Source organism: Flavobacterium sp. (assembly GCF_044341185.1).
Taxonomy (GTDB): domain Bacteria; phylum Bacteroidota; class Bacteroidia; order Flavobacteriales; family Flavobacteriaceae; genus Flavobacterium.
Genome location: NZ_JBIISE010000005.1, coordinates 1 through 57,671 on the forward strand (window position 1 = coordinate 1; position 57,671 = coordinate 57,671).

The following is a 57,671-nucleotide window of genomic DNA, read 5'->3' on the forward strand; positions in this document are numbered from 1 at the left end:
ATGACGGTAATATAGAAACCGAATTAAACAACGATAAAATTTTAATTACTGAAAATTATGGGTCATCTTCTTTTGAAATTAAAATTAATGAGAAATCAAAAGACATTTTGCCAATTTTAAAAACTAAATTTTTTAACAAGTATAAAAATGCTTCTGACGAAGTTTTTGTTGATGATTTATCCATTGAAGTCATTGTAGATAAATATCAAGTTAAAGTGGTATTTGGTTCTATTGATTGGAATAAAAATTTAAATTCATTTAATTACGGTAACATAATCTATTTAATAAAGACAAATTAATATAAACTATTATCCTATGAAATTTTTAAAATTATTTTTAGTATTATTTATCGTTCAATCTCAAGCCCAACAAGGTGGTATGTGGATTCCATCTTTGTTGCAAGGTATGAATGAGAACGAAATGAAGGCTTTAGGTTCTAAACTTACAGCAGAACAAATTTATTCTATAAATAAATCATCTTTAAAAGATGCTGTTCCTCAATTTGATGGCGGTTGTACAGCAGAAATGATTTCTTCAAAAGGGTTGTTATTAACCAATCATCATTGTGGGTATGACAACATACAAAATCATTCTACTGTAGAACACGATTATTTAGCTAACGGATTTTGGGCGTATAAAATGGAAGAAGAACTTCCAAATCCTGGAGTGGTAGTTACATTTATTGTAAAAATTGATGATGTTACCACAAAAGTATTTGAAGGTGTTGCAGCTTTAACTTCTGAAGCAGAAAAGCAAAAGAAAATTCAAGAAAATATTGCGGCATTGAACAAATCGTATGTAAGAGAAGCTTGGCAAGATGTTTTAGTACGATCTTTTTATGATGGAAATCAATATTTATTATTCGTTACAGAAAACTTTAAAGACATTCGATTAGTAGGTGCGCCGCCAAGTTCAATTGGAAAATTTGGTTCGGATACTGACAATTGGGTTTGGCCACGTCATACAGGAGATTTTTCTTTATTCAGAGTTTATGCGGATAAAAACAATCGTCCAGCAGCGTATTCAAAAGACAATGTGCCTTACACACCTAAACATTTTTTCCCAGTTTCTGCAAAAGGAATCCAAGAAAACGATTTTACAATGGTAATGGGGTATCCGGGAAGAACTACAGAATATTTACCGTCTTTTGCTGTGGAGCAAATGGTAAACGATTTAAACCCAGCTCGAATTGAAGTGCGTGATGCGGCGTTAAAAGTACAAGATGGTTTTATGAGAAAAGACCAAGCGATAAAAATTCAATATGCTTCAAAATATGCCGGAGTAGCCAATTATTGGAAAAAATGGATTGGTGAGCGAAAAGGGTTAATTAAAGCCAATGCTGTAGTTGCAAAGCAAGTTTTTGAAAAAGACTTAACAAATAAAATTATAAAGGCCGGAAAACAAACTGAATATGGAAATTTATTATCTGACTTTGCAACAAATTATGCTGCTATTAAAGAATATGCAATTGCAAGAGATTACTATACAGAAGTAGTTTTAAGAAATACTGAAATTTTATCTTTTGGCTATCGTTTGTTTCAATTAGAGCAAGTGTATAACTCAAAAGGTGAACAAGCATTTAATGATAGAAAAAAGAATTTAATTGAAGCATTTGAACCTTTGTATAAAGATTTTAACGCACAAGTTGACGAAAAAGTTTTTGAAAAATTAATAGCTATTTATAGTAAAAAATCGCCGCAACAATTTTTGCCAGAAAGTGTAAAAGGTGTTGATGCAATTCAATTGGCTACAACAATTTTTACAACTTCAAAATTAACTTCTTATGCTGGTTTAAAAGAAGTATTATCTGGAGATGCGAAAACGGTTTTAGAAAGATTGAATCAAGATAAAGGTTTCGCTTTTGTAAAAACCCTTGTAGAAGCATATAATAAAAATGTAGCGCCAAAATATGACGAGATTAACTTGAAAAATATGGCTACACAACGCACCTACATGAAAGCCATTTTAGAGTTAAGTCCAAAATCGGCAAGAATTTTTCCAGATGCTAATTCTACTTTGCGTGTAACGTATGGAAAAGTAAAAGGATACAAGCCTAGTGATGCAGTTGTATATTCTCCCTTTACATATTTAGATGGTGTGATGGAAAAATACGTGCCTGGAGATTATGAATTTGACGTACCGCAAAAATTAATTGATTTGTATAATACTAAAGATTACGGTAAATATGCTGATAATGGTAAAATGCCAGTGGCTTTTATTGCTACAAATCATACTACAGGAGGAAATTCTGGAAGTCCAGCTTTAGATGCTAATGGAAACCTAATTGGACTAAATTTTGACCGTGTTTGGGAAGGAACAATGAGCGATGTGTATTATTCTCCAGAAATTTGTAGAAATATTATGGTAGATACACGATATATTCTATTTATTATAGATAAATATGCGGGTGCTAAAAATTTAATTGAAGAAATGAAAATCATTTATAATCAGCCGAATACACCTAAAAACAAAGGGAAATAGGCTTTATTTTATAAGCAACACAGGATGAATTGCGCAAGAATTGAAAAATATTTTAAAAAAAGTTAAAAAAAGTATTTGACATTTAATTTTTTTTATATCTTTGCTTCATAAATAATTAACCTTTATAACAAAATTAAGATGAAAAAAGTTGTTTTAAGTTTAGCATTCGTTGCTGCTGTATTAGTTTCTTGTAACAAAAAAGCTGAAGAAACTCCAGCTGCTGACTCTACTGCTGTAGATACTACTGCTGTTGTAGCTGATACTACTGCTGTTGTAGCTGATTCTGCTGCTGTGAAAACAGATAGCGCTGCTACAAAAACTGAAGAAGTTAAAGAAGAAGTTAAAAAATAATATTTGACCTTCTTTTCGAAAAGAAATCAATCCCGACTAAGTCGGGATTTTTTTTGCTCTAAAGTGAACGAAAATCCACAAAAATTCAATTTGCATAAAATTAATTATGTAAGTTTTGTATTTTATTAAATATTTGAAAGATGCATCATTGTGCATTTCTTTGTTTTTTTGTAAATCTCTCCGAAACAACTTTTAGTTATCCAAAAACATCTTCAGCTGGAGGAAAAACATCAACGGATTTTGAAAAATCTAAATATTCTGCTTTTGCACCGTATTTTAAAATTTCATTGATGCCTTTTTCTAACATTAGCTGGGTAGAATACTTTCTGCTAACAGCAATTTCTTTATCATTTAAAATGATTTTAAAGTAAAATTTACCAGCAGGCGAACGAAATCGCATAAAAAACAACTGTTCTATTGATTTTTTTAGTACTTCAATCTCTTCTTCACATTCAAATCGTAATTCAAATGCATTGCTAATAAAAATGGTTTTTCCTCTACGAGAAGTTAATTCGTATTTGTAATGTCCGCTGGGTTTTTTGCTGATTACAAAAGTTGCCATTTTATATAAGGTATAATAATAGTTTAATATTATTTTAAACAAAAAAAGCTCCAAACATAGTTTGAAGCTTTTAGTACTCAAGGCGGGACTTGAACCCGCACGGGCATTACTACCCACTGGATTTTAAGTCCAGCGTGTCTACCAATTCCACCACTCAAGCATTATATTGTGTAAACACAATAATTGGTATTTTTATTTTTGAGCGAAAAACGGGGCTCGAACCCGCGACCTCGACCTTGGCAAGGTCGCGCTCTACCAGCTGAGCTATTTTCGCAATTTTTAAGGAACGTGCGCATTTCTTTCGTAATGCGAGTGCAAATATAGTACATATTTTTATTCTTGCAAGAACTTTCACTAAAAATATGTAATCTTTTTTTTAATGATTTGAAAGTTAAAAAGTTATATTAATTTTATTTTTTTGTTAACATTCTTTTTATCTCATTGAGTTTCATTAATGCTTCAACTGGAGTTAACGTATTAATATCAATATTCATAATTTCTTCTTTAAGATCTTCTAATAATGGATCATCTAAGTTGAAAAAACTCAATTGCAATTCCTCTTTTTCGGCTTTAATTCCGTTTAGGGCTTCTCCAGAATGGTCTTTCTCTAATTTTTTTAATATTTTTTGTGCTTTCTGAATCACTGTTTGTGGCATTCCAGCCATTTTTGCTACGTGAATACCAAAACTGTGCTCACTTCCTCCTTTTATTAATTTTCTTATAAATAAGACGGTATCTTTTAATTCTTTTACAGAAACATTAAAATTTTGTACTCGAGTAAAAATCGCTTCCATTTCATTTAACTCGTGATAATGCGTAGCGAAAAGCGTTTTAGCTTTACTTGGATGCTCGTGTAAATATTCGGCAATAGCCCAAGCGATTGATATTCCGTCATAGGTTGAGGTTCCTCTTCCGATTTCGTCTAATAACACCAAACTTCTATCGGAAATATTATTCAAAATAGAAGCCGTTTCATTCATTTCTACCATAAAAGTAGATTCACCCATCGAAATGTTATCACTTGCTCCTACGCGTGTAAAAATCTTATCTACAACTCCCATTCTTACTTGTTCTGCAGGAACAAAACTTCCCATTTGGGCTAGTAATACAATTAATGCGGTTTGTCTTAAAATTGCTGATTTTCCAGACATATTTGGTCCGGTTATCATAATTAATTGTTGGGTTTCTCTATCTAAAAAAACATCGTTTGAAATATAAGGTAATCCAATAGGAAGTTGTTTTTCAATTACAGGATGACGTCCTTCTTTAATATCTAAATCAAAAGTATCATCTATTTCAGGTTGTACGTATTTATTTTCAATAGCCATTTGTGCAAAACTCTGAAGACAATCTATTTGCGCAACTAAATTTGCATTTAACTGAACCGGTTTAATATAGGTTGCCATCCAATTGACTAATTGTTCGTACAACATACTTTCTAGTTGCGAAATTTTATCTTCTGCTCCTAAAATTTTGGATTCATATTCTTTTAATTCCTCAGTAATGTATCGTTCAGCATTTACTAAAGTTTGTTTTCTGATCCATTCCGCTGGAACTTTATCTTTATGTGTATTTCGTACTTCAATATAATAACCGAAAACATTATTAAATGATATCTTTAACGAAGGAATTCCTGTTATTTCACTTTCGCGTTTTTCTAAAGCTTCTAAATAGCCTTTTCCTTTTGAAGAAATGGTTCGTAATTCATCTAATTCTGTGTTTACACCAACTGCAATGGCATTTCCTTTGTTAATGGCAACTGGCGCATCCGGATTTAAAGTTGTTCCTATTTTTTCACGTAACAATTCGCAAGCATGCAAACTATCACCTATGGTTTTTAATGCTTCATTTTTAGATTGCAACGCCAACGTTTTAATTGGAATAATAGCATCTAACGAATCTTTTAAGTGAATGACTTCTCTTGGAGAAACTTTTCCCGTAGCTACTTTTGAAATTAAGCGCTCCAAATCGGAAATTTGTTTAATTTGATATTGAATTTGGTGTAATTCTTCTGAATTTTCGCTCAAATACGCTACTACTTCGTGTCTACCTTTAATTTTATTGATATCTTTTAAAGGCAATGCCAACCAACGTTTCAGCAAACGTGAACCCATTGGCGAAAGCGTTTTGTCAATTACATCAATTAAAGTTACCGCATTCGGATTATAACTATGATATAATTCTAAATTTCGAATTGTGAATTTGTCCATCCAAACATAAGCATCTTCTGCAATACGTTGGATATTCGTAATATGTTGAATTTTATTGTGTTGCGTTTCAGATAGATAATATAAAATGGCACCCGAAGAAATCACAGCTTCGTTAAAATCATCTATACCAAATCCTTTTAATGAATTCGTTTGAAAATGTTTGGTTAAGCTTTCAAAAGCATAATCTTCTTTGTAAATCCAATCTTCCAAATAGAAAACGTGAAAATCTTCTCCAAAATGATGTTTAAAATCTGCCTTTTGTTGTTTCGAAACTAATACTTCGCTTGGTCTGAAATTTTGAAGTAACTTGTCAATGTATTCTTCGTTTCCTTCAGCGGTTAGAAATTCACCTGTTGAAACATCTAAAAATGAAATTCCATTGGTTTTTTTGCCTAAAAATACAGCAGCTAAAAAATTATTTGATTTCGATTGTAAAATATCATCGTTAAAAGAAACTCCAGGGGTTACTAATTCGGTAACGCCACGTTTAACAATGGTTTTTGTCATTTTTGGATCTTCCAATTGATCACAAATGGCAACTCGTAATCCAGCTTTGACTAATTTTGGTAAATACGTATTAATAGAATGATGTGGAAATCCTGCTAAAGCGGTTTCACTTTCACTTCCATTTCCACGTTTGGTCAAAGTTATCCCTAAAATTCTCGAAGCTCGAATGGCATCTTCGCCGAAAGTTTCATAGAAATCGCCCACACGAAATAACAAACACGCATCAGGATATTTTGCCTTAATGGTATTGTATTGCTGCATTAAAGGAGATACTTTTGGAGTAGAATCTTTTATTTCGGATACTGATTTTTTAGCCACAACGTAAAAATTTAGTGAAGGCGAAGTTAGTAAATTCAAATTTCAATAGCAATTAGAATCTCAAAATTCAATTTTAAGTTGAAAAGTTTGGAACACGGATTTAAGAAATTATACAAATTATAGAAATTTCTTCAATCTGTGTTTAAAAAAAGTATGTCAAAAATCTGTTTCATCTTTCAAATCTGTGTACCTATTTATCAAAATTGATATATCGAAATATTGACGAATTGAAAATTATCTATACTTTTGCAAGATGAGAAAATTAGCCAACGTCGAATTAAATCGAATTAGTAAAGAAGCATTTGCTGAAGCAAAAAAAACACCCTTAATTATTGTATTAGATGATATTAGAAGTCTGCATAATATTGGATCGGTTTTTAGAACTTCGGATGCTTTTTTGATTGAAAAAATCTATTTATGTGGTATTACGGCTATTCCGCCAAATAAGGAAATTCATAAAACCGCTTTGGGTGCAACAGATACAGTAACTTGGGAATACGCGAAAGATGTTTTAGACGTTGTAGCTAAATTGAAAGTAGAAAATATTAAAATTTATTCAATTGAGCAAACCGAAAACGCAATTATGTTAGATGATTTTGAGCCAGAAATGGAAACAAAATACGCATTAATTTTTGGTAATGAAGTCAAAGGTGTTTCACAAGAGGCTATTAATATTTCTGATGGTGTTATAGAAATTCCACAATTGGGAAGTAAACATTCATTAAATATTTCAGTTAGTGCTGGAATTGTAATTTGGGATTTATTTCAAAAATTGTTAAAAAATAAATAATTTTTATTTTCTTATTGTACCTTTGAAAGATGATTAAAATTATTTCATCATGTATTGCGGTTTTTTTATTTTCTACTGCAGTTGCACAAAATGCGGCACCTATATTGCAAGCAACAGGAAATCAAGTATATTGTCCGCAATCTTCTTTGCCAATTGTTACTAATATGTCGATTACAGATCCAGACGATGTTGGAATTGCAGCTATGTATATTCAAATTTCTTCTGGTTATGTTTTAGGACAAGATGTTTTAACTCTAACTGGAGTTCATCCCACGATTACTTCTTCTTGGAATGCCACAGAAGGTAAACTCTCCTTAAGTGGCGTAAGTGGCGATCCTACTTATTTACAATTTAAAGCCGCTATTGAATCGGTGGTTTTTACAAATTCAGCCATAAATCCAAGTGGGCAACGTATTTTTTCCATAACTGTAGGGCAAGCAAATTATTTAGAATCAACAGGGCATTACTATCAATATGTTCCAAATACGGGAATTAGTTGGACAAACGCTAAAAATGCGGCAGCTGCATCAACTTATTATGGTTTACAAGGTTATTTAGCTACAATTACAACTGTTGAAGAAGTCCAAATTTCCGGTGTTCAAGCATCTGGAGCCGGATGGATTGGTGGTTCAGATGAAGCAAATGAAGGCGTTTGGAAATGGGTTACAGGTCCAGAGCTTGGTACTACATTTTGGAATGGTGCAGTAAATGGTAGTTCGCCAACTTTTGCTTTTTGGAATGCAAATGAACCTAATAACCAAGGCGAAGAAGATTACGCTCACGTTACAGCACCTGGTGTAGGACAACCTGGTTCGTGGAATGATTTAAGTAATGTTGGTGCCTCAAGCGGTAATTATCAACCTAAAGGATATATTGTAGAATATGGTGGAATGCCTGGCGATCCCATTTTACAAATTTCTACAACTTCAATCATCACTATTCCTGTTATTACTAATGTAACAAGTGCTACAAGATGTGGAAGCGGGGCTATTACTTTACAAGCTACATCAAATATTGGAAGCATTAATTGGTACACGACACCAACTGGAGGTACACCAATTTTTACAGGAAATTCTTTTACTATTCCTTTATTGAATGTTACTACGGATTATTATGTAGATGCTTTTCCAGTTGGGTGTACTTTAGGAAATAGAGTTCAAGTTACTGCTACAATTAAACCCGTACCAGTAATTAGTTTTACAACTCCAAATCCTGTTTGTCAAAATACAAATACTACGCTACAAGCGAATACTTCATTAGGTGTTTTAAATTGGTATGATTCCAATACAAGTGTGACGCCAATTTTTACAGGAACTACTTTTACGACACCTAACTTAAGTACTTCAACTAGTTATTTTATTGAGGCCATAAGCAATGGATGTCCATCAAACAGATTAGCAATTCCAGTTCAGGTAGTACCTGCTCCAAACGTAGTTGATGAAACGGTTGTTTTTTGTGAGAATACCTCTGTTACGCTTCAATCTGGAATTTCGGGGAGTTCTTATTTGTGGTCTACAGGCGCAACTACTCAAAATTGTGCGGTTGGTTCAGCGGGTACGTATTCAGTAGTAATAACGACGCCACTAAATTGCAATTTAACGAAAAATTTTACCGTCATTGAAAATACAGCACCAGAAATTACGTTTATAAAAGTGGAAGGATTAACAGCCGAAATAAGTATAAGTGGAACAGGAATTTATGAATATTCTTTAGATAATATCCACTTTCAAACTTCTCCTATTTTTAATTTTATAGTAGGCGGAGTTTATACTTGTTATGTAAAAGAAATAGGAACAAATTGTGGTTACGATTTTGAAGATTTTGTAGTGATTGATTATCCGAAGTTTTTTACACCGAATGGAGATGGATTTAACGATTATTGGAAAATAAATGGGATGCACCTATTTCCAGATGCAAAAATCGCAATTTTCGATAGGTATGGGCAACTAATTACAGTTTTAACTACTAAAAATCCGCATTGGGATGGAAGATTAAATGGCGAAATTGTTCCGTCTTCAGATTATTGGTTTGTGGCAAATTTAGGAGACAATATCCCTGAAAGAAAAGGACATTTTTCTTTAAAAAGATAATTTTAGTCAGGGTCTATTTTTTTCTTAATTTCATTTAATATAAAAATGTAATCTTCTTGATTCTTCACGAAATCTATATCAGAAATATCAATAATTAAGGCATTTATATCGGTTTGCGACTTAATATAATCCAAATATCCTTGGTTTATTTTTTCTAAATAATTAGTGGGAATATCTTGCTCATAGCTTCTTCCACGTTTTTTTATATTAGCTAACAATCGATCGGTATTTTGGTATAAATAAACATATAAATCAGGTTTTGGCATTTCTTTATACATAATATCAAACATGGTTTTGTATAAACGAAATTCATCTTCCTGCAAGGTAACTTTTGCAAATATCTGTGATTTAAAAATATGATAATCTGCAACTATAAAATCTTTAAACAAATCAAATTGTGCCAAATCATCCGATAATTGTTGGTATCTATCTGCTAAAAATGACATTTCTAAAGGAAAGGCATAACGGTTTTGATCTTTGTAAAATTTTGGTAAAAACGGATTGTCAGCAAATCGTTCTAAAATTAATTTTGCATTACAATCTTCCGCTATTTTTGTAGCCAATGTAGTTTTTCCTGCGCCAATATTACCTTCTATAGCAATATAGTTTAGTTGTTTTAATCCTAAATACAGTGTTGGGTTTTGTAATGTACCAATTTCTTTAATTGTTGAAGTGTCTTCATAAGAATTAAGCAATTCAGAAATGGTTTTGTTTAGTTTTGGATGTTTCCATTTTGGGGCAATATCACGCATTGGAAACAATACAAATTTTCTGTTTTGTAAATGAATATGTGGAATCTTTAAATTTTCAGTTTCAATAATTTCATCGTTAAAGGAAATAATATCAATATCGATGCTTCTTGACTCGTACTGCTCTGTGTTTGTTCTGGTACGTCCTAATTTTTTTTCTAATTGAATAATCTTACCTAATATTTTCTGCGCTGATTTATGAGAATGAATTGTAATCGCACAATTATAAAATACATCACCTTCAAATCCCCAAGCAGGTGTTTCATATACTTTTGAAACTTCAACTACTGTAGCAATTGTGTTGTGTATAGCCATAATACAGGTCTCCAAATTTTCTAATTTGTGCCCCATATTTGTCCCTAAAGAAAGTAGTATTGTGTTTTGTGACTTCATATTTAGTAAAAACAAATCTGACTTTTATCAGTGTTTTTTTATTTCAACAAATTAACAAACAATTTTACATTTTTATTCTACAAAAGACGAATATTTTTAATTATGATTTTTTTATATTCCTGTAACATTTTGTTTAAAATTGATACATATATATAAATAATATGATTAATTATGAGTTTTTTTAAGAATGTATTGGCAACAATTGTAGGATTATTTTTGTTTGTTTTGTTAAGTTTTTTCTTCCTAATAGGGCTTGGCGCTTTAATAGGTAGCGGAGAAGATGAAATTAAAGTAAAAGACAATTCAGTAATTCAGTTAGATTTATCGAAAATTAATTTTGATTATTCGGGTAAATATGATTCGGATAGTCCGTTTAGCAGTCTTTTTTTAGATAAAGATAAAGTAGGTTTTATTGAAGTCTTAAATGCAATTGAAGCTGCAAAAAGCGATGATAAAATTAAAGGGATAACCCTTATAAATAATGAATCGAATTTAGGATTGGCTCAAAGCAAAGAACTTAGAGATAAATTAGAAGATTTCAAAAAATCGAAGAAGTTTGTAATGGCTTACGCAACTGTTTTTTCTCAAAAAGAATATTACATTAGTTCTGTTGCAGATGCTATTTATTTAAATCCTGCTGGAGAAATGGATTTTAAAGGGTTAGGAACAGAAATGTTATTTTATAAAAATTTCCAAGACCAAACCGGTTTAAAAATGGAAATTATCCGACACGGAAAATTTAAAAGTGCTGTAGAACCCTTTTTAGCGCAAGAAATAAGTAAAGAAAATAGAGAGCAAGTAACGGTTTTACTACAATCTGTATGGGATAATATTGTTACGGATATTGCAAAAAGCAGAAACGTTTCAGTAACTCAATTAAATGCAATTGCTACAGATTTATTAGCAAGAACTCCAGAAATGGCATTGGAACAAAAATTAATTGATAAAGTGGCTTATGAAGATGAGTTTAACGATGCCCTAAAATCTAAATTGAAAGTATCTAAAGACGAAGAAATTGAGTCGGTTTCAATTACTGACTATGTAGCTACGACTTCATTAAAATCTGAGGATTATACAAAAGATGATATTATAGCTGTAATTTATGCTCAAGGCGAAATTAATGGAGGAGAAGGTGATGTAGATTATATCGGCGAAGGTTCAATCAACCGTTCTTTAAAAGAAGCTAGAGAAGATGATGATGTAAAAGCAGTGGTACTTCGAGTGGATAGTCCAGGTGGAAGTGCTTTGGTTTCCGATTTAATTTGGAGAGAAATTGAATTGACTAAAAAAGTAAAACCAGTTGTGGTTTCTATGGGTAATTTAGCAGCTTCTGGCGGCTATTATATAGCTTGTAATGCCAATACTATTTTTGCAGAGCCAACCACAATTACAGGATCTATTGGAGTTTTTGGAATGTTGCCTAATGTTCATGGTTTCGCTACAAAATACGGAGTAAATGCAGAACAAGTGCAAACGCATAAAAATGCAGTTGGGTACAGTATTTTCGAACCTATTTCGGAAGAATATAAAACGATAGCTTTAGAAGGTGTTGATCGTATCTATAAAACATTTGTAAATCGTGTAGCTGCAGGAAGAAAAATGACATTTAATAAAGTAGATGCCATTGCTCAAGGTAGAGTTTGGACAGGTTCAGATGCTATTAAAAACGGATTAGTCGATAAGTTAGGAAATTTAGATGCTGCCATTGCTCACGCCGCTACTTTAGGAAAAACAAAAAGTTATAGAACAGAGAATTATCCCGAATATAAAAAAGATTTTGATGAGATTTTTGAAGCATTTGCAGGTGCAAGTATTTATAAATCTAAAGAAACTATGATGATAGAAGAATTGGGTGAAGAAAATTATAAATTACTTAAAAAATCAAAAGTATTGCAAAACAGAAAAGGAGTACAAATGTTACTGCCTTTTGATTTGAATTTGTAGTCGTTTCATTTTAATATTAAATAGTATATAAACGTCATTCTTTTTAGTTTGGCGTTTTTTTTAACACGAATAAAGTTTTATATTCTTCACTTTGGTACTAAATTTGCAGTCTTTAATAAACCCCAAAAAAATAGCCCAATGTTGAAAAAAGTTTTAAAATGGTCAGGTATATCTTTATTGACTGTTCTAATTGCCTTAGCCCTTTTGTCTTTTTTGTTTAAAGACAAAATCAAATCAAAAATTATCGAATCTATTAATAAAAATGTAAATGCAACGGTTGCATTAGAAGACGTAAGTTTAAATTTATTTAAAAGTTTTCCAAAAGCCACAGTAACACTTGATAAAATGAGTGTGATTAACAAAGCTCCTTTTCAGGGAGATACGTTGGTATATTCAGAAAAAATAGATTTAAAAATGAGTATGATGGAATTGTTTAATGGCGAAAAAGAGCCTATGACTATTCAATCAATTGGTACAGAAAACACTAAAATAAATATTCTTTTCAATAAAGATGGAATTGGAAATTACGATATCGCAATAAAAAAAGAGGCGAGTGAAACCAATGAAAAAGAAAAACCATTCGCGTTAAGCATTCAGAAATATGAAGTAGAAAATTTAAAATTCACCTACAAAGATGCAGCGTCTAAAATGAAATTAGTTTTAGATAGTATCAATCATGAAGGCACTGGAAATTTTGAACAAGAGGTTTTAGATTTAGATACAAAAACTACTGCGAAAGTTACTTTTGATATGGATAAAAGTAATTTTATGCGAAATGTACCGATTTCATTAGAAGCTATTTTAGGTGTAGATTTAAAGAATAGCAAATATACTTTCAAAGAAAATAAAGCACAAATTAATCAGTTGCCATTGAATTTTAATGGGTTTATTCAAATGGTTGAAAAAGGTCAGATATATGACTTAACTTTTAATACACCATCCTCAGATTTTAAAAATTTTTTAGGATTAATTCCATCAACATATGCAGGGAATTTAGCAGATGTTGAAACGTCTGGAAAATTTGAAGTTAAAGGAAAAGTAAAAGGTGATTTAACAGATACAACTGTTCCGACTTTTAATATTGAAATGTTGTCTAATAACGCTTCATTTAAATATAAAGATTTACCAAAATCAGTAAAAAATATTTCTATTGATACGCATATTGTAAATGAAACCGGCTTAATGAATGATACTTTCGTAGATTTAGATAAACTGTCTTTCGCAATTGATCAAGACGTTTTTAATGCCAGCGCACACATAAAAAACCTTACTGAAAATCCAAATATTGATGCTGCTTTAAATGGAGTAATCAATTTAGCAAATGTTTCAAAAGCGTATCCTGTAAAATTAGAAAAACCATTAAATGGGATTTTAAAAGCCAATGTGAAGATGGCTTTTGATATGAAATCAGTTGAAAACAGTCAATATCAAAATATTAAAAACTCTGGAAATATCAATATAACGGGTTTCAATTATTCAGGTCCAGAAATGGCAAAACCTGTAAGCGTTTCTGTTGCGGATTTATCGTTTAATCCATCTAAAATTAACTTGAATAAACTGCAAGCTAAAACAGGAAAATCGGATATTAATGTGTCTGGAAGTTTAGATAATTTTTATGGATTTTTGTTTAAAAACCAAATTTTAAAAGGTAATTTCAATTTAAATTCTTCCTTATTTGAAGTGGCAGATTTTATGGCGTCAACTACAACTACAAATAATGAAGGAAAGATAACTAAGGGACAAGTAAAAATTCCAAGTTTTTTAGATTGCACTTTAACTGCCAAAGCAACAACTGTTATTTATGATAATTTAAATCTTAAAAATGTTGCTGGAACTTTAATTATTCGCGACCAAGCTATAAACTTAAAAGGGCTAAATATGGCTGTTTTTGGAGGAAAAATCGGAGTGAATGGAATGGTTTCAACAAAAAATAAAGTACCTACTTTTGATTTGGATTTGGGTTTGTCATCTGTTGATATTAGCCAAACTTTTTCGATGCTAAATACGTTAAAAACTATTGCTCCTATTTCCGATGTTATTAATGGAAAAATGAATTCAACCATTTCATTAAATGGGTCTTTAACTCAAGATATGATTCCAGATGTTAAAAGTATTTCTGGCGATTTGATGGGGAATATTTTGCAAGGTTCATTAAACAAAAATAAATCGGCATTGCTCACTGAATTAGATAATAAAGCTACATTTTTAGATTTGAAAGATATCAATTTGAAAGACGTAAAAGCAGTAGTGTCATTTAAAAACGGAAAAGTAGCCGTTAAACCATTTACTTTAAAACATAAAGATATTTCAGTTCAAATTGCAGGTTCTCACGGTTTTGATCAGAATATGAATTACAATTTGAAATTCGATGTTCCATTGAAATATTTAGGAAATGACGTTAATAAATTGCTTGCAAAAATAACTCCTTCTGATGCTAAAAAAATTGAGAGTGTTCCAGTGAATGCTTTGTTAGTTGGTAATTTTAAATCACCTAAAGTAACTACTGATGTGCAACAAGCTTCTAAGAATGTAGCTTCGCAGTTAATTCAGCTTCAAAAAGAAAAACTTGTACAAAAAGGAACAGGAGTTTTGACTAACCTTTTAGGTGGAAATAAACCAAAAGATTCTACAAAAACAACTACAAAAGAACAAGTTGGTAATGCTGTAAAAGACGGTTTAAAAAGTTTATTTGGTAAAAAGAAAAACTAACTATTCAAATATATTTATAACTATCGAAATAAATATAGTTAATTTCGATGGTTGTAAATGAATAGTATTGATAAAATCTATATTACAATAAGAAATAACATTTAATAAAAGGATAAACTCATTATTTTTTTCATCAACTTTGATAAAATTATAATTTATTAATTATGAAAAAAATACTATTAACTACAAGTTTATTGCTAGCTAGTTTAGCATTTGCCCAGCCATCTGCTACTTGTCCAGTTACAGGAAAAACAGCTGCTTCAAAAGATGCCGCGCACGCAAGTGCCGAGTATCAAGCAATGACAGCTACACCTTCGCAAAGTGGAAGTAGTCAAGTAAACAAAAACAAGGAATGGTGGCCTAATCAATTGAATTTAGAGGTTTTACGTCAAAATTCAGAAAAGTCAAACCCATTAGGTAGTACTTTTGATTATGCTAAAGAATTTCAAAAATTAGATTACCAAGCTCTAAAAGCAGATTTAAGAGCTTTAATGACTAAATCAGAAGATTGGTGGCCAGCTGATTTCGGAAATTATGGTCCGTTATTCATTCGTATGGCATGGCATAGTGCAGGAACGTATCGTTCTGGTGATGGTCGTGGTGGTTCAAGAGCTGGACAACAACGTTTTGCACCCTTAAATAGTTGGCCAGACAACGTAAATTTAGATAAAGCACGACGTTTATTATGGCCTATTAAACAAAAATATGGAAACAAAATTTCTTGGGCTGATTTAATGATTTTAACAGGTAACGTAGCTTTGGAGTCTATGGGATTCAAAACCTATGGATTTGCTGGTGGTCGTGAAGATGTTTGGGAACCAGAAAGCAATGTATATTGGGGTCCAGAAAATAAGTTTTTGGAGAGTGCAAGAATTAAAGACGGTAATTTAGAAAATCCTTTAGCCGCTACTCAAATGGGATTAATTTATGTAAATCCAGAAGGGCCTGCTGGAAATCCAGATCCGCTATTAGCTGCAAAAGATATTAGAGAAACATTCGGAAGAATGGGAATGAATGATGAGGAAACTACAGCCTTAAATGCAGGGGGTCATACTTTTGGAAAAACACACGGTAAAGGTCCCGCTTCAAATGTAGGTTCAGATCCTGAAGCATCAGGAATTGAACAACAAGGATTTGGATGGAAAAGTGCTTACAAATCAGGTAAAGGTTCAGATGCTATTTCGTCTGGTTTAGAAGTAACTTGGACGCCAAAACCAACAGAATGGAACTATGGTTTCTTCAAAATATTATACGATAACGAATGGGAATTAACAAAAAGTCCTGCAGGTGCACATCAATGGATTGCGAAAAACGGACAAGCTATTATTCCTGATGCGTTTGATAAATCAATTAGGCATATTCCAACGATGTTAACTACGGATTTATCATTTAGATTTGATCCAGAATATGCAAAAGTTTCAAAACGTTTTTATGATAATCCAAAAGAATTTGAATTGGCTTTCGCGAAAGCTTGGTTTAAATTAACACATAGAGATATGGGTCCAAGATCGTCTTATTTAGGACCAGAAGCGCCTAAAGAAGATTTAATTTGGCAAGATCCTATCCCAGTTTTAAATCATAAAGTAGTTTCTGCAAAAGAAATTACGGCTTTAAAAGCTGAAATTGCTGCTTCAGGACTAACTATTCAAGAAATGGTTACAACTGCCTGGGCTTCGGCTTCAACATATAGAGGTTCAGATAGAAGAGGAGGCGCAAATGGAGCAAGAATTAGATTAGAACCACAACGTAATTGGGAAGTAAATAATCCTGCTCAATTGAACAAAGTGTTGCCAATTTTAGAAAAAATTCAAGCTAATTTCAATGCAAAATCTAAAGATAAAAAAGTTTCTTTAGCGGATTTAATCGTATTAGCTGGAAATGTAGGTATCGAAACTGCAGCTAAAAATGCAGGTATGATGGTTGAAGTTCCTTTTTTACCAGGAAGAATGGACGCAACACAGGAGCAAACTGATGTTAAAGGAATGGCTGTTTTAGAACCTATGGCTGATGGTTTCCGCAACTATTTAAAAACACAATATACGGTTCCAACAGAAGCGTTATTAGTTGACAAAGCACAATTATTAACATTAACTGCTCCAGAAATGACGGTTTTAGTAGGAGGAATGCGTGCCTTAGGTGCGAATTATGATGCCTCTAAACACGGTGTTTTCTCAACTCAAAATGATAAATTAACGAATGATTTCTTCGTTAATTTATTAGATATGAGTACAGCTTGGAGTGCAATAGATGATAAAAAAGAAGTTTTTGAAGGAAAAGATAGAACTTCTGGATCAAAAAAATATACAGCAACTCGTGCCGATTTAATTTTCGGGTCTAACTCAGAATTAAGAGCATTGGCTGAAGTGTATGCACAAAATGATAACAAAGAAAAATTTGTTAAAGATTTTGTAGCTGCTTGGACAAAAGTTATGAACTTAGATCGTTTTGATTTAAGAAAATAATATCATCAAATTCAAACAAAAAAAGCTGTCCATTTGGACAGCTTTTTTTATGGATTATAAACCTGTCAGGTTTATTTGTCTATCCTAAAAATGGATAACTATAATGTTCTGGTGTAACGAAAGTTTCTTTAATTGTTCTAGGAGAAACCCAACGTAATAAGTTTTGCGCTGAACCCGCTTTATCATTTGTTCCTGAAGCTCTTGCGCCACCAAATGGTTGCATACCTACAACTGCTCCAGTTGGTTTGTCGTTTATGTAAAAGTTTCCAGCAGCATTTTGCAAGGCTACGGTTGCTTCTTCAATTGCATAGCGGTCTGTACTTAAAACAGCTCCTGTTAATGCATACTCAGAAGTTTGGTCAACTAAAGTTAATGTTTCCGCCCATTTTGCATCTTCGTATACATAAATAGTAACTATTGGTCCGAAAAGTTCTGTTTCCATTGTAGCATATTTCGGATTTGAAGTTAAAATGACTGTTGGTTCAACAAAATAACCTTTAGATTTATCGTAATTTCCACCAATAATAACTTCTGCATCGGTGTCTTTTTTAGCTTGGTCTATAAAACGTGCTAATTTATCAAATGAACCTTCGTGAATTACTGCAGTTACAAAGTTCGAAAAATCTTCTGGTGAACCCATTTTCATAGAATTCACATCGGTAATTAATTGTTCTTTTACTGCAGGCCACATAGATTGTGGAATGTAAGCTCTTGATGCTGCTGAACATTTTTGCCCTTGAAATTCAAAAGCACCACGAGTAATCGCAGTTGTAACTTGTTTTACGTTTGCAGAAGGATGCGCAAGTACGAAGTCTTTTCCACCTGTTTCTCCAACAATTCTTGGGTAGGTTTTGTAATTGTGAATGTTAGTCCCAATTTTTTTCCAAATTTCTTTGAAGATAAACGTGGAACCTGTATAATGAATTCCAGCAAAATCTGGAGAAGCTAAAACTGTATCGGTAATCATAACCGGATCTCCAAAAACAACATTAATTACGCCGTCTGGAACGCCAGCTTCTTTAAATACATCTATAATAATTTTTGCAGAAAATACTTGGCTATCACTTGGTTTCCAAACCACTACATTCCCCATTAATGCCGCACTGGCTGGTAAATTTGCAGCAATAGCTGTAAAATTAAAAGGTGTTACAGCATATACAAAACCTTCTAAAGGTCTATATTCAACTCTATTCCACATATCGGAATTAGAAGCAGGTTGGTCGGCATAAATTTGCGTCATAAATTCTACGTTGAAACGTAAAAAGTCAATTAATTCACATGAGGCATCAATTTCTGCTTGGTGTATGGTTTTAGATTGTGCAATCATCGTTGCAGCATTTATTTTTGCTCGGTAAGGTCCAGCAATTAATTCAGCTGCTTTTAAAAAGATTGCGGCACGTTGTTCCCAAGCCATATTTGCCCATTTTGTTCTGCTTTCTAATGCATTTGAAATGGCTTTTTCTACGTGTGATTTTTCAGCTAAATGATACGTTCCAACTATGTGTTGGTGATCGTGTGGAGCCGACATATTTCTGGTGTTTCCAGTGAAAATTTCTTCTGAACCAATGTATAAAGGCACATCAATTTTTGAATTCCACATTGTTTTATACGCTTCTAAAACTTTAGTTTTTTCTGGAGAATTTGGTGCGTAGCTTTTAACTGGCTCGTTTACTGCTTTCGGTATATTAAAAAATCCTTTTAACATGTATTAGATTATTAGATTATTAGACAAATTAGATTTTTGGATAAAAATCTTATACAAAAGTACAAATGATAAATTGAATTCTAAAATAAATTATTACCCAGAAAGTTTCGGTTTATTTAATTAATCGCAAAAGGAACAACTAATTTAAAAGTAGGAATTTGAACCTTAAAAAAAGTATTATTTGAAAAATTTGCCATGGTATAAAAACCACTCATAGCACCTATAGTACTTTTTAACATACATCCTGACGAATACACATATTTTTTACCTGGGGGAAATATAGGTGTTTGACCTACGACACCTTCACCTTCAACGGTTTCTATGTTATTTAGCGTGTCGAAAATATCCCAATGGCGGGCTTGTAATTGCACCACATCTGAACTTAAATTTTCTATAGTAATTTGATAGGAAAAGGCATACAACATTTGTTGCTCTTTATAGTAAATGCCTTCGTAGTTTGTAATGACCGAAATTTTAATATTACTTGTAATTTGAGTAACCATTTGTAATTTCTATTAAATAAAAGTTATTGAAAAAGCAGTGGAAAATTAATTCTTAATATCCGTGCTATTTGCTCTTCCTATACCGATAATTCTATCGTAACGTTCTACGCCACCACGGTAATATACTAAAACGATGTACTCATTTTCAGTTTGATAAAAATTGCCATCAATCGCATTTTGTTCATCAATTTTTCCGTTTTTATCTACTAAAGTGTATTGATAATTCGTAAATCCTTGTTTTAATAATATAGGTTTTTCAAATGTTTTTGTATCGGTATTATATTCCATTTTGTATTCATCTGAAATTTGATAGTTGTTAAACATTCCCGTAACATAAATTGATTTTTCTAACGGATTTACATCTGAAGCCAAACCAAAATACACCCAAGAGTAATCAGCTTCAATTGTATTTTGTGTGGCATTTAAATTATTCACAAAGAAATTTCCGTTTATGTCAGGAAAATAGGTGTAAATTTTATTTTTTCTTTCTTCGTTTGTGTATAAAATGGTATTGTATACATCTCCAGAAGTTACTTTAAAAACCGAGTTTGAAGCCCCTCGAATATTTTTGTTTTCGAAATTTAAAAACTCATTTCCTGCCCAAAATTGAGTTTCTTTATTATATCTGTAAATGAGTTGGGTACCAATTGTATATTGTGGTTTGATGTTATGAATAGCCGAATTCAGTTTTCCGTTTTGAAAAATAGAAACCTTAATATTTTCCTTTGGATTTTGTAGTGGTTTGTCTTTATAGTCTATAAAAAATTCAATATTTTGTTTTTTGTTTACAGTTTCCATATCGCGAGAACGTCTGATTGTAATGCCTACAGCCGTATCATCTTCGTATATGATGAATTTTTTTGAAAACACGATTTCTTGATCTTCATCGAAAATTTTTACAATATAATTTCCACTTTTAATAATTTGATTGAATTTATTTGGAAAACTCAACGTGTAATGCGAGTAAATTTGCAAACAATTTAACGAATTTTGATAGTTTTGAATCCGTTGATTGTCTAAACCGTTTAAATATTCATTTTTAAGTAATTGACTTGGAGTCCAATCGTAATTGTACTGTTCAATAGTATAAAAATAATCTGCTTCGTTACCGTATAAATCATCAAATTGCAAATCGAAATTTTCACCCAATCTAAAAAACGGAATCGTATTGTTTACATTTTGTGAAAAAGTAACCGTTTTAATATTGTAAGGTGGAACGACTTCTTTTTCTTGCGAAAACACGAAAGTGGCAGCTAATAAGATAAAGATTTTTAATAATTGCTTCATAGATTTTATTTTCAATTCATAAAGATATAAAAACTAATCTAAAAATAATTATTTATATACCACAGGAATAATTTCACCTTTTGCTAAGCAATATTTTTCTACTAAATTAGAAGGAATTGTATTGGTATAATCTACTTCTTCTACACGGAAACCTATGGTTCTTAATTTATCAAAATAATCTCTTCCGTATACTCGAACGTGGTCATATTGTCCAAAAATTTTAGCACGTTCTTTTTGGTCTGTAATTGAATCATCTGAAAAAGTAACGGCTCTTTTTAAGTCCTGTGGAATTTGAAAAATTCCCATACCGCCAGGTTTCATTACTCTGAATAATTCTTGCATCGCTTTTGTGTCATCGGGAATGTGTTCTAAAACGTGATTGCATAAAATCATATCATATGAATTATCTTGAAACGGTAAATTGCAAATATCTGCTTTTATATCAGCCAATGGCGAAAGTAAATCGGTAGTAGTATACTCTAAATTGGCTTGTTTTTTAAAACGTTTGTAAAACTCCTGTTCAGGTGCAAAATGCAAGACTTTTATTTTTTCTTTTGAAGTAAAAAAGTTAGTTTCATTTTGAAGATATAACCATAATAAACGGTGTCTTTCTAAAGATAATGTACTCGGTGATAATACATTATTACGTTGAGTTCCGTAACCGTAAGGTAAAAACATTCGAAAGCTTTTACCGTCAATTGGATCCGTAAATTTATTTCCTTTCAATAAAAAAGCAATAATTGGTTGCGCCACAATACTTAATCTAATTAAGATAGGACGCGGAATGGTATTTAATATAAATTTAAATATTTTCTTCATTTTTCATTTTTATTTTGAACACTTCAAGAGTAAATAAATCTTGAAGTTTTTTTAGTGTAAGTAAGATATTACAATACTAAAGGCACACTTCTCAAACCGTCTTCTTCATTACTTACAATCCCAAGTGCTTCATAAATGTATTCGAATGTTGATAGTAATTCTGGTTTTCCGTTTACTATAGCTACATCGTGTTCAAAATGAGCGGAGGGTTTATTATCTGCTGTAGTAATTGTCCAACCATCTTTATGTTGTACGATGTTTTTTGTGCCTAAATTTATCATTGGCTCAATGGCAATTACCATTCCGTTGACTAATTTTTTTCCATTTCCACGTTTTCCATAATTAGCTACTTCTGGATCTTCGTGCATTTTTCTTCCTAAACCATGTCCGCATAATTCACGAACTACTCCATAACCGTGACTTTCACAATAGGTTTGAATAGCATATCCAATATCTTCCACACGGTTACCAACTTTGGTTTCTCTAATTCCAATGTATAAAGATTCTTTAGTAACTTGTAATAGCTTTTTGGTTTCTTCAGCCACTTCACCTACCTCAAAAGTATAAGCGTGATCTCCGTAAAAACCATTTTTTAAACTTCCACAATCTACAGAAATAATATCACCATCTTGTAAAGGAATATTGTTTGGAATACCGTGAACTACTTGTGTATTTGGGCTCGTACATAACGAATTTGGAAAACCATACATGCCTAAAAATGCTGGTTCTGCACCGTGGTCGCGAATAAATTCTTCTGCTAATTTATCTAAATATAGTGTGGTAACTCCGGGTTTAATTTCCTTTGCAATCATACCTAATGTTTTGGAAACAATTAGGGCACTTTCACGCATTAATTCTATTTCTTCTGCAGTTTTTATTATAATCATTTTCTTGAAATTGAGACTACAAAAGTAAAAAATTAATCCGGATTTGCTATTGTTTTAAACAAATCGGCGTTGGAAACATAAAATCTATTTTCGATTGAAATTTTTGATAATTGTGCCAGAACTAAATTGTTCTCGCGTGTATTAATTAAAAATAACGAACTTTCTCCCATATTAAATAATCGTTCTTCGGAATTTAATAATGTTGAATTGTCTTTTACCAAGTCTGTAATTAAATTTTCTTGTCTTATCAAAGATTGTATTTCTGCTTTTTGCGATTCAATTTTATTCATTAATTGTTCTCTTTCAAAGCTCATTGCAAATTTTTCCGATTCAATTTTTTGCTTGGTTAATTTTAAGCTTCCTCGTTCTTTTCTTAAAAATAATGGCAGTGCAACATTTACACCAAATTTATAATCCTGAAATCTAAATTCTTGAAATTGGTTTGGGTTTGACAAATAATTGTATCCCAAATCTACTTTTGGAAGTAGTTGATTGGCTTTTAATTTTCTATCTACTTCAAGCATATTTATTTTATAATTGATAGCATTTATTTTAGGATGATTTTCTGTTTGAAAATTTATCAGGTTCAATTCATTGGTGTTTAAATACTCCTGAATATTTTTAAATAAATTTATTTCGGGATACATGTTTTCTTCTAATTCAATTGGAATAGCATTGTTTGTCCACAAAAAATTAGATATTTCTAATCGTGCTTTCGTAAGTTTTAAAAGTGCATCTTCTTTATTTAATCGTCTGTTTTTTACGATAATATTTGCTTCCACACTGTCAATTGCAGCTTTATCGCCTTGTTCAATTAGTTTTTTAATTCCGTTCAATCGTATTTCAGCATTTTTTAAATAGGTGTCGTATAATGTAAATTCTTCATAATTTTTTTTCCAATTAAAATAGGAAATAGCAGCTTGGTGCAAAATATGTATGGCTTGTAATTTTCTTTCAGCCACACTCAAATTAACATTTATTTTTGCTTTTCGTAAATCGGCCATTCGCTGATTTATTAAAAAACCTTGTAAAAGAGGAATGGAAATTCCAGCGTAATTTAAACCATCTGTTGGTGTATTATTTTCCGGATTTAGAAAAGTACCTTCATTACTTTCAAAACCGCCTTTAAATTCAATTCCGTACCAAGTTGGAATTTTAAATCCACCATTAAAAACAGAATAATATTTTTTGTCACCGAATTCTTTATTGTTAAAATCGGCTTCTAATTTTGGGTCAAATGCACCTCGAGCCATTAATAAATTGGCTTGTGCTTGTGAAATTTCCAAATCGGCAATTTTTACTAATGGATGAAATTTTTTCACCATTCCTAAATACTCGTTAAAGGACATTTCACTGTTGACTTGAGCATTTACAAAATTAACAGCGAAAAAGAATAATATATAAAAGTTCTTCATTTTTGTGTTATTTTTCAGAAACATTTTTATTTTTTTCTTTAGTTGTTTTGTAATAGTTAGGTGGAAATCCATTAAGTGTACGCCATACTTCGTACCAAATTGGCACTTCGTTTAAAAGCGCCATAGTTTGAGCTCCAGAACCGATGCTTAATTGTTTTGGCCATTTGTGTTTGTCATCTTCATCTGGTGCAATTAAAATTCGGTATTTTCCATTTTCAGATATAAAATTTTCAATGGCAACAATTTTTCCACCAAAAGTTCCGTAAGATAAATTTGGCCATCCTGAAAAGACAATTGTTGGCCATCCATCAAACCAAACTCGTACTTTTTCACCTTTCTGTATTAAAGGGAAATCATTTGGTGAAACATACGTTTCTACTGCAATATCATATTTTGCGGGCATTATGCTTACAATTGGTGTTCCTTCTTTAATGTTTTCGCCTAATCCAGATTTTAATGCTCGGTTCACATACCCACTTTGTGGTGCGGTTATGTAATACATTCCATTTCTTATTTTGTAATTTTGATATTGGTTTTCTAATTTGTTTACTTGCGCTTTTGTATCGTATTTATTGCTTTGTGCCGTATATTGATCACTTTGAGCTTTTGAAAATTTCTCCGAATATTCAGCATTAATTCGACTAATTTCTACACGTGCATTTATCAATTCGTTTTCGCTACTTAATAGTTTATTTTCTTGTGTGATGATTTTTGCCTCAATCTCTTGAAGTTTTAATCTTTTTTCTTCTACATCGGTTAGTGGTTTTAATCCCTCTTTATTTAGTTGAACCGCACGTTTAAATTGTGTGTTGGCAATTTTTATTTGGGTTTTTATGGCTTCTAAATCCATACTATCGCTCTTTATTTTCAGAATAGCTTGTTTTATTTTGTTTTTTGCTTGTTTTGATTTTAAGTTTCTTTCATTGTTTATTGCCCCCATTTGTGAGCCTAATGCTTCAACTTTTCCTTCGTAAGCTCCAACAGCATCAACTTTAGCATTCATTTGATTTTTTGTATTTTCTACCAAATTAGGGTCTAAATAATCTTCTTTTATTTCCGATATGAATAATATGGTATCGCCTTTTTCAACATAATCGCCTTCATTCACATACCATTTTTCAATTCTTCCTGAAATTAATGATTGAATGGTTTGCGGACGCTGATTTGGTTTTAAGGTAGTTACCGCACCAGAACCTGATATGTTTTGTGTCCAGGGTAAGAATATTACAATTACACATAAAATCGAAAAAATAACTAATATTTTGTTCAATATTTTATAATGTTTTGGATTATTTAGTTGTTGTACGGCACTATGTTTTTCTAAATTAGAAACTGGAATGCTGTTTTTATTTGAAATATTTAGCATAATTATATTTTTTTAATATCGTTACTAATTTTACCATCATTTAATGTGATAATTCGGCTACATTTTTGTTTAAAATACTCATTTTTAGAAACAGCAATTATCGTCCATTTTTGATCTTTATGCAATAAGAAATCAATTATTTTTTTAGCAGTTTCTGAATCTGTTTTGTCTAATGCATTTTCAAAAAATAAAATTCTTGGTTCATTTATAATGCTTCTGGCAATTAAAATCTTTTGCATATTAGATGATGAAAGTTGTTTGCCATCAGATGAAATAGGCGTTTGCAATCCTAAGGGCAATGTTTTTATAAATGAGGTTAAATCTACACCATCCAAAGCCCATTTTAATTTACTATTTTCTATTTTTTGGTTAAATGCTATATTTTCTAAAATTGTGCCTTCAAATAGCGATTCGCCATATAGAATACTGCCAAAATGTTTGCGATAATCGTTAATATTTACTTTGTTGTATGTATCGTCATTGATAATAAAATGACCTTTTGTTGGTTGTAATAAACCACTCAATAAACGAATTAAAGTTGTTTTTCCAGAACCGTTTTCACCTTGAATTATTATTCTTTCACCTTGACTAATTTCTAAGTCAATATTTTCTAAAACATTTTCATTTTCAAATTCAAATTTAAATTCAACATTTTCCAATGTAATAGATAAATTAGAAAAACAAGAATTATTTTCAATTGAAGAATCATCTGTAGGCTCTAGCTCTAAATCGGTGATTTGTCCAATTTTTTCAACAGAAGTAAGCACATCGTAAAATGTTTCTAAACCTAAAATTATTTTTTCAACAGAATTTATCACTAATAAAATAATAATTTCTGCCGCCACAAATTGCCCGATATTCATTTTCTGATTGATTACTAAAAAGCCACCAATTAGAAGTAAACTTGAAGTAATTATAGCTTTAAAAATTAATAGTTGTGAAAATTGTCTTTTTATTACGCTAAAATGTTTTTCTCTATAACCTAGATATTTTGTTACCAAACTATTGTTCTTTTCTAATGCAAATTCAAGATGGTTTGGGTTTTTAAAACTAAAATTATTTTTGGCTAATTCTAATAACCAGTTGGCTACTTTGTATTTTGATTTAGATTCTTTTAAACTTGTTTGTAATCCTGATTGATATGAAAATTTGAAAATTAAATACAATAATATTGCCAGAAAAATTCCGAATAAAATGAAAAACGGGTGGTACAACGAAAGTAAAATGATTCCAAAAAATATTTGTAAAAATGCGGAAGAAAAATCAATTAATAATTTTGAAGTTCCTTTTTGTATAGAAATAGTGTCAAAAAATCGATTTGCCAATTCAGACGTTTGCGAATTATGAATTTCATTAAATTTTAATTTCGGAATTCTGTACGCAAATTCAAAAGCAGAACGTATGAATATTTTTTGTTGTAAATTTTCTGAAATACGCAATTGCATTAAGGATAAAACACCTGCAAAAATTACACCTATTACAACTAAAACCACTAATACTATCCAAGACACACTGATTCTTCCTGCTTGAATAAAATTTATTATTGCTTGAATTCCTAAGGGTAATGATAAACTTATCAGCCCTGAAAAAATGGCATATGAAAATATTTGTACGATATCTTTTTTATCTAATCGTAAAAGATTAAAAAATCTTTGTATTGGTGTTAAATTTTTCATCTTAAAAGGTTTTCTATTAAATGAATATAAAAATCTGATGGGTTTACATTTTCATTACAATTAGTAATTGTTTTTAAATGATTTTTTAGAAAATGCTGATGTAAAGACCCTTCAATTATTGAGGAAACCAAGCTTTTTGCAAAAGGGTAGTCAGGATTAACGTCCAAAATCATTTTTTCAATTCTATAATTTACTTGCTTGTAAATCATGAAAAAACCTTCTTTGTTTTCTTCGTCTACTTGTTTACTGTGAAAGGTTTTAGTAAATTCTTCAATTATAATTTTGTTTAAAACGGCTTCATTAATATGTTCTGTTTTGCTATCATCTTCTATTGACTCTGTAACAATTGCAATTGCTTTTTTTAGTTTTTCAATTTTATTATCAATGTTGTTGGTTGAAAATACCAAGCGATATTCTATCCAAGCCCAATACCAAGAAGATAAATACACCAATAATTTATGTTTGTTTTCAAAATATCGGTAAATAGAACTTTCATTTGATCCAATTTTTTCACCTAATTTTTTAAATGTAAATTCTTCAAATCCAATTTCATCGATAAGTAAAATACTATTTTGAATAATTTTTTTCCCTAAATCAGACGTTTCAGGATCTTTTACATACGTTTTTGGATTGACTTGTATTTTTATATTTGCTAACAAATCTTGCATAAATTAATAATTTAAAATGCAAATATAATAGTATTACTATTAATATGTAATAGTTTAACTATAATTTAAGAAATTCTCATAAAAAAAACCATCAATATGATGGCTTCTTTAAATATCTATTTTGAAATTACTCTTTCTTTAATTCTAATTTCTCGGCAAAGTAATCACAAAAATCGTTCATAGCGCCAGCCATTTTCTCATCGCCCGTAGCGCGTTGAAATGTATCCGTCATGGCTACTAAAGTTTGATGAAAAAATATTTTCATTTCATCAACTGGCATATCTTTTGTCCATAAATCAATACGAAGAGTTTCTTTTGCCTTCGCATCCCAAATGGATAATAAAACCGTTTTGGCTTCTTCGTTATTTACGCCACCGTCTTGTGCTGACCAAGTTAATTTTTCTGGGACATTATTTTGGTCTAAATCTATAATTACTTTAATTTCTGATGTTTTGCTCATTTTTATTGGGTTAAAGGTTTTGGGTAAAGAGTTAAAGGTAAAAAATAATAGAACTCTAATTACTGTTTTTTTGGTTTGTATTTTGATTTATTAAAAATAACGATTGGTTCTGTTTTTAATAGTTGGTCTAAAGTTACCTCATTGTTTTCCATATAACTTTTTACAATTTGCCAACCTAACCACTGACCAATTCTTCCTGGCGATTCTCTATCAATTTCCAAATAGAATTTAGTGAAAGGTCCGTCTTCAATAAAACGTTGATAATTTTTTATGTTATTATCGTACAATAATTTTTCGTCAACTAAATAACTCCACATTTGAAATTCATTCTCCATACAGAATTTTTCTTGTATAGCTGTATATCCAATTTTTTGATAATTTGGCGTTTCAGGAAGCAAAAGATCTTTTAAATAGTGTAATTTTCCATAGTAAATCATTTCACTAATTAATGTTTTGTCTTGTGACGGCACTATTTTTCTATAAGCAAAATTAGTTACCAAATCGGGTAGTATTTGGTGTGGTTCTAAGTTAGCTTTTTGATATTCAGTAAACGGCTCATAAAATTTATGATTTTTTCCTAAATAGGTATCTAATGAAATTAATATTAAATCGTTTGTGTAAAACGCTTTTTTATCAATTAAAACTTCATTAACTAAAGTAATAACTCTTGGCGTTTTTTCTTCAGGAAAATAATATTTAATGCGTGAAACTAACATTTCTAAATCGTCTTCAATTTTTGAATTATCTGGAAATTGTTTCGAAACTTCTACATTTAATTCTTTAAAAATAGGATCGTTTAATTTGGCATACCAAATTGAATCTGGAAATTGCGTTGGAAATAAAAACGGGTATTGATTTTTTAATTCAGGTAATGTTTTTGGAGTAGCTACAGCATATAATTTATCGAATCGTTCGATATTTAAATCTACTGATTTTTTAATGTCTACTATTTCAATAGCATCATTTTTTTTACACTGAATGAAGCAAAAAAATGAAATTAGCAAGAATATTAATTTTTTCATCGTATGAAATTTACTATTTTTATCAAAAATTACTGAACTGCAAATATATAATTATATACCTAAATTATTTATTAAAATTATGTCAAATAACACAACGTTGCATTTAGAAGGAATTCAAACACATATTGTCAACTGGTTAAAAACCTATGCTATAAATTCGGGTGTAAAAGGTTTTGTAATTGGAATTTCTGGAGGAATAGATAGCGCCTTAACCTCAACATTATGTGCTCAAACGGGTTTTCCTGTTTTGTGTGTGGAAATGCCAATTCATCAAGCAGAAAGTCACGTAAATAGAGCGAATGAACATATATATCAATTAAAATCGCGTTTTCCTAATGTTTCTAACGAAAGAGTGGATTTAACTCCGAGTTTTGAAACGTTTAAAAATAGCGTGCCAACTTGTGAAAATGAAGCTGCGTTGTCATTAACTTTAGCCAATACAAGAGCGCGTTTACGAATGACTACTTTGTATTATTTAGCAGGAATTCACGGATTTTTAGTGGCTGGAACCGGAAATAAAGTAGAAGATTTTGGTGTAGGATTTTACACAAAATATGGTGATGGCGGCGTAGATATAAGTCCAATTGCCGATTTAATGAAAAGTGAAGTAAGACAATTAGCTAAATTTGTGGGTGTACCTGAAAGTATTTTAATTGCTAAACCAACTGATGGACTTTTTGGCGATGATAGGAGTGATGAAGACCAATTAGGCGCTTCATATGACGAGTTAGAGTGGGCGATGGAAGCAATGGAAAATGGAAAAACTATTGAAAACTTTGTGGGTAGAGAAGCCGAAGTTTTTAAAATCTACCAGCGATTAAATAGAAATAACCAGCATAAAATGCAACCCATTCCAGTTTGTGAAATTCCAAAATCTTTGAAAAACTAAATTTTAGTTTAAAATCGAGCTAAAACCCGACCTAAATTTTTTGCGATTACAGAAGTTAACGATAAGTAATCTTTAATAGTGGTGAGAATTTCTGAATTATCGATAGAAACATCTGAAGTAATTTTGTTTTTATTTTCTTCAATAATACTGTTTAGTAAATACCATCTGTAAGATAAAATAGTTTCATTAACACTTTGGGCTAAATTAATATTTTTATCTTCAACTACGATTTTTCTACTTTCCCATTTGTGTAAAATATCTCGTTCTTCTAGCATTAAAATTGAAGTAATTTTGTTTGCTATTTCTGGCGATGTTTGCGAAATATATTTGTCAATTTCAAATTCGATATTTTGATTGTAGTAATTGATTATGTCTGAGTAAATGGTTTTAAAAATTGGGTTTGACAACTCAATTTCGTCTTCTTGAAGTGCCAAATATATTTTTTCGTATACTTTATACGTGTTGGTTTCTTTTACTTCTACAATGTTTCCTGCTTCGTCTTTTGTTAAATATGTTTCAGTAAAATCATCCGTTTTAGAACCGTTAATTAATAATATTTCAATAATTTTTTGTTCTAATTCGTATAAAATATTAATCTTTTCTGGTTGTAATTGTTCATTGTTTTTATGAACTTCAAATGCTTTTTTCTCTTCGGTATATTTTTTGTTGGCTTCAGATATATCTTTCTTAAGCATTTGAGCTAACGTATTATACAATACGTCTTCCGAAATATCCATAATGCGCGAACATTCTTTAATGTATACTTCGCGTTTAATAGTGTCAGAAATTTTAGAAATACTATTTACCATATCTCTAATTAATTCTGCTTTTTTTATAGGGTCGTTATTGGCTTCTTTAACTAATAAATCAGCTTTAAACTGAATAAAATCTTTAGAATTTTCTTCTAAATACTGTTTTAAAACGTCATACGAATTGTTTTTGGCAAAACTATCTGGGTCTTCACCATCAGGAAAACTACAAACTTTTACGTTCATTCCTGCTTCCAAAATCAAATCAATTCCACGTATAGAAGCTCGTAAACCTGCTGCATCACCATCAAAAAGTACGGTGATATTATTGGTTAATCGGTTTACCAATCTAATTTGGTCTGCTGTTAATGCCGTTCCAGAAGAAGCTACTACATTTTCAATACCACTTTGATTGAACTGAATTACATCGGTATACCCTTCTACCAAATAGCAATTGTCTTGCTTGGCAATGGCTTGTTTGGCTTGAAAAATGCCGTATAAAACTTTACTTTTATGATAGATTTCACTTTCTGGCGAGTTTAAATATTTAGCAGCTTTTTTATCGTTAGTTAAAATTCTACCACCAAATCCTAAAACGCGTCCACTCATGCTCTGAATAGGAAACATTACACGACCTTTAAATCGGTCAAATGTTTTTCCGTCTTCTTGTTTAACGATGGTTAGCCCCGTTTTTTCTAAATACTCTAATTTGTAGGCTTTACCTAAGGCTTCTTTGGTAAACGCATCCCAAATATCAGGAGAATATCCCAATTGAAACTTCTCTATAGTGTCTTTTGTAAATCCTCTTTCTTTGAAATAAGACAAACCAATTGCTTGGCCTTCATCGGTATTAAGCATCGTTTTATGAAAATAATCTCGAGCAAATTCTGAAACCAAATACATACTTTCTTTTTCGTTCGCTTGTTCGATATCTTCATTAGAAACAATAGTTTCTTCGACTTCAATTCCGTATTTATTGGCCAAATATTTAATGGCTTCAGGATATGTAAAATGCTCGTGTTCCATTAAGAAAGTAACCGAATTTCCGCCTTTTCCAGAACTAAAATCTTTCCAAATTTGTTTCACTGGCGACACCATAAAGGATGGCGATTTTTCGTTCACAAACGGCGAAAGTCCTTTCATGTTACTTCCGGAACGTTTGAGTTGTACGAAATCGCCAATGACTTCCTCTACACGAGCTTGGTCAAATACTTTTTCTATGGTTTCTTTAGATATCAATGTAACAAATTTGTTTTAGCTTGTAAAAATACAATAATTAAAAACATAAAAAAAACCTACAAGAAATTTCCTTGTAGGTTTTGAAAAAAGCATTTTTATAACTCAAATTTTATACTGTTTTTAATTCCAATCAAAACGAATACCTAATGAAATATTGTTTTGATTTACTGGATTGTTTTTAAAGATTGGGTTTAAATCGTATTTTAAATATAAAGAAGTAGCTCTGTAACCAATGTAAGTACTTACACCATACGTAAAGTCGTTAACATTGAAATCGCCTTTTTGTTTTTCTTTAAATTTATACCCATTTTGTTCGTATTCAATAAATTGTTTTGAATTGGTATTTACACCCACAAAACCTCCAATTCCAAAACGTGCTCCTGTATGCGATTTGAATACTTTTTTGTCGTCCACTATTTTAGTTTTTGAAAAATCAAATTCTAAATGCATTGGTACCACAAAATACACATTTTTAAAATACGTTCTTTTGGCTTTTGTTTCCACGCCAGCATCTACTAAAACGGTTTGATTATTGATATCAGCAAAAACTCTGTTGTCGGTTGCATGTAGTTGGTTATACATAAATCCCACTCCGTATTTTAAATGTAATAAATTACTATTGTTTGATAAACGCGTATTCCAAGTAACACCCCATTCGTAAAATCCAGAACGTCCATAACCAAATTGAGAATTGGCTACAGCACCATCAGTTACTAAGTTGTTATAACCTCCCGCGAATACTGCTTGACTTGTGGTTCTGTTTTCGGATTTATTTTTGTCATAGTTTTTACTTCTGAAACTACCATCAACAATAGTAAAACTGTTTTTCTTTAAACTATCATTTGATTCTTCCTCATTTACATTTCCATTTACTAAATCTCGTAATGCTTTTTCTTGTGCAGCAATTTTAGTTTCTATATTTTTTGCACGTTCTTCTGCAATTTTTGCTTTTGAAGTTGCCGCTTCTTCTTTAGTCATTTTACCTAATTCTACTGCTTTGTCTAAGGCTTCTACTTCAGCTTTTAAGGCTCTTTTTTCTTCTTCGGTAATAGTTTTTATTTGAACAGCAATTTCTTTTGCTTTTTGTTCAAATGTTTTTTCCTGTGCTACTACGCTATTTACTATGGTTAGTAATGCGATACTGATGTACAAAATAATTTTTTGCATAATTTAGGGGTTTTTAAAGTTAGTTTTTATTTTAAATTTGTTGTATTCGAGCCCTCAGACAACTTTAGTTGGGGATTTATGTAGCTGAGGCTCTCGAAGACTAGTTATAATTTCTGTTTACAAATACGGATTTTGCTTGTTTTAATTTTGTGATGGTTTTTTCTTTAAAGGTTTTATCCAATTCTGATTCAACAGCTTGTAATAAATCGTTTGGATTTACTCGTAATGTAGACTTAAACGAACCAATATTGCTTGGTTTCTTTTGTCCTTGTACTTCTGCTAAAAGCGTTTCTGGTGAGGTGTAATTATAAGTTGGTTCTTTACTTTCTTGTTTGTTGCTTTCTTTTTTAATTTCGTTTATAGTAACAACTTCCTCTTGTTTTAATAGTGTTGTTTCATAGACTTCTAATTTAGAACTTTCTTTTTGAGCGATATGAATAGTAGTACTTTTTTTCGTTTCTGAAGTAGTACTAATTGTGGCGTTATTTGCCAATTCATTTTCTGATGAAACATTATTTTTTTCAGTATTTTGTTTGTGCGTTTCCGATTCGGAATTTGTTTTAGATGTAACAATTTCTTCCGTTGAAGGCATCAATTTCGTTTTTTCGTTTTGTTGTAATAAAACGTATCCTATACCTATAAATAAAAGAAATGTAGCTGCAATACTCAACCAAAAAAAGATTTTTGGTTGCTTTTTTTCTTCTGTAAGAGTCAACATAACATCTAATTTGTTCCAAGCCGTTTCAGTAGGTTCAATTGTCCGAAAATTGAATTTTTCTTGTATGTTTTTATTAAAATTATCTTGTTCCATTTTCTTTATTTTTTAATATTGTAATTTGAGATTGCAACATTTTTTTTGCGTGTGATAATTGCGATTTTGATGTGCCTTCTGAAATATGTAACAATTTGGCAATTTCATTATGTTTGTATCCTTCAATCACAAATAAATTGAAAACCATTTTATAGCCATCAGGCAAATTATCTATTAAAAATTGAATATCATCTACAGAAAAATCACCTTCCATTTCGTAATTGTCTTCTGCTTCAGAATATACTATGTCTTCAATGTTTTTATGATTAAAACTGTTTTTCTTTAGTCGTAAATAATCGATACATTTATGAATCATAATGCGTTTTATCCAACCTTCAAAACTGCCTTTGTGTTCAAATTTCTTCAAATTGGTAAACATTTTCATAAAACCCGTAATCATTACATCTTCTGCATGATGGGTGTCTTTTATATATTGTCTGCATGTACTCAACATTTTAGAAGCATATTTGTTGTACAACAAATGTTGTGCTTGGCGATTATTAGTAATCGCTTCACGTATTAGTTGTGCTTCTTCTTTATGCAATGCGATTACTTTCATGTTTCAATGTCAATGATAATTTTAATGTCAAAATCAAATTTTAAGCGCTTCTATTAATATAGACGAGAATGATTTAAAAAAGGTTGTATAGGTTTTGTTTTTTTATTGTCATTGAATTTTGACATTGTTATTGACTAAATCTTTCTATCAATAACGTAGTTTACCATTAAAACAAGGGAATCTTTATATATAGATTCAGGAAAATCTTTAATAAGTTCTAAAGCTTCTTGTTGAAATTGCATCATTTTTTGTTCGGCATAAGTTAAACCTCCCTGATTTTTTACGAAGGCAATTACTTCTTTTACTCGTTTTTTATCTTTATTGTGATTTTTTATAGAATTAATCACCCAACTTTTTTCTTTTGGAGAACAGTTGTTTAGTGTGTAGATGAGTGGCAAAGTCATTTTTTGTTCTTTGATATCAATGCCTGTAGGTTTTCCGATGGCATCTTCAGTATAATCAAATAAATCATCTTTTATTTGAAACGCCATGCCAATTAATTCGCCAAACTTTCGCATTTTTTCAATTGTTTTCGATTTATCTGGCGCTACAGCACAAGCACCAAGGGAACAACAAGCAGCTATTAGTGTGGCTGTTTTTTGTCGAATAATTTCGTAATAAATGTCTTCGGTAATATCTAATTTTCTGGCTTTTTCTATTTGAAGTAATTCGCCTTCACTCATTTCTCTTACGGCTACAGAAATTATTTTTAGTAAGTCAAAATCGTTATTATCTATAGAAAGTAGTAGTCCTTTAGAAAGTAAAAAATCACCAACTAAAACAGCAATTTTATTTTTCCAAAGTGCATTTATTGAGAAAAAACCACGACGTTTATTGCTGTCGTCTACAACGTCGTCATGTACTAAAGTTGCGGTATGAATAAGTTCAATAACAGATGCGCCTCTATATGTTCTGTCATTTACGGTACCGCCTGAAATCATTTTTGCGGTTAAGAACACAAACATTGGTCGCATTTGTTTTCCTTTTCGGTTGACTATATAATGCGTAATACGATTTAACAAGGCGACTTTAGAAGACATAGCCAATTGAAACTTTTTCTCGAAAAGTTCCATCTCATAGGCTATGGGTTCTTTTATTTGTTCGGTTATTTTCATTACCTCAAAGATACTACACATTACAGTATTAGAAAAATATTTTTTATATATTAAACCTTTTTAGTATTTTTGTGTCTAATTAACTGAACATTAAATTTTTAAAGATGAAAAAAATAGCAAAATTTTTATTTCCAATAGTAGTATTGGTTGCTTTTACAGCTTGTGAAAAAGATACGGAAACAACACCAGAAACGCTTACTTCAGATGACGCTTTAGTAAATGCGAAAATTGATATGGCGAGTGATGACATATCAAACATTGCAGATCAATTATTTGATAATGTTGATGGAAGTACTATTTCATACAGAGGTGTAAATAATGACAATTCGGTATTTTCAAATTGTGCTACAATTACAAGAGTGCCAGCTTTTGGTACGGTTATCACTCCAGGAACTCAAGTAACAAAAACCATTGATTTTGGAACAACAGGATGTCAGTTGAATAATGGAAACATCGTGAAAGGTAAAATTATTATTAGTTTTGTTTTTCAACCAACAGCGGTTTCTCATACAGTAACTTATACATTTGATAATTTTTATCATAACAATATTAAATTTGTTGGAACAAAAACATTTACTCGTTCATTAACAGCTGCAACTGCAACATCTGCGCCACATCCTATCGTAGTTATGTTATTAGATATGACCATTACGATGCCAAACGGAGACGTTTATACGCGTGTAGGAACAAGAACAAGAGAGTTAGTAGAAGGATTTAATACGCCAATGGTTTTCGCAGATAATATATATAAAATCACTGGAAACTGGACTACTACACATCCAAACGGTTCGGTACAAACAGCAACAATTACTACACCATTAAGAGCCAAAATGAGTTGTTTAGCAGTTCCTAATCCTAAACCTATATTAGTTTTAGGAGTTATTACTTTTGTTAAAAATGGAGTAACCGCTACTTTAGATTACGGAAATGGCGATTGTGATAATACAGCCGTATTTACAATCAATGGAGTTTCATATACAATTACTATTGGTAATTAATAGAGCACATATTTATAAAAAAAGAGAAGCATTATGCTTCTCTTTTTTTATGATTTATTAGCAAGTTGTCCACAAGCGGCATCAATGTCTTTCCCTCTGCTTTTTCTGACTTTTACTATAATATTATTTTTTTCTAAAGCAGCAATATAGTCTTTTGTAGCTTGTTCGCTGGCTTGTTGGAAATCGCCATCATCAATTGCGTTGTATTCAATTAAGTTGACTTTACAAGGCACGTATTTGCAAAATTTCACTAACGCATCAATAGAGGCTTTGTCGTCATTAATACCTTTCCAAACTACGTATTCATAGGTAATTTTACTTTTTGTTTTGGCGTACCAATATTCTAATGATTCACGTAATTCGATTAATGGAAAACTTTTAGTAAACGGCATAATTTCGTTTCGAGTAGCTTCAATTGCAGAATGCAAAGAAACTGCTAAATTAAATTTCACAGCATCATCCGCCATTTTTTTAATCATTTTAGAAACTCCAGATGTAGAAACGGTAATTCGTTTTGGCGACATCCCTAAACCTTCGTTTGACGTAATCATATCTATTGCTTTCATTACATTTGGGTAATTCATCAAAGGCTCACCCATTCCCATAAAAACAATATTTGAAAGCGGTCTGTCGAAATACAATTTACTCTCGTTATCTATAGCTACTACTTGGTCGTAAATTTCACCAGGTGTTAAATTTCTCATTCGCTTTAATCGGGCAGTAGCACAAAAATTGCAATCTAAACTACATCCAACCTGACTCGAAACACAAGCAGTTGTTCTCGTTTTGGTTGGAATCAGAACACTTTCAACTATTAAATCATCGTGTAAACGCACCGCATTTTTAACGGTTCCGTCTTCACTGCGTTGCATTGTATCTACTTTTACATGATTAATTACGAAATTGGCTTCTAACATAGCGCGAGTTTCTTTCGAAACATTGGTCATGCTTTCAAATGAATGCGCACTTTTACTCCACAACCATTCATAAATTTGATTACCACGAAACGCTTTATCGCCATTAGTAACAAAGAAATCTCGTAATTGCTCTTTAGATAAGGCACGTATGTCTTTTTTTTCTGCTTGCATACTGCAAAAGTACTATTAATGTGCCAATTAATCAATTTTCATATGCCAATTTAATGAAATGCTGTTTTTATAAATTTTATAAATTTCTTGAATCGGTGTTTAAAAGATTGGAATTTGTACTTTTGTACTTTGAAATTTTAAAAAATTATGCACTTTATATCAGAAGATTTAGAAAATTACGTAGCCACTCATTCGCAACAAGAACCCGAATTATTGGTACAATTGAATAAAGAAACGCATCAGAAAATTTTGCAACCACGAATGCTAAGTGGCCATTTTCAAGGTAGAGTTTTGAGTATGTTATCAAAAATAATTAATCCTAAATCTATTTTAGAAATTGGAACCTATACAGGTTATGCCGCTTTATGTTTGGCAGAAGGTTTACAAGAAAACGGGACATTAGATACCATTGATATAAATGAAGAGTTGGAGGAAATTCAAAAAAAATATTTTGATTTATCTGAGTATTCCAATCAAATTATTCAGCATATTGGCGATGCCATTGAAATTATTCCAACGTTAAACAAAAAATTTGATTTAGTATTTATTGATGCCGATAAAGAAAATTACATCAATTATTTTCATTTAATTGTGCCGTTAATGAATAAAGGCGGCATCATTTTATCCGATAATGTATTGTGGAGCGGTAAAGTTTTAGAAGAAGTAAAAGCAAACGACAAAAGCACACAAATTTTACTTGATTATAATAAAATTATTAATGAAGATTCTCGTGTAGAAACTGTTTTATTACCTATTCGTGATGGATTGACGGTTAGTCGTGTGTTGTAGGCTTTTTTTGAATTTTAAAAAATATGATTCATAATATTTATAAGATAAATGAGCCATAGTTATGGTCAAAAGAATAATTAAAAAACTATAACTAAAAATATACAAATATTCTGGTATTTTATTTTCAATTTTCAATTTAATATATAACAAGCCTACAATTTGCATTGCAATGGCATGTAGCATATAAATTCCGTAAGATATTGTTCCTAAATATTTTAAAGTTTGGTTTTCTAAAATAAAAATTGGTTTTTTTGAAAGAACTGATAAAAAAAAGCCAAACAATATCATGCTAAATATATAATATTGGTTTTCGTTAAGGTTGTTTTTAAACAAATTACTAAAAAGATAAATTAATGTTATTAAATAAATTAAATTAGAAAATAATTTATTAAAATGTGTTTTTTCAAAATAAATAGAACAAAGCCCACTAAATGTAAAAAAGAAAAAAAACATTTTATATTCTGTCAACAAAGGAAACATATTACTAATAAAAAGAAGTAAATAAACTACTGTCAATAATATTAGAGTAGTTTTTAGTTTTGATTTTGGTATGAAATAAAACAATGGTGCAATAAATATGTAAAACTGTTCTTCAATTCCTATGGACCAGAGTATTTCTATAATTCCTCCAGGCGAGTATGTTAAAAAAATATTTGAAAAAAATGTTACTGAAAGCAATATCCCCTCTAAAATATTATATGAATTTTCGAATTGAAAACCCAACTTTGGTAAAATAATTTGGTAATGAATAAAGCCAAATATTAAAACTAAATAGTAAAGTGGAAATATTCTATATATTCGATTTAAAAAAAATCTTTTCAAATTAATAGAATTGGAATTTATTTTTTCATTAAATAACTGGCGGATTATTAAAAAACCACTCAGCGAAAAAAAGATCCAAACACTTTCATTTCCTCTTAAAAATAGAGAATAATCTTTAAAATAAGGTAAATTTCTATTTGCGAAAAATTCAGGTGTGTGAAAAATCACAACAAGTAACGCTAAAATAAATCGTAAAGAAGTTAAATTAGGTATTTGCTGCATATTTTTTTTCAATTTTATAGTATATTATATAAAAAATAAACCCCGTTAAGCTACCAAAAACATATCCTGAAATAATATCTAAAGGGAAATGAAGTCCTAAATAAATTCTGCTGTATGCGAAAATTAAAGGATACAAAAATAATAGGTAACTGTATTTATAGTGTTTTCTTAAAATTAAAAACACAAACATCATTGCAGCTGTTGAATTTGATGCGTGTCCAGAGAAATAACTATAGGTGTCGCTATTTTTTACTACTCTGATTAGACCTATCAGTGTTTCATCATTACAAGGACGAATACGTTGTATTGAAAATTTAATGACATCTGTAATTTCATTAGTAAACGTAATTAAAGCAGCAACTATTAGGATGGCTATTCCTAGTTTTTTAGAACCTAATTTTTTAAATAAAATAAATAGTAAAATTAAAAAAAACGGAGTCCAATTGATTTGTTTGGTGATTAATAGCCAGATGTCATCAAAAGGTGTTGACCCTAAATTATTAAGAAAAATGAAAAATTGTTTATCTAAATGAATTAGGTATTCTAACATTACATTTGACGTTTTATAGGTCCTGTAGCGTTTTCAATATCTTCTTTTATTTCGGTAATGGGATTTGTAAATTCAGCTGGACTAATTGCTTTTGTCATACTTTCTTTTGCACTTGTAATTTCATCTGAGATACCGCCTGTTAAACTTTTTAAATCAAGTCCGTTTTCTTCTGTGCCTTTTTGGATTTCGTGCTTAATTTCATTGGTAGCGTTTTTTAATTGTGCCATACCTTTACCTAACGCTCTTGCAATTTCTGGAATTTTATCTGATCCAAAAAGCATTAGAATTACAATTAATATAAAAAAGATTTCGCCTCCGCCAATACCAAACATAGTTTTGTGTTTTATGAATTACAAAGGTAATAAAAGTTATGAAATTAATACAAAAAATTAAAGCCGTCATGACGGCCTTAATTTTATTATTTCTTTTCTATTTGTTCAAATTTATCCACAACAGCTTCTTTTGGCCAAGTATTATTGGTAACGTCAATATCAGCTGTTTCTAATTTTGGATCCAATTGAATTTTAACTACTTTTTTTTCTGTTGCAAAAACACGTTTTGCAGTTATGTTGTTTCTTCTCCAAATTTGAACTGGAAATTTATGTGTTTCAGAGGTGCCGTCTTCAAATTGTAATTCAGCAATAATTGGCATCATTAAACTTCCTGGTTTGTCAAATTCTACCTCATAAAAGTATTTTGGATTTTTTAAAGCGGCCTTTTCTTCTGCGCTATAATTTTTGTTTAAATAATCATTTAAAGCAATTACTTTTTCGGTCTCAAGTGCTGTTTTTGATTCTGGTTTCAATTCTGAACTTTCACTATTTACTAAGTAAATCATAGGCCCGCTGTTTGGCATTCTTCTACCTCTTCTGTTCACTGCAGCAGCAGTTTCTTTAGAAGCGTTTTCTGTTACATAAAATTGTTTTACGTTTTTAATTCCTAAATCTACAACATCAGTAGAGTAGAACCAACCTTTCCAAAACCAATCTAAATCCACTGCAGATGCATCTTCCATTGTTCTAAAAAAGTCTTCTGGCGTAGGGTGTTTAAATTTCCAACGGTTGGCATATGTTTTAAATGCGTGGTCAAATAATTCGTGTCCCATAATCGTTTCACGTAAAATGTTTAATCCTGTTGCAGGTTTTCCATAAGCATTTGCACCAAAATTATATACTACATCTCCGTGGCTCATAATAGGTTCTAAAAACTGTTGGTTACCTTTCATATAAGGAACAATAGATTTTGCTGGACCTCTATCTGCTGGGAAATTTTTGTCAAATTCTTGTTCGGTTAAATATTCTAAAAACGTATTTAAACCTTCGTCCATCCAAGTCCATTGTCTTTCGTCAGAATTTACAATCATTGGGAAAAAGTTATGACCTACTTCATGGATAATTACGCCTAACATGCCATATTTTACTCGGTCGCTTATTTTTCCGTTTTCATCAGGACGACCGTAATTCCAACAAATCATTGGATATTCCATTCCTTGATCTTCAGCAGAAACTGAAATGGCTTTAGGATAAGGATATTCGAATGTGTATTTTGAATAGGTTTTTAACGTGTGCGCTACTGCTTTTGTAGATAAGTTTTCCCAAAGTGGATTGGCTTCTTTTGGATACATAGAAATAGCCATAGGTTTACTGTTTCCAACTTGAACTGCCATAGCATCTAAAATAAATTTACGAGAAGTTGAAAAGGCAAAATCTCTTACATTTTCAGCTTTTAAATGCCAAGTTTTTTTAATAGTTGCGAAGTTTTTCTCTGCAGCAGTTGCTTCTGTTTGTGTAACTATTATTACGGGTTTATCAAAAGAATTTTCGGCTAATTGCCATCTTTTTTCTTGTTCTGCAGTATAGACTTCACTTCTGTTTTGTAAAACTCCAGTTCCATCTAAAATATGATCCGCTGGAACGGTAATTTTAACATCGTAATTTCCAAAAGTTAAAGCAAATTCACTTCTTCCCCAAAATTGCATATTTTGCCAACCTTCAACATCGTTATACACACACATTCTTGGGTAAAATTGTGCAATAACATAAATTTTATTTCCATCAGGAAACACTTCATATCCAGAACGACCATTTCCGCCATCTTTCATATAATCGTTAATGTTGTACCACCATTTGATTGAAAATACCACTTTTTCTCCTTTTTTTAGTGGCTTTGGCAAATCAATACGCATCATAGTATTATTAACGGTATATTTCATTCCGTTGCCTTTTTCATCTTTAACGTATTCTAAGTTAAATCCGCCATCAAAACCTTTGCCCATATATGTTTTGGCGAAGTTTTCAGCTGAGGTAGCTTGTGGCATTGTTTGAGAATCAATCAAAGGCGTTTGTGAGTCTCTTCTAGCTATATTTTGATCTAATTGCACCCATAAATAGTCTAAAGATTCTGGTGCGTTATTATAATATGTAACGGTTTCACTTCCATACATTCTGGATAGTTTGTCGTCTAATTCTAAATTAATTTTATAATCCGCACGTTGTTGGTAATATGCTGGACCTGGAGCACCAGAAGCCGTTCTGAACATATTAGGCGTAGCCATTTCGGCATACATTTGACTGAATTTATTAATATCAGTATGCCCTTGAGGTTCTTTTTTAGTTTCTTCTTTTTTTACCTCTTGTGCAAAGCCAGTTAATGACGCGAAAAATAAGAAAACAATTAAAATTAGCTTTTTCATAATTATTTATATTTCAGTTTTTGGTTGGTTTCTGTATTAGTAAACAAAATTGTTTTTTTGTTACCATTAATGTTCAAATGTACTAAATTTTGTTGTTCATTAAAAACATCTGATAAAACATTGTTGTAAATGTCTAATTCTTTTAAGTTATCTTTAAAAGGAATTTTCAAATAGCAAATTACAATATTATCTTCTTGTTCTTTAGATAAAAACTGTAATGTTTGAATTTTATTATTGATTTTAATTTTTAATTTTTCGGATAAATAACTAGCAATATAAGTGTTTGCATCCGATATTTCATCTTTTGTAGTAAGGTAAAAATGTTTGTTGTGTTTTTTATATAACGCTTTTTCTAAATCGTCGATAAATAATCTTGCAGTAATTTGAACTGCTTTTTTTTCTTTAAAATAATCTATCTGAAAAACCCCAACATAAAATTTATGCAAAGTAAAAGCACTCAGAAACGAAAACAATATTATCAGTAAACTTAACTTATTTTTATTCATTTTTTTTTGGTTCTGATTCTGTTTTTGGAATAGAATTTTCTTCTGTATTTTTTTCTGGTTCAACAGGTTTTGGATAATAGGGTTGTAAATTTTTCAATTTCAAAAAATCAACTGCAAGCGCACTCATTCGAAAAGAAATTAGCGTTTTGTTTTTCGCTTTAGCCGCGTTTTTTAATTCTTCATCTTCTACAATATAAAAAACAAATCCTTGTACATATTCTTCTGGAATGTGTAATTGATTCATAATATATTCGGAATCAAAGTTACTATTTATTTTATATTGTAAAAACTCTTTTCTTTCTACTTCTAATTCTGCCTTTAATTGTTTGGTTCTGCCAGAAATAGCGTTTAATAAGGGGTCAATACTAAAAGCAGTGTTCAGGCCAAATTGCCCATTTAAATCACCTGCGGTTTTTAAACGTCTTTCTGCTGGCGTGTATTTTTTTTGTCCTTTCGGGACCAATCCTAAAGATTCCGCAGTAATATCATCAGCATTCGTAACCATAATTTCTTTAATATGACGGGTATAAATATCTAATTTTATAAAAAGTAAATCTTTACCAAAATCTTTTTTTGTAATGATGTGTTTTTTGCCAACTAAATGTATGGCACTAAACATTATGGTGTCATTTACTTTCGCTTTTATTTTAAAATAGCCGCCGTTTCCAGAAATTGTATTAGTTTTGTTAGAAATATTTACAATAGTAATACCCTCATTGTCGTTGGTTTCCACAATGATTTTTCCCTTAATTATAGAATCATTTTGTGAAACTACAATTTGAAAGAGAAGAATAAAAACTATTTGTAAATATTTTTTGATAAGTGAATGAATTAATTTTTTGTAAAAATAATAGAACAAAATTACAATCGATATAAAATTTTGTTAAGAATAGAATAAAATTTGTAAAGCATATGAAAAAAGTAATTATAGCAAGCACTTCTACCGTATTCGGCGGCACCTATTTAGATTATTTATTGCCTGTTTTGAAAGAACATTTTAAGGGTATTTCAAATTTAGTATTTATTCCATTTGCAAGACCAGGAGGGAATACTCACGATGAATATACAGAAAAAGTCAAACCGTTTTTTAAACAATTAAATATTGAAGTAAAAGGAATTCATCAATTTGAAAATCCAATTGAAGCGATACAAAACGCAGAAGCCATTTTTACTGGCGGTGGAAATACGTTTGTTTTAGTAGATATGCTGTACAAATACAATTTATTAGATATTATTCAGAAAGCAGTTGAAAGTGGAACGCCCTATTTAGGAACAAGTGCTGGAAGTAATATTTGTGGCTTAACTATGAACACGACGAATGATATGCCTATTGTATATCCACCAAGTTTTAGAACATTAGGATTGGTTTCTTTTAATCTAAATCCACATTATTTAGATCCAATTGAAGGTTTACAACATATGGGGGAAACAAGAGAGACTAGAATAAGAGAATTTCATCAATATAATCCGCAATCGGTTTTAGGACTAAGAGAAGGGAGCTGGTTAGAAGTGTTAGGAAATAAAATTACATTAAAAGGTGATTTGCCTGCACGACTTTTTCAGCAAGGAAAAGAGCCAATTGAAATAGAAACTGGAACGGATTTAAGTAATTTAAAATAAAAAAGCCTCAAAATAATTTGAGGCTTTAGAGCGAAAGACGAGGGTCGAACTCGCGACATTCAGCTTGGAAGGCTGACGCTCTACCAACTGAGCTACTTTCGCATGGTAGAATTTTAAAATTCAATAAGTTTTAGAGCGAAAGACGAGGGTCGAACTCGCGACATTCAGCTTGGAAGGCTGACGCTCTACCAACTGAGCTACTTTCGCATTTTATTTTGGTGAGTGCAAATATAATATGAAAAACCGATTAATTGCAAGTTTTTTGAAAAAAATAATAAAAAATATAAAAAACAATCTTGTAATTTATTAATATATAACACGTTATGGACAAAATTTCAATCAAGAAAATCAATTATTTAGATACTTTTCCAGTTAGAAGCAGCGTCTTAAGACAAGGAAAACCTATTGAAACGTGCTCTTTTTTAGGTGATGACGCAGTTGATACTACTCATTTTGGATTATATATTGAAAATAATATAATAGGAGTAGCTTCTGTTTTTACATCTAACAATGAAAATTTCGATAATAAAACTCAATTGCAATTGCGTGGAATGGCTATTCTAAAAGAGCATCAAAATATGGGTTTTGGAAAGTTGTTGATTGAAGATATTTTTAGTTTTATTGAATCAACTCAAGTTGAATTGCTTTGGTTTAACGCAAGAGAAACTGCTGTGTCTTTTTATGAAAAATTGGGTTGCTTTAAAAAAGGTAATTCGTTTGAAATTCCTGAGATTGGCACACATTTTTTAATGTATAAATATTTTAATATTTAATTTGGAATCATTTTTGCTTTACACACAAAATACCAGTATTTTTTGATAAATTTGTTAAATTTCAATTGAATGAAAAAGGTTTTGTTTTTTAGTCTTGTACTAATTGTTTCTATTGTGTCTTTCAAACTTTGTAAAAATGATGATTTCAAAGTGAGTGAAGATTATTTTGACACCATTAGAAAAATTACTATTCATGCCATTCCTGAAGATATATTGTCAGATAAATCGGATAGTATTAAACGTATTTATGCTGCTTTTGGCAATCATGAAATATGGGTCGATGCAGAAAATAGAGAAGATTTAATAGTACAAATAGAAAAATCAAAACACGAAGGATTAAACCCTAAAGACTTTAATATCAATAAAATATTTCAATTAGAAGTTAGGTTTGATTCGTTAACTTTAGATGAAAAATTAGCCTATGATATTTTATTGACTCAAACCTATGACAAACTTTGTAATCAGTATTATAAAGGAAAATTAAATCCTGATGAGGTATATGAAAATTGGGATTTATTTGATAAACCATTTTCAATGGCGAATCATTTGAAAACTGCAATTTCTTCAAAAAAAGTAGGGTATTCTATTAAAAATTTATTGCCAAATCATCCTATTTATACTTCTCTAAAAGAAGCGTTGGTTCTTATAGATAAAATGCCAGAAAGTAATTTCGATTCAATAAATAAATCTGTAAAGTTAAAATATAACGATACTTTAAAAGAAGTAAAAGAAATCAAAAAACGATTGGTGTATTGGAAAGATTTAAACGAAAAACACACAAATTATTCCAATATTTACGATAGTTCAATGCTTGAAGCTGTAAAGAAATTTCAAGAAAGACACGGTTTATTAGCAGATGGTGTTATTGGTTACGGCACCATTAAAGCATTAAATTATAATGTAGCCACACGACGTTCACAAATATTAGCCAATTTAGAACGTTGGCGCTGGTTTCCAAGAGATTTTGGTGAGCAATACTTATTAATAAATTTGCCTGAATATTCATTGTATTTTATTAAAAATCAAGATACTTTAGCTACACATAAAATTGTTTGTGGGAAACCAAAAAGGATGACACCAATTTTAGATTCGAAGTTGTCTAATTTTGTTTTTAATCCTACTTGGACGGTTCCGCCTACTATCATTAAAGAAGATTTATCAATTGAAGCGGCTGTAAATAGAAGTTATTTCACCAGAAATAGAATTCTAATTTATAACGCAAAAAATAATATTGTTTCTCCCTCAAATTGGAATCCAGCAAAAGCCACAAGTTACAGGTATGTTCAAAATCATGGATACAATAATTCGTTAGGAGTTGTAAAATTTAATTTTCCTAACCATCACTCCGTGTATTTACATGATACCAATCACAGGGATTTTTTCGATTTATCATTTAGAGCATTAAGTTCTGGGTGTGTTAGGGTACAAAATCCGGTAGATTTGGCTAAAAAAATTCTAATAAAGCAAGACAATGAAAGATGGGCAAACGGAAATGAAATCGATACTATAATTAAAAAAAATAAATCACCCTATTATATAAAAATAAAAGAACCAACCTACGTACATTTATTATATTGGACAAGTTGGTTAAACGATGCGGGATTTCAATTTAGAGATGATATGTACGATTTAGATAAAAAATTGTACGATAAATTAAGAAGCTAATTTAGATTTATTCACGTACATTCTTGTAGGATGATAAATAAATAGCACCGATTTATTCTTTATAGTTTGAATTAATTTTGGAGCAATTGCAGTAGCTACTGCAGGACAACCTTGGCTTCTGCCTAAGTACCCTTGTCTATTTGCTAGTTTTTTAGAAACATATTCAGCACCGTGTATCACAATGGCTCTTTCTCTGGCTTTGTCATTAAGACCAAATTCTAAACCGTCTAATTTTAAAGAAATACCATGTTTCCCAATGTAGGTTTCACCGGTTAAAAAAAAACCTAAACTACTTTTATAAGATTCATTTTGGTTCGAAAACGATTTTGCAAATTCTTTTCCAGATTTTATACCGTGAGAAACTAACGTTTGTAAAATTACTTTTTTGTTTAACATATCAATCACCCACATTCTTTCTTTTGTGGATGACAAACTGAAATCAATTATTGTTAAAATATTATTTTTAATTTTCCCTTGCGTTTCTAAAGCGGTGTAACCTTCAAATGCTTTTGTGAAAATTTCTAATTCGGGTAACGAAAACCCTTCAGGTTGAATCTCACAATATAACAATTCCGATTTCTCTTTAATATTATCTGTTTCATTTTTTACCATAGCAATTGGATTTGCAACATTAGTTGCAAATTCATTGGTTTTAAAAGTTGATTCCATTAAGCTCACTTTAGCTGTAAAGCTTAACAAAAACACTAAAAAAAGGAATGGTAAAAATTTATAATTCATTGTTTATCTTGTTGTTACAATTACCTGTAGATGCACAAATATAATTGTAATTTTGAATAAAAAAAATAAATTAGTGTTTTTTAACGATATTTTTTAACGTTTTGCCGATATTATGACTTTTTTATGTTTTGAAAATTTATATAAGAAAAAGTAGATATTAATATTAATTTCAAAAATTAACATTTGATAATGAAACAAATTTGGCAATAGCGATACTAATTAATTTTATTTACAAAACATTTTTATGAATTGCTTTCAAATTCTTAGTATACTTTTCTTAATTCAAATTTCTTTTGCTCAAGAAATGGTAACATCAAATCCATTTTTGCCAGTAAATAATAAAAAGGAGATTAGTACCGTAAAAATTAAAAATCCCATAAAAATTGATGCGTCACTTAATGAAGAGGATTGGAAAAATGTACCTATTGCAAAAAACTTTGTAATGTTTAACCAAGAAAATGGTAAGCCAGAATTACCTGAACTTCGAACAGAAGTAAAAGTACTTTATGATGATGATGCCATATATGTAGGCGCTATTTTATATGATAATGAACCGGATAAAATTTTAAAAGAAATTTCAGAAAGAGATGATATAGGTGCAGCGGATTTTTTTGGAGTTTTTATCAATGGTTTCAATGATGGTCAGCAAGAATTTAGTTTTTTTGTAAGTGCTTCCGATGGGCAAATGGATTTAATAAGAACCACAGTAAATGAAGATACTTCTTGGGATGCCATATGGGAAAGTAAAGCAAAAATTACAGATATTGGTTGGATTGTTGAAATGAGAATTCCATATGCCGCACTCCGTTTTTCTGAGGAAGAGAAACAAACTTGGGGTATTAACTTTTTTCGAGAATTGAGAAGAAACAGACAAATGTTTACTTGGAATCCTGTAGATAACAGAAAAGGTTTTTTTACGCAACAGTCAGGAATTTTAAAGGGGATTGAAAAAATTAATACACCAACTCGTTTATTTTTGATACCCTATTCTTCTTTTTATTTAAATAGTTTGGGTAAAGATAAATCGTTCGGAACGCTAAAAGGTGGATTAGATTTAAAATACGGTTTAACCGATGCATTTACTTTAGATATGGTTTTGATTCCTGATTTTGGTCAAACCAGATTTGATAATAAGATTTTAAATTTAGGCCCTTTCGAACAAATATTTGATGAAAACAGACCGTTTTTCACAGAAGGAACAGATTTGTTTAATAAAGGAGGTCTGTTTTATTCGAGAAGAATTGGACAACGTGCCAGTAAATATCCAATAACTTCAGAAACAGAAGAAGTCATAGATTTTCCTAACACAATAGATTTGGTCAATGCCGTTAAAGTTTCAGGTCGAACGAAAGACGGTTTAGGAATTGGTTTTTTAAATACAATTACCAAAAAAACAGATGTAGTTATTCGCGATAAAAATACTGGAAGCATAAGGACAGAAACGGTTGAACCTTTAGCCAATTATAATGTTTTAGTATTAGATCAGCGTTTTAATGGAAATTCATCAGTATCATTAATTAATACAAATGTAACTCGAAATGGAAACTTCAGAGACGCTAATGTTACCGCTACAACTTTTGATTTAAACACAAAAAAGAATACGTACAATTTAAATGGAGCTCTAAAATATAGTTATGTGAATAATTATGCCAATTTGCAGAACAAAAACGGAATTACTGCGAATTTAGGATTTGGTGAAACATCTGGAAAAATTAGATTTTCAGTAAATGGAGAATATGTTTCCAAAAACTATGATAACAATGATTTAGGTTTTAATTTTCAAACCAATTATTTTTCTATTAGTGCTAATGCAAATTACCGGTTACTTCAATCGACAGAAAAATTAAACTCATTCAGGATAAGTTTAAATACGTTTGCACAATTTGATAAAGCAACTAACTATCTTCAGGAGCAAAATTTTAATATTAATTTAAATTTAACAAATAAAAAAAATCATTCTGCAGGAATCGGAATCAATATAAATCCGTTTGAAAGATATAATTTTTACAATCCTCAAGTCGAAGGAAGATTTGTAATTTTTCCAAAAAATTATGGTATGTGGGGATTTATTTCTACCAATTACAACAATAAATTTGCATTTGACATCAATCCAAATATTGGAATTACTGAAACTAAAGGTTGGTGGTATTGGGGAATAGATATAAGTCCTAGATATCGATTTAACGATAAATTATCATTAATTTATAGAAATAGCATTAACAACGAATATCAAGACTTAGGTCGTGTAGACCAAGTTGGAAATGATATTATTTTCGCAAAAAGAGACAATCAAACTTTAGAAACAAGTTTGGAAGGGAAATATTCCATCACTGCAAAAATGAATTTTGGTTTAAAACTAAGACATTATTGGTCGTTTTCTGAAAATAATTCGTACTTTAAGTTATTAGAAAATGGTTATACTGAAGCTTATTCTTATTCAGATAATGCCAATCAAAATTTGAATTTATGGAATTTTGATTTGTCTTATAGTTGGTGGTTTGCACCAGGAAGTCAAATGTCGTTTTTGTATAGAAATGCCTCAGGTATTTTTCAAAATACAATAGACAAGAATTTTGTTTATAATACTAAGAAAGTGTTTAATCATGAAGATTTAAATCATACATTTTCTATAAGTATTCGATATTTTATTGATTATAACCAAGCCAAGAATGCTTTAAAATAATATAATTATTTTATCTATAATTAAATTTAGAAAACCTTTTCGTTAATAATTTTTTTGAGTCGGCGTTTAAAAAATCAGTAACTTCGTAACTTAAATACAACACTGATGAACAAAAAAGTAATTTTAATGATTTTAGATGGTTGGGGACATTCTCCAGACCCTAAAGTTTCAGCCATAGATAATGCCAATACACCATTTATAGATTCGTTATATAAAAACTATCCAAATGCCGAATTGCGTACAGATGGACTTCATGTAGGTTTACCAGAAGGTCAGATGGGAAATTCAGAAGTAGGGCATATGAATTTAGGTGCAGGACGAATTGTGTACCAAGATTTAGCTAAAATTAATTTAGCAGTCAAAAATCATACATTGAAAAATGAAAAACCGTTGCTTGAAGCCTTTAATTATGCAAAAACAAATCATAAAAACGTTCATTTTTTAGGTTTGGTTTCAGATGGTGGCGTACATTCTCATACGTCACATTTACGTGGATTAATTGAAGCTGCTCAGGAAAATGGAGTAACAAATATGTTTGTTCATGCTTTTACCGATGGACGAGATGTAGATCCAAAATCAGGAAAAAAATACATCCAAGATTTACAGAATTTTCTTTTAAACACGAATGCAAAATTAGCATCAGTGATTGGAAGATATTACGCTATGGATAGAGACAAACGTTGGGAACGAGTAAAATTAGCTTACGATTTGTTAGTCGGAGGTATTGGGAAAACAACATCAAATATGGCAGAAAGTATTCAAAAAAGTTATGATGAAAATGTAACAGATGAGTTTATACAGCCCTTATTTTCTTCTGAAGGAAAAACAATACAACCAGATGATGTGGTAATTTTCTTTAATTTCCGTACAGATAGAGGTAGAGAACTAACCGAGGCGCTTTCGCAAACCGATTTTCATGAGCAAAATATGCACAAATTACCGTTGTATTATATTACGTTAACTAATTATGACGATACCTATAAAAACGTTCACGTAATTTATGATAAAGACAATATTACTGAAACACTAGGCGAAGTACTTTCTAAAGCTGGAAAAAAACAAATCAGAATTGCAGAAACAGAAAAATATCCGCACGTAACTTTTTTCTTTTCTGGTGGAAGAGAAGAACCGTTTGTTGGGGAATCACGTATTTTAAAAAACTCGCCAAAAGTAGCCACATACGATTTACAACCGGAAATGAGTGCTTTCGAATTAAAGGATGCTTTAGTACCTGAATTACAAAAAAGAGATGTGGATTTTGTGTGTTTAAATTTCGCAAATGGCGATATGGTAGGGCACACTGGAAGTATGCCAGCAGCCATAAAAGCATGTGAAGCCGTTGATGTTTGCGTAAAAGAAATTATTGAAACAGCTTTAGCAAACCAATATACCACAATCGTAATTGCCGACCACGGAAATTGTGAAACCATGATAAATCCAGATGGCTCACCTAATACAGCACATACGACCAATCCAGTACCTGTAATTTTAGTGGATAACGATAAAATACACATTCAATCAGGTGTTTTAGGAGATGTGGCTCCCACTATTTTAGATTTAATGGGAATTGCTCAACCAGAAGCCATGACGCAACATTCGTTGTTAGTTAAATAAATAAAAAACCCTCCAAGCTCAAAACTATTGGAGGGTTTAAAAAAAATTATAATTATCAGAAAATCTGCGCAACTAATTAAAAATCAGAGCCTGTAAACAAGTTCTGATTCACTTCATCTATATAAGTCAAAATTTCTTCTTTACCTAAAGCACTTTCAGCTGAGGTAATAAAATATTGAGGCATTTCTGCCCAATCGTTGGCTAATAAATTTTTCTTGTACGCTTCCACGTGTTTGTGAATATGCGTTTTTCCTAATTTGTCTGCTTTTGTAAAAACAATACAAAACGGAATTTCACTTTCGCCTAAATATTCAATAAATTCAGTGTCAATTTTTTGAGGTTCATGTCTAATATCTACCAAAACAAACGCACAAATAAGTTGTTCTCTGCTTTCGAAATAATCCGTAATAAATTGTTGAAATTTTGCTTTTGTGATTTTAGAAACTTTTGCGTATCCATAACCCGGTAAATCTACTAAATGCCAATTTTTGTTAATTAAAAAATGGTTGATTAGTTGTGTTTTTCCTGGTTTTCCAGAGGTTTTAGCAAGATTTTTATGGTTGGTAATCATGTTAATTAACGATGATTTTCCAACATTTGATCGTCCAATAAAAGCATATTCTGGAATTCTGTCTTTCGGACATTTTTCCACTTCGGAATTACTAACTACAAATTCGGCGGTATTAATTTTCATTTGATTTACAGTATTTTAACTACTCAAAAGATTGACGTAGGATATTTTTCTCTTTACTATAAAGAGAATTTATAATTTTTTCTCGCTAAGCCAATTAAATAGCAAATCATTAAATTGATCTGGTTCTTCCATCATAGCAGCATGACCACATTTGTCAATCCAATACAAATCAGAATTTGGCAACAGTTTTTTAAATTCTTCTGCTACTTCTGGTGGCGTTACTTTATCTTGTTTTCCCCAAATAATACAAGTCGGCACATGCATTTTAGGCAAATCTTTAGCCATATTATGACGAATGGCACTTTTGGCAATAGTTAACGTTTTCAAAAGTTTGATTCGGTCATTTACGGTTGCAAAAACTTCGTCAATAATTTCTTTTGTTGCCACTTCAGGCTTATAAAATACGTCTTCAGCTTTTTTTCTAATGTATTCATAATCACCACGTTTAGGGTAACTTTCACCCATAGCGCTTTCGTACAATCCGGAACTTCCAGTAATTACTAATCCTTTAACTAATTCAGGGTATTGTTTTGTAAAATACAATCCAATGTGTCCACCTAAGGAATTTCCTACCAAAATTACACGTTCTAATCCTTTGAAAACAATAAAGTCTTTTACATATCTAGCAAATGCTTTTACATTAGTTTTTAATAAACTTTGCGTATAAATAGGCAATTCAGGAATAATTACTTTATATCCTTTACTTGGGAAAAAATTAGCCACGCCGTCAAAATTACTTAAGCCGCCCATCAAACCATGTAACACAATTATTGGCGTACCTTCGCCAGCTTCAAAATACGTATATTTTTTTTCTTTCTTTATCATAAAAACGTCTTCGAGTTCAACTATCTAATACGTACAAAAATACATTTTTTTTTCACATTTTTTTCATATTTCAGATTATTAAATTGTTTCCAAGTTAAAACTCTAATTTTCAATTTGTTTTGAGAATCAATGCTGATATTATTAGCGTTTTTTCAACAATTTATTTAATCGTTAAAAACTTAAATTCTTTGTAATTATCAGTATTTTCAGTACATAAGTGGTATTTCAATCTAATTTAATCAAAAACTTATTAACAAAGTGGTATTTTGTGGTAAAAAGTGGTAAAATATTTTTTAAATTTGTCTCAATAATAATTCATTTATAAAAGTTGAATACATTTTTAGGAACATACGAGTGCAAAGTTGATGCAAAAGGAAGGTTAATGGTACCTGCGCCTCTTAAAAAACAACTGGGTAATTTTGAGGAAGGTTTTGTTTTGAAGCGTTCTGTATTTCAGCCATGTTTGGAATTATATCCCATGAAGGAGTGGAATAAAGTCATGCAGAAAATCAATAAATTAAATCGTTTTGTAAAAAAGAACAACGATTTCATTAGAGCGTTTACTGCTGGTGTTAGAATGGTAGAAATTGATGCTTCAGGAAGGTTGTTAATTCCAAAAGATCTAGTAATTTTTTCTAAAATAGATAAAGATATTGTATTGTCATCTGCTGTTTCGATTATTGAAATTTGGGATAAAAATTTATATGAATCTGCTTTAGATCATGCAATGGTTGATTTTGCAGATTTAGCCGAAGAAGTAATGGGTAACCAAAATGATGAGGAAGATGGAATATCATAACCCAGTACTTTTAAAAGAAACTGTTGCGGGTTTAAATATTAAACCAGATGGAATTTACGTTGATGTCACTTTTGGTGGCGGCGGACATTCTAGAGAAATAATGAAACATTTAGGTCCAAACGGAAAATTGTTTGGTTTTGATCAAGATACAGATGCGTTGGCAAATGCCATTGATGATGAACGATTTGTATTAATAAATGAAAATTTCAGATTTATTAAAAGGTTCTTACGCTTTCATGGGGTAAAACAAGTTGATGGAATTTTAGGCGATTTCGGAGTTTCGTCTCATCAATTCGATGTGGCAGATAGAGGTTTTTCTACTCGTTTTGATGCAACTTTAGATATGAGAATGAATCAGAATGATACGCTTTCTGCATATGAAGTAGTAAACGATTATTCAGAAACTGAACTGAAACGCGTTTTTCTTGATTTTGGGGAATTGAAAAATGGTAGCGCAATGGCAAACGTAATTGTAGCCGCAAGAACAGATAAAAAAATTAAAAATTCTGAGCAATTAAAAGAGGTTTTGTCTCGTTTTTTGCCAGGTCATAAAGCAAATAAAATTTTAGCTCAAATTTATCAAGCCATCCGTATTGAAGTAAATCAGGAGATTGAAGTATTAAAAGAATTTTTAATGCAGACGGAAGAATTATTGGTTTCGGGAGGAAGATTAAGTGTTATTTCGTATCACTCATTAGAAGATAGATTGGTAAAACGGTTTATAAGAAACGGGATGTTTGAAGGCGAACCAGAACGCGATTTTTTTGGAAATTTTGAAGTGCCTTTTAAAAGTATTGAAAAATTAATTGTGCCTTCAGCTGCAGAAATAGAAATAAATAATAGAGCAAGAAGCGCAAAACTTCGTATAGCAGAAAAAAAATAATGGCAAAAGAAAGTAGTATATATAGTTTATTAAAAGCAAAATTCTTAATTGATGATGATGCGCTTAAGACATGGAAATTTATCATTTACTTGTTTTCATTGGCTATGTTAATGGTTTATTTTAATCATAACTACGATGAAAAAAACTATAGAATTACAAGTTTAACTAATGAAGTAAAAGAATTGCGTTCAAAATTTGTAGATACACGTTCCGAATTAATGAAATTAAAAATGGAATCCACTGTTTCCAAGAAAATGGAAGCTAGGCAAATTTTGCCGTCTACCGTTCCACCAAAAAAAATTGTAATACGTAAACCTGAAGAAAAAAGTTTTATAGATAAATTAAAAATATGGCAATAAAAAACGACAATATTATTTCTTACCGACTAGCCTTTGTGGTGGTTTGCGTTGTTGCGTTTTCTTTTGCGATTGCAATAAAATTATTTAATATACAATGGGTGGGTGGCGAGTATTATAGAAAATTAGCCAAACAACGTACCGTTAAAAATTTCGAGATTCCTGCTAATAAAGGAAATATATATTCTTCAGATGGTAGTTTATTAGCTACCTCTATTCCTGAATATACCATTCGTTTTGATGCGGTAACACCATCAGATGAAAATTTTGAAAAATATTATGTTGGTTTATCAGATTCGTTAGCCAAGTTAGTAGGAAAATCGTCTGGTGAATTTCAAAGAGATTTAAGAAAAGCTAAAAACACAAAAAACAGGTATTTTTTAGTTGCTAAAAAATTAACGTTTACAGAATATATGCGCGTAAAACAGTTTCCGTTATTTAAGTTGGGAGCTAACAAAGGAGGAATTATTGCTGAGCAGCAAACGGTGCGTAAACATCCTGTAGGATTAATTGCAAACAGAACAATTGGTTATGAACGTGACGGGAACCAAGGTAAAGGTTTAGAATATGCGTTTCGAAAATATTTAAACGGAACAAATGGCCACCATTGGATGCAAAAAATTGCAAAAAATCAGTGGAAACCTATTTCTGATATTAATGAATTAGATCCAGTTGATGGATACGATGTAATTTCAACCATTGATGTTTTTATTCAAGACATTGCACATCACGCACTTTTAAAGCAATTAGAGTTTTATAAAGCTGACCACGGATGTGTTGTCGTTATGGAAACCAAAACGGGTTATATTAAAGCTATTTCTAATTTAGGGAAATCGGAAGATGGTTCGTATTTCGAAACTCAAAATTATGCTCTTACTGAATCTCACGAGCCTGGTTCAACCTTTAAATTAATGGATTTAATAGCCTTAATTGATGATAAAAAAGCAGATACTAGTTCTGTATATAATTCTAATGGTGGATTAGTAATGATTCAAGGTAGACCAGTTAAAGATTCAAATCATCATGGATACGGAATTGCTTCATTAGCGAAAGGTTTTGAAGTGTCTTCAAACACAATTTTGGTACAAGCAACTTATCAGGCCTATAAAAATAATCCCTGGCAATTTATCAATAGAATCAATAGTTACGGATTAAATAAAAAACAGGGTTTACAAATTAAAGGAGAAGGACAACCTGTAATACCACAACCAGGAGCTAAAAATTGGTATGGCACCACGTTGCCTTGGATGGCATTTGGATATGGTGTTTCTATGACGCCTTTACAAACACTTTCTTTATATAATGCGGTAGCAAATGATGGTAAAATGGTAAAACCAATTTTTGTAAGTGAAATAAAAGAGTGGAGCAAAACCATTAAAAAGTACGATCCTGAGGTAATTAATCCGAAAATATGTTCTGATGAAACTTTATTAAAAGTTAGAAAAGTATTG

Annotated in this window: 49 protein-coding genes and 4 tRNA genes (1 of these 53 running past the window's edge); 20 read left to right on the forward strand and 33 right to left on the reverse strand. The window is 30.9% G+C overall.

Annotation, left to right across the window (positions count from 1 at the left end; all coding sequences use genetic code 11):
* From ACIQZ1_RS01985 to ACIQZ1_RS01995, 3 genes are all read left to right on the forward strand, one after another.
* Positions 1–299 (forward strand): hypothetical protein (locus ACIQZ1_RS01985; protein WP_396158549.1); only part of this gene is annotated, 299 nt, incomplete at its 5' end.
* Between the two features lie 16 nt (positions 300–315).
* Positions 316–2,481 (forward strand): S46 family peptidase, encoded by a 2,166-nt coding sequence (locus ACIQZ1_RS01990; protein ID WP_396158551.1) that lies wholly within the window; start codon positions 316–318, stop codon positions 2,479–2,481.
* 138 nt (positions 2,482–2,619) lie between these two features.
* Positions 2,620–2,832 carry a hypothetical protein gene (locus ACIQZ1_RS01995; RefSeq protein ID WP_396158553.1) on the forward strand — a complete coding sequence of 71 codons (213 nt, stop codon included), beginning with the start codon at positions 2,620–2,622 and terminating at the stop codon, positions 2,830–2,832.
* A gap of 196 nt (positions 2,833–3,028) precedes the next feature.
* Here the strand turns inward: ACIQZ1_RS01995 and ACIQZ1_RS02000 are convergent, their stop codons facing one another.
* The 4 genes from ACIQZ1_RS02000 to mutS form a co-directional block, all read right to left on the reverse strand.
* Positions 3,029–3,394 (reverse strand): DUF1508 domain-containing protein, encoded by a 366-nt coding sequence (locus tag ACIQZ1_RS02000; RefSeq protein WP_396158555.1) that lies wholly within the window; start codon positions 3,392–3,394, stop codon positions 3,029–3,031.
* Between the two features lie 74 nt (positions 3,395–3,468).
* Positions 3,469–3,554 (reverse strand) — tRNA-Leu (locus ACIQZ1_RS02005).
* Positions 3,555–3,595: 41 nt separating this feature from the next.
* Positions 3,596–3,668, reverse strand: a tRNA-Gly gene (locus tag ACIQZ1_RS02010).
* A 136-nt stretch (positions 3,669–3,804) separates the two neighbouring features.
* Positions 3,805–6,372 (reverse strand): DNA mismatch repair protein MutS, encoded by a 2,568-nt coding sequence (mutS, locus tag ACIQZ1_RS02015; RefSeq protein WP_396158694.1) that lies wholly within the window; start codon positions 6,370–6,372, stop codon positions 3,805–3,807.
* A 310-nt stretch (positions 6,373–6,682) separates the two neighbouring features.
* Here mutS and ACIQZ1_RS02020 point away from each other — a divergent pair, with 310 nt between their 5' ends.
* Entirely contained in the window at positions 6,683–7,219 is a 537-nt protein-coding gene (locus ACIQZ1_RS02020) for an RNA methyltransferase (RefSeq protein ID WP_396158557.1), read from the forward strand.
* 29 nt (positions 7,220–7,248) lie between these two features.
* Positions 7,249–9,309 (forward strand): T9SS type B sorting domain-containing protein, encoded by a 2,061-nt coding sequence (locus tag ACIQZ1_RS02025; RefSeq protein WP_396158559.1) that lies wholly within the window; start codon positions 7,249–7,251, stop codon positions 9,307–9,309.
* Positions 9,310–9,311: 2 nt separating this feature from the next.
* Here ACIQZ1_RS02025 and folK read toward each other — a convergent pair whose 3' ends face one another.
* Positions 9,312–10,451 (reverse strand): 2-amino-4-hydroxy-6-hydroxymethyldihydropteridine diphosphokinase, encoded by a 1,140-nt coding sequence (folK, locus tag ACIQZ1_RS02030; RefSeq protein ID WP_396158561.1) that lies wholly within the window; start codon positions 10,449–10,451, stop codon positions 9,312–9,314.
* A gap of 171 nt (positions 10,452–10,622) precedes the next feature.
* On the opposite strand from folK, the gene sppA reads away from it, so the two are divergent.
* From sppA to katG, 3 genes are all read left to right on the forward strand, one after another.
* Positions 10,623–12,395, forward strand: coding sequence for a signal peptide peptidase SppA (gene sppA / locus ACIQZ1_RS02035; RefSeq protein WP_396158562.1), 1,773 nt, complete (start codon positions 10,623–10,625; stop codon positions 12,393–12,395).
* Positions 12,396–12,533: 138 nt separating this feature from the next.
* Positions 12,534–15,104: an AsmA-like C-terminal region-containing protein gene (locus ACIQZ1_RS02040; RefSeq protein ID WP_396158564.1), complete on the forward strand. Its 2,571-nt coding sequence runs from the start codon at positions 12,534–12,536 to the stop codon at positions 15,102–15,104.
* A 164-nt stretch (positions 15,105–15,268) separates the two neighbouring features.
* Complete coding sequence (gene katG, locus ACIQZ1_RS02045) at positions 15,269–17,566, forward strand: catalase/peroxidase HPI (RefSeq protein WP_396158566.1); 2,298 nt, start codon at positions 15,269–15,271, stop codon at positions 17,564–17,566.
* A 79-nt stretch (positions 17,567–17,645) separates the two neighbouring features.
* On the opposite strand, the gene pruA is transcribed toward katG, so the two are convergent.
* The 11 genes from pruA to gldB form a co-directional block, all read right to left on the reverse strand.
* Positions 17,646–19,271 carry an L-glutamate gamma-semialdehyde dehydrogenase gene (gene pruA, locus ACIQZ1_RS02050; RefSeq protein WP_396158568.1) on the reverse strand — a complete coding sequence of 542 codons (1,626 nt, stop codon included), beginning with the start codon at positions 19,269–19,271 and terminating at the stop codon, positions 17,646–17,648.
* 116 nt (positions 19,272–19,387) lie between these two features.
* On the reverse strand, positions 19,388–19,774 hold the full coding sequence (gene apaG, locus ACIQZ1_RS02055; RefSeq protein WP_396158570.1) for a Co2+/Mg2+ efflux protein ApaG: 387 nt from the start codon (positions 19,772–19,774) through the stop codon (positions 19,388–19,390).
* A gap of 45 nt (positions 19,775–19,819) precedes the next feature.
* Positions 19,820–21,061, reverse strand: a complete 1,242-nt coding sequence (locus tag ACIQZ1_RS02060) for a DUF5103 domain-containing protein (RefSeq protein ID WP_396158572.1) — start codon at positions 21,059–21,061, stop codon at positions 19,820–19,822.
* A gap of 48 nt (positions 21,062–21,109) precedes the next feature.
* Entirely contained in the window at positions 21,110–21,880 is a 771-nt protein-coding gene (locus ACIQZ1_RS02065; RefSeq protein WP_396158574.1) for a class I SAM-dependent methyltransferase, read from the reverse strand.
* A gap of 68 nt (positions 21,881–21,948) precedes the next feature.
* Positions 21,949–22,767, reverse strand: a complete 819-nt coding sequence (gene map, locus ACIQZ1_RS02070) for a type I methionyl aminopeptidase (protein WP_396158576.1) — start codon at positions 22,765–22,767, stop codon at positions 21,949–21,951.
* Positions 22,768–22,799: 32 nt separating this feature from the next.
* Positions 22,800–24,182, reverse strand: coding sequence for a TolC family protein (locus tag ACIQZ1_RS02075; protein WP_396158578.1), 1,383 nt, complete (start codon positions 24,180–24,182; stop codon positions 22,800–22,802).
* A 7-nt stretch (positions 24,183–24,189) separates the two neighbouring features.
* Positions 24,190–25,548 carry an HlyD family secretion protein gene (locus tag ACIQZ1_RS02080; protein ID WP_396158580.1) on the reverse strand — a complete coding sequence of 453 codons (1,359 nt, stop codon included), beginning with the start codon at positions 25,546–25,548 and terminating at the stop codon, positions 24,190–24,192.
* Positions 25,549–25,550: 2 nt separating this feature from the next.
* Positions 25,551–27,224, reverse strand: a complete 1,674-nt coding sequence (locus ACIQZ1_RS02085) for a peptidase domain-containing ABC transporter (RefSeq protein ID WP_396158582.1) — start codon at positions 27,222–27,224, stop codon at positions 25,551–25,553.
* Complete coding sequence (locus tag ACIQZ1_RS02090) at positions 27,221–27,892, reverse strand: TetR/AcrR family transcriptional regulator (RefSeq protein WP_396158584.1); 672 nt, start codon at positions 27,890–27,892, stop codon at positions 27,221–27,223. Before ACIQZ1_RS02090 ends, ACIQZ1_RS02085 begins: the two co-directional genes overlap by 4 nt.
* Positions 27,893–28,019: 127 nt before the next feature.
* On the reverse strand, positions 28,020–28,352 hold the full coding sequence (gene gldC / locus ACIQZ1_RS02095) for a gliding motility protein GldC (RefSeq protein WP_396158586.1): 333 nt from the start codon (positions 28,350–28,352) through the stop codon (positions 28,020–28,022).
* Positions 28,353–28,411: 59 nt separating this feature from the next.
* Positions 28,412–29,374, reverse strand: a complete 963-nt coding sequence (gldB, locus tag ACIQZ1_RS02100; RefSeq protein ID WP_396158588.1) for a gliding motility lipoprotein GldB — start codon at positions 29,372–29,374, stop codon at positions 28,412–28,414.
* Between the two features lie 79 nt (positions 29,375–29,453).
* Here gldB and nadE point away from each other — a divergent pair, with 79 nt between their 5' ends.
* Positions 29,454–30,263: an NAD(+) synthase gene (nadE, locus tag ACIQZ1_RS02105; RefSeq protein ID WP_396158590.1), complete on the forward strand. Its 810-nt coding sequence runs from the start codon at positions 29,454–29,456 to the stop codon at positions 30,261–30,263.
* A gap of 8 nt (positions 30,264–30,271) precedes the next feature.
* Here the strand turns inward: nadE and dnaG are convergent, their stop codons facing one another.
* The 5 genes from dnaG to ACIQZ1_RS02130 form a co-directional block, all read right to left on the reverse strand.
* Complete coding sequence (dnaG, locus tag ACIQZ1_RS02110) at positions 30,272–32,251, reverse strand: DNA primase (RefSeq protein WP_396158592.1); 1,980 nt, start codon at positions 32,249–32,251, stop codon at positions 30,272–30,274.
* 120 nt (positions 32,252–32,371) lie between these two features.
* A complete protein-coding gene (locus ACIQZ1_RS02115) occupies positions 32,372–33,418 on the reverse strand; it encodes a cell envelope integrity protein TolA (protein ID WP_396158594.1) in 1,047 nt (348 codons plus the stop codon).
* Between the two features lie 100 nt (positions 33,419–33,518).
* The gene (locus ACIQZ1_RS02120) at positions 33,519–34,229 is read right to left on the reverse strand and encodes a hypothetical protein (protein ID WP_396158596.1); all 711 of its coding nucleotides are present in this window, start codon (positions 34,227–34,229) and stop codon (positions 33,519–33,521) included.
* Positions 34,216–34,788 (reverse strand): RNA polymerase sigma factor, encoded by a 573-nt coding sequence (locus tag ACIQZ1_RS02125; RefSeq protein WP_396158598.1) that lies wholly within the window; start codon positions 34,786–34,788, stop codon positions 34,216–34,218. The genes ACIQZ1_RS02120 and ACIQZ1_RS02125 overlap by 14 nt, the downstream gene beginning before the upstream one ends.
* 134 nt (positions 34,789–34,922) lie before the next feature.
* Positions 34,923–35,903, reverse strand: coding sequence for a polyprenyl synthetase family protein (locus ACIQZ1_RS02130; RefSeq protein WP_396158600.1), 981 nt, complete (start codon positions 35,901–35,903; stop codon positions 34,923–34,925).
* Between the two features lie 104 nt (positions 35,904–36,007).
* Between ACIQZ1_RS02130 and ACIQZ1_RS02135 the strand changes: the two genes are divergently transcribed.
* The gene (locus ACIQZ1_RS02135) at positions 36,008–36,901 is read left to right on the forward strand and encodes a hypothetical protein (RefSeq protein ID WP_396158602.1); all 894 of its coding nucleotides are present in this window, start codon (positions 36,008–36,010) and stop codon (positions 36,899–36,901) included.
* 47 nt (positions 36,902–36,948) lie between these two features.
* Here ACIQZ1_RS02135 and rlmN read toward each other — a convergent pair whose 3' ends face one another.
* On the reverse strand, positions 36,949–37,989 hold the full coding sequence (gene rlmN / locus ACIQZ1_RS02140; protein WP_396158604.1) for a 23S rRNA (adenine(2503)-C(2))-methyltransferase RlmN: 1,041 nt from the start codon (positions 37,987–37,989) through the stop codon (positions 36,949–36,951).
* A 147-nt stretch (positions 37,990–38,136) separates the two neighbouring features.
* Between rlmN and ACIQZ1_RS02145 the strand changes: the two genes are divergently transcribed.
* Complete coding sequence (locus tag ACIQZ1_RS02145) at positions 38,137–38,778, forward strand: O-methyltransferase (protein WP_396158606.1); 642 nt, start codon at positions 38,137–38,139, stop codon at positions 38,776–38,778.
* Here ACIQZ1_RS02145 and ACIQZ1_RS02150 read toward each other — a convergent pair.
* The 6 genes from ACIQZ1_RS02150 to ACIQZ1_RS02175 all read right to left on the reverse strand — a co-directional run bounded on the left by ACIQZ1_RS02150 (position 38,737) and on the right by ACIQZ1_RS02175 (position 44,303).
* Positions 38,737–39,834 carry an acyltransferase family protein gene (locus tag ACIQZ1_RS02150; protein WP_396158608.1) on the reverse strand — a complete coding sequence of 366 codons (1,098 nt, stop codon included), beginning with the start codon at positions 39,832–39,834 and terminating at the stop codon, positions 38,737–38,739. The two genes, ACIQZ1_RS02145 and ACIQZ1_RS02150, sit on opposite strands and share 42 nt — an antisense overlap.
* Positions 39,806–40,372: a phosphatase PAP2 family protein gene (locus ACIQZ1_RS02155; RefSeq protein WP_396158610.1), complete on the reverse strand. Its 567-nt coding sequence runs from the start codon at positions 40,370–40,372 to the stop codon at positions 39,806–39,808. The genes ACIQZ1_RS02150 and ACIQZ1_RS02155 overlap by 29 nt, the downstream gene beginning before the upstream one ends.
* Complete coding sequence (locus ACIQZ1_RS02160; RefSeq protein ID WP_396158612.1) at positions 40,372–40,704, reverse strand: twin-arginine translocase TatA/TatE family subunit; 333 nt, start codon at positions 40,702–40,704, stop codon at positions 40,372–40,374. Before ACIQZ1_RS02160 ends, ACIQZ1_RS02155 begins: the two co-directional genes overlap by 1 nt.
* Before the next feature lie 86 nt (positions 40,705–40,790).
* Positions 40,791–43,064, reverse strand: a complete 2,274-nt coding sequence (locus ACIQZ1_RS02165; protein WP_396158614.1) for a M1 family metallopeptidase — start codon at positions 43,062–43,064, stop codon at positions 40,791–40,793.
* A 2-nt stretch (positions 43,065–43,066) separates the two neighbouring features.
* The gene (locus ACIQZ1_RS02170; RefSeq protein ID WP_396158616.1) at positions 43,067–43,570 is read right to left on the reverse strand and encodes a DUF6702 family protein; all 504 of its coding nucleotides are present in this window, start codon (positions 43,568–43,570) and stop codon (positions 43,067–43,069) included.
* The gene (locus tag ACIQZ1_RS02175; RefSeq protein WP_396158618.1) at positions 43,563–44,303 is read right to left on the reverse strand and encodes a hypothetical protein; all 741 of its coding nucleotides are present in this window, start codon (positions 44,301–44,303) and stop codon (positions 43,563–43,565) included. The genes ACIQZ1_RS02170 and ACIQZ1_RS02175 overlap by 8 nt, the downstream gene beginning before the upstream one ends.
* Positions 44,304–44,482: 179 nt before the next feature.
* On the opposite strand from ACIQZ1_RS02175, the gene pepE reads away from it, so the two are divergent.
* Positions 44,483–45,190, forward strand: coding sequence for a dipeptidase PepE (pepE, locus tag ACIQZ1_RS02180; protein ID WP_396158620.1), 708 nt, complete (start codon positions 44,483–44,485; stop codon positions 45,188–45,190).
* Positions 45,191–45,219: 29 nt separating this feature from the next.
* On the opposite strand, the gene ACIQZ1_RS02185 is transcribed toward pepE, so the two are convergent.
* Together ACIQZ1_RS02185 and ACIQZ1_RS02190 are read right to left on the reverse strand one after the other, a co-directional pair.
* Positions 45,220–45,292, reverse strand: a tRNA-Gly gene (locus ACIQZ1_RS02185).
* Between the two features lie 32 nt (positions 45,293–45,324).
* A tRNA-Gly gene (locus ACIQZ1_RS02190) sits at positions 45,325–45,397 on the reverse strand.
* 116 nt (positions 45,398–45,513) lie between these two features.
* Here ACIQZ1_RS02190 and ACIQZ1_RS02195 point away from each other — a divergent pair.
* Both ACIQZ1_RS02195 and ACIQZ1_RS02200 read left to right on the forward strand, forming a co-directional pair.
* The gene (locus ACIQZ1_RS02195) at positions 45,514–45,963 is read left to right on the forward strand and encodes a GNAT family N-acetyltransferase (protein ID WP_396158622.1); all 450 of its coding nucleotides are present in this window, start codon (positions 45,514–45,516) and stop codon (positions 45,961–45,963) included.
* A gap of 69 nt (positions 45,964–46,032) precedes the next feature.
* Complete coding sequence (locus ACIQZ1_RS02200; protein ID WP_396158624.1) at positions 46,033–47,628, forward strand: murein L,D-transpeptidase; 1,596 nt, start codon at positions 46,033–46,035, stop codon at positions 47,626–47,628.
* Here the strand turns inward: ACIQZ1_RS02200 and ACIQZ1_RS02205 are convergent.
* The gene (locus ACIQZ1_RS02205) at positions 47,617–48,366 is read right to left on the reverse strand and encodes a murein L,D-transpeptidase catalytic domain family protein (RefSeq protein WP_396158626.1); all 750 of its coding nucleotides are present in this window, start codon (positions 48,364–48,366) and stop codon (positions 47,617–47,619) included. The genes ACIQZ1_RS02200 and ACIQZ1_RS02205 overlap by 12 nt on opposite strands.
* 244 nt (positions 48,367–48,610) lie before the next feature.
* On the opposite strand from ACIQZ1_RS02205, the gene ACIQZ1_RS02210 reads away from it, so the two are divergent.
* Together ACIQZ1_RS02210 and gpmI are read left to right on the forward strand one after the other, a co-directional pair.
* A complete protein-coding gene (locus ACIQZ1_RS02210; protein ID WP_396158628.1) occupies positions 48,611–51,049 on the forward strand; it encodes a DUF5916 domain-containing protein in 2,439 nt (812 codons plus the stop codon).
* 105 nt (positions 51,050–51,154) lie between these two features.
* Positions 51,155–52,663 carry a 2,3-bisphosphoglycerate-independent phosphoglycerate mutase gene (gene gpmI / locus ACIQZ1_RS02215; protein WP_396158630.1) on the forward strand — a complete coding sequence of 503 codons (1,509 nt, stop codon included), beginning with the start codon at positions 51,155–51,157 and terminating at the stop codon, positions 52,661–52,663.
* 76 nt (positions 52,664–52,739) lie between these two features.
* Here gpmI and yihA read toward each other — a convergent pair whose 3' ends face one another.
* Positions 52,740–53,357 carry a ribosome biogenesis GTP-binding protein YihA/YsxC gene (gene yihA, locus ACIQZ1_RS02220; protein ID WP_396158632.1) on the reverse strand — a complete coding sequence of 206 codons (618 nt, stop codon included), beginning with the start codon at positions 53,355–53,357 and terminating at the stop codon, positions 52,740–52,742.
* Between the two features lie 69 nt (positions 53,358–53,426).
* Entirely contained in the window at positions 53,427–54,182 is a 756-nt protein-coding gene (locus ACIQZ1_RS02225) for an alpha/beta fold hydrolase (protein ID WP_396158634.1), read from the reverse strand.
* Between the two features lie 328 nt (positions 54,183–54,510).
* On the opposite strand from ACIQZ1_RS02225, the gene mraZ reads away from it, so the two are divergent.
* The 4 genes in view from mraZ to ACIQZ1_RS02245 are tightly spaced (each overlapping or abutting the next) and all read left to right on the forward strand, a layout consistent with a single transcriptional unit that may run on beyond the window.
* Complete coding sequence (gene mraZ / locus ACIQZ1_RS02230; RefSeq protein ID WP_396158636.1) at positions 54,511–54,981, forward strand: division/cell wall cluster transcriptional repressor MraZ; 471 nt, start codon at positions 54,511–54,513, stop codon at positions 54,979–54,981.
* On the forward strand, positions 54,956–55,864 hold the full coding sequence (rsmH, locus tag ACIQZ1_RS02235) for a 16S rRNA (cytosine(1402)-N(4))-methyltransferase RsmH (RefSeq protein WP_396158638.1): 909 nt from the start codon (positions 54,956–54,958) through the stop codon (positions 55,862–55,864). The genes mraZ and rsmH overlap by 26 nt, the downstream gene beginning before the upstream one ends.
* On the forward strand, positions 55,864–56,223 hold the full coding sequence (locus ACIQZ1_RS02240) for an FtsL-like putative cell division protein (RefSeq protein WP_396158640.1): 360 nt from the start codon (positions 55,864–55,866) through the stop codon (positions 56,221–56,223). Before rsmH ends, ACIQZ1_RS02240 begins: the two co-directional genes overlap by 1 nt.
* Positions 56,214–57,671: the 5' portion of a penicillin-binding protein gene (locus ACIQZ1_RS02245; RefSeq protein WP_396158642.1), read on the forward strand. It continues 525 nt past the right edge of the window; only the first 1,458 of its 1,983 coding nucleotides appear in the window; its start codon is at positions 56,214–56,216; its stop codon lies beyond the right edge, outside the window. The genes ACIQZ1_RS02240 and ACIQZ1_RS02245 overlap by 10 nt, the downstream gene beginning before the upstream one ends.

What these genes read in the sequence shown, in the direction of transcription:
- folK (WP_396158561.1), bottom strand. Translation starts at nt 10,451, where the DNA reads ATGAAGTCACAAAACACAATACTACTTTCTTTAGGGACAAATATGGGG.
- ACIQZ1_RS02040 (WP_396158564.1), top strand. Translation starts at nt 12,534, where the DNA reads ATGTTGAAAAAAGTTTTAAAATGGTCAGGTATATCTTTATTGACTGTT.
- nadE (WP_396158590.1), top strand. Translation starts at nt 29,454, where the DNA reads ATGTCAAATAACACAACGTTGCATTTAGAAGGAATTCAAACACATATT.
- ACIQZ1_RS02125 (WP_396158598.1), bottom strand. Translation starts at nt 34,788, where the DNA reads ATGAAAGTAATCGCATTGCATAAAGAAGAAGCACAACTAATACGTGAA.
- yihA (WP_396158632.1), bottom strand. Translation starts at nt 53,357, where the DNA reads ATGAAAATTAATACCGCCGAATTTGTAGTTAGTAATTCCGAAGTGGAA.
- mutS (WP_396158694.1), bottom strand. Translation starts at nt 6,372, where the DNA reads ATGCAGCAATACAATACCATTAAGGCAAAATATCCTGATGCGTGTTTG.
- ACIQZ1_RS02025 (WP_396158559.1), top strand. Translation starts at nt 7,249, where the DNA reads ATGATTAAAATTATTTCATCATGTATTGCGGTTTTTTTATTTTCTACT.
- ACIQZ1_RS02195 (WP_396158622.1), top strand. Translation starts at nt 45,514, where the DNA reads ATGGACAAAATTTCAATCAAGAAAATCAATTATTTAGATACTTTTCCA.
- gldB (WP_396158588.1), bottom strand. Translation starts at nt 29,374, where the DNA reads ATGAAAAAATTAATATTCTTGCTAATTTCATTTTTTTGCTTCATTCAG.
- ACIQZ1_RS02115 (WP_396158594.1), bottom strand. Translation starts at nt 33,418, where the DNA reads ATGCAAAAAATTATTTTGTACATCAGTATCGCATTACTAACCATAGTA.
- ACIQZ1_RS02130 (WP_396158600.1), bottom strand. Translation starts at nt 35,903, where the DNA reads ATGAAAATAACCGAACAAATAAAAGAACCCATAGCCTATGAGATGGAA.
- map (WP_396158576.1), bottom strand. Translation starts at nt 22,767, where the DNA reads ATGATTATAATAAAAACTGCAGAAGAAATAGAATTAATGCGTGAAAGT.
- ACIQZ1_RS02210 (WP_396158628.1), top strand. Translation starts at nt 48,611, where the DNA reads ATGAATTGCTTTCAAATTCTTAGTATACTTTTCTTAATTCAAATTTCT.
- gpmI (WP_396158630.1), top strand. Translation starts at nt 51,155, where the DNA reads ATGAACAAAAAAGTAATTTTAATGATTTTAGATGGTTGGGGACATTCT.
- ACIQZ1_RS02225 (WP_396158634.1), bottom strand. Translation starts at nt 54,182, where the DNA reads ATGATAAAGAAAGAAAAAAAATATACGTATTTTGAAGCTGGCGAAGGT.
- ACIQZ1_RS02085 (WP_396158582.1), bottom strand. Translation starts at nt 27,224, where the DNA reads ATGAAAAATTTAACACCAATACAAAGATTTTTTAATCTTTTACGATTA.
- ACIQZ1_RS02240 (WP_396158640.1), top strand. Translation starts at nt 55,864, where the DNA reads ATGGCAAAAGAAAGTAGTATATATAGTTTATTAAAAGCAAAATTCTTA.
- ACIQZ1_RS02075 (WP_396158578.1), bottom strand. Translation starts at nt 24,182, where the DNA reads ATGAAGAACTTTTATATATTATTCTTTTTCGCTGTTAATTTTGTAAAT.
- ACIQZ1_RS02090 (WP_396158584.1), bottom strand. Translation starts at nt 27,892, where the DNA reads ATGCAAGATTTGTTAGCAAATATAAAAATACAAGTCAATCCAAAAACG.
- ACIQZ1_RS02135 (WP_396158602.1), top strand. Translation starts at nt 36,008, where the DNA reads ATGAAAAAAATAGCAAAATTTTTATTTCCAATAGTAGTATTGGTTGCT.
- sppA (WP_396158562.1), top strand. Translation starts at nt 10,623, where the DNA reads ATGAGTTTTTTTAAGAATGTATTGGCAACAATTGTAGGATTATTTTTG.
- ACIQZ1_RS02000 (WP_396158555.1), bottom strand. Translation starts at nt 3,394, where the DNA reads ATGGCAACTTTTGTAATCAGCAAAAAACCCAGCGGACATTACAAATAC.
- ACIQZ1_RS02170 (WP_396158616.1), bottom strand. Translation starts at nt 43,570, where the DNA reads ATGAATAAAAATAAGTTAAGTTTACTGATAATATTGTTTTCGTTTCTG.
- apaG (WP_396158570.1), bottom strand. Translation starts at nt 19,774, where the DNA reads ATGGTTACTCAAATTACAAGTAATATTAAAATTTCGGTCATTACAAAC.
- ACIQZ1_RS02120 (WP_396158596.1), bottom strand. Translation starts at nt 34,229, where the DNA reads ATGGAACAAGATAATTTTAATAAAAACATACAAGAAAAATTCAATTTT.
- ACIQZ1_RS02020 (WP_396158557.1), top strand. Translation starts at nt 6,683, where the DNA reads ATGAGAAAATTAGCCAACGTCGAATTAAATCGAATTAGTAAAGAAGCA.
- ACIQZ1_RS02200 (WP_396158624.1), top strand. Translation starts at nt 46,033, where the DNA reads ATGAAAAAGGTTTTGTTTTTTAGTCTTGTACTAATTGTTTCTATTGTG.
- ACIQZ1_RS02155 (WP_396158610.1), bottom strand. Translation starts at nt 40,372, where the DNA reads ATGTTAGAATACCTAATTCATTTAGATAAACAATTTTTCATTTTTCTT.
- ACIQZ1_RS02165 (WP_396158614.1), bottom strand. Translation starts at nt 43,064, where the DNA reads ATGAAAAAGCTAATTTTAATTGTTTTCTTATTTTTCGCGTCATTAACT.
- ACIQZ1_RS02160 (WP_396158612.1), bottom strand. Translation starts at nt 40,704, where the DNA reads ATGTTTGGTATTGGCGGAGGCGAAATCTTTTTTATATTAATTGTAATT.
- pepE (WP_396158620.1), top strand. Translation starts at nt 44,483, where the DNA reads ATGAAAAAAGTAATTATAGCAAGCACTTCTACCGTATTCGGCGGCACC.
- ACIQZ1_RS02060 (WP_396158572.1), bottom strand. Translation starts at nt 21,061, where the DNA reads ATGAAGCAATTATTAAAAATCTTTATCTTATTAGCTGCCACTTTCGTG.
- ACIQZ1_RS01990 (WP_396158551.1), top strand. Translation starts at nt 316, where the DNA reads ATGAAATTTTTAAAATTATTTTTAGTATTATTTATCGTTCAATCTCAA.
- rsmH (WP_396158638.1), top strand. Translation starts at nt 54,956, where the DNA reads ATGATGAGGAAGATGGAATATCATAACCCAGTACTTTTAAAAGAAACT.
- ACIQZ1_RS02080 (WP_396158580.1), bottom strand. Translation starts at nt 25,548, where the DNA reads ATGCTAAATATTTCAAATAAAAACAGCATTCCAGTTTCTAATTTAGAA.
- ACIQZ1_RS01995 (WP_396158553.1), top strand. Translation starts at nt 2,620, where the DNA reads ATGAAAAAAGTTGTTTTAAGTTTAGCATTCGTTGCTGCTGTATTAGTT.
- rlmN (WP_396158604.1), bottom strand. Translation starts at nt 37,989, where the DNA reads ATGCAAGCAGAAAAAAAAGACATACGTGCCTTATCTAAAGAGCAATTA.
- pruA (WP_396158568.1), bottom strand. Translation starts at nt 19,271, where the DNA reads ATGTTAAAAGGATTTTTTAATATACCGAAAGCAGTAAACGAGCCAGTT.
- ACIQZ1_RS02145 (WP_396158606.1), top strand. Translation starts at nt 38,137, where the DNA reads ATGCACTTTATATCAGAAGATTTAGAAAATTACGTAGCCACTCATTCG.
- ACIQZ1_RS02205 (WP_396158626.1), bottom strand. Translation starts at nt 48,366, where the DNA reads ATGAATTATAAATTTTTACCATTCCTTTTTTTAGTGTTTTTGTTAAGC.
- gldC (WP_396158586.1), bottom strand. Translation starts at nt 28,352, where the DNA reads ATGAGCAAAACATCAGAAATTAAAGTAATTATAGATTTAGACCAAAAT.
- katG (WP_396158566.1), top strand. Translation starts at nt 15,269, where the DNA reads ATGAAAAAAATACTATTAACTACAAGTTTATTGCTAGCTAGTTTAGCA.
- ACIQZ1_RS02065 (WP_396158574.1), bottom strand. Translation starts at nt 21,880, where the DNA reads ATGAAGAAAATATTTAAATTTATATTAAATACCATTCCGCGTCCTATC.